The organism is Cupriavidus taiwanensis, from assembly GCF_900249755.1.
Classification (GTDB): Bacteria; Pseudomonadota; Gammaproteobacteria; order Burkholderiales; family Burkholderiaceae; genus Cupriavidus; species Cupriavidus taiwanensis_D.
On record NZ_LT976853.1, the window covers coordinates 2673171 to 2729170 of the forward strand.

Below are 56000 nucleotides of genomic sequence, written 5' to 3' on the forward strand. Positions count from 1 at the left end.
GTCACCGCCAGGATGCCGGCGGGCGAGACATGGCCGTTCTGGATCAGCCAGGCGATGCGCGTGGTCAGCACGCGGGTCTTGCCGCTGCCCGCGCCCGCCAGGATCAGCGCCGGTTCGTCGGGCAGGGTGACGGCGGCTAGTTGTTCGGCGTTCAGGTTGGCGAGCAGGTCGGACATCGGAGGGGCCTAGTGGAGTCGCCGCAATTATACCGGGGGGCCTGCCCCGCGCCGGCCGCCAGCGCGCGCCGCTGGCGGCGAAATAGGCACCGGGCGCCCGCCCCCGTATAATTTGTGGTTTCACTGGCGCCAGGCCGGCCCTGACAGGCCGCCAGCGACCGCCAGGCGCAGGCCACCGCACCTGCCACGCATCCAGACGCCAACCTCGACATCCCAGCATGACCGCCCAAGACCAATCGCTTGCCAAGAGCTTCGAACCCGCCGCCATCGAGGCGAAATGGGGCCCCGAGTGGGAGAAGCGCGGCATTGCCAAGCCGACTTTCGACCCCGCCCGCCCGGACTTCGCGATCCAGCTGCCGCCGCCCAATGTGACCGGCACGCTGCATATGGGCCATGCTTTCAACCAGACCATCATGGATGGCCTGGCACGCCATGCGCGCATGGCCGGCGCCAATACGCTGTGGGTGCCGGGCACCGACCACGCCGGCATCGCCACGCAGATCGTGGTGGAGCGCCAGCTGGAAGGCCAGGGCGTGTCGCGCCATGACCTGGGCCGCGAGAAGTTCACCGAGAAGGTGTGGGCCTGGAAGGAAGAGTCGGGCTCGACCATCACCCGCCAGGTGCGGCGCATGGGCGCGTCGATCGACTGGAGCCGCGAGTACTTCACGATGTCGCCGGAGATGTCGAAGGCGGTCACCGAGGTCTTCGTGCGGCTGTACGAGCAGGGCCTGATCTACCGCGGCAAGCGGCTGGTCAACTGGGATCCGGTGCTGGGCACCGCGGTGTCGGACCTGGAAGTCGACAGCGTCGAGGAAGAAGGCTCGCTGTGGCATATCCGCTATCCGCTGGTCGAGGCTGACGCCAAGGGGGGCCTGACCCACCTGACCGTGGCCACCACGCGCCCGGAAACCATGCTCGGCGACGTCGCCGTGATGGTGCATCCGGAAGACGAGCGCTACGCGCACCTGATCGGCAAGTCGGTGCACCTGCCGCTGACCGGCCGCCAGATCCCGGTGATCGCCGACGAATACGTCGACCGCGAGTTCGGCACCGGCGTGGTCAAGGTGACGCCGGGCCATGACTTCAACGACTATGCGGTGGGCCTGCGCCACAACCTGCCGCAGCTGTCGATCCTGACGCTGGACGCGAAGATCGTCGCCGACGCCCCCGCCGCCTATGCCGGCCTGGACCGCTTCGATGCGCGCAAGGCCATCGTCGACGACCTCGACAAGCGGGGCCTGCTCGAAGACGTCAAGAAGCACAAGCTGATGACGCCGCGCAGCGAGCGCACCGGCAGCGCGATCGAGCCGATGCTGACCGACCAGTGGTTCGTCGCCATGAGCAAGCCCGCGCCGGAAGGCACCTTCTACCCGGGCCGCTCGATCGCCGAGGTGGCGCTCGAGGCCGTGCAGAGCGGCGAGATCAAGCTGGTGCCGGAGAACTGGATCAGCACCTACAACCAGTGGCTGGGCAATATCCAGGACTGGTGCATCTCGCGCCAGCTGTGGTGGGGCCACCAGATCCCGGCGTGGTACGACGACGTCGGCAACTGCTTCGTCGGCCGCACCGAGGAAGAGGCCGCCGCCAAGGCGCGCGCCGCCGGCAGCACCGGCGCGCTGCGCCGCGAGGAAGACGTGCTCGACACCTGGTTCTCGTCGGCGCTGGTGCCGTTCTCCTCGCTGGGCTGGCCCGAGGAAACGCCCGAGCTGAAGCACTTCCTGCCGTCGTCGGTGCTGGTCACCGGCTACGACATCATCTTCTTCTGGGTGGCGCGCATGGTCATGATGACCAAGCACTTCACCGGCAAGGTGCCCTTCCATACCGTTTACGTGCACGGCCTGGTGCGCGACTCGGAAGGCAAGAAGATGAGCAAGTCCGAGGGCAACACGCTCGACCCGGTGGACCTGATCGACGGCATCGACCTCGACACGCTGCTGAAGAAGCGCACCACCGGCCTGCGCCGCCCCAAGGACGCGCCCAAGATCGAGAAGAAGACCAAGAAGGAATTCCCCGAAGGCATTCCGGCCTTCGGCGCCGACGCGCTGCGCTTCACCTTTGCCTCGCTGGCCACGCTCGGGCGCAATATCAACTTCGATACCGGCCGCTGCGAGGGCTACCGCAACTTCTGCAACAAGCTGTGGAACGCGACCCGCTTCGTGCTGATGAACACTGAGGGCCACGACTGCGGCATGGGCCCGTGCAACAACGACTGCGGCCCCGACGGCTACCTCGATTTCTCGCAGGCCGACCGCTGGATCGTGTCGCTGCTGCAGCGCGTTGAGGCCGACGTCGAAAAGGGCTTTGCCGAGTACCGCTTCGACAATATCGCCAACGCGATCTACAAGTTCGTCTGGGACGAGTACTGCGACTGGTACCTGGAACTGGCCAAGGTGCAGATCCAGAACGGCACCGAAGCCCAGCAGCGCGCCACGCGCCGCACCCTGCTGCGCGTGCTCGAAACCGTGCTGCGGCTGGCGCATCCGGTGATCCCGTTCATTACCGAAGAACTGTGGCAGAAGGTGGCCCCGCTGGCCGGCCGCGCCAGCGGCGATGGTGCGGAAACGATCGCTTTGCAGCCGTATCCGCTGCCCGCCGCCGCCAAGATCGACGAGAATGCCGAGCAGTGGGTCGCGCGCCTGAAGGAAGTGATCGACGCCTGCCGCAACCTGCGCGGCGAGATGAATATCTCGCCGGCCCAGCGCATCCCGCTGTACGCGCAGGGCGACAGCACCTTCCTGAAGGCGGCGAGCGCACATATCCAGGCGCTGGCGAAACTTTCCGAGGTGCGCGTCTTCGAAGATGAAGCCACCCTGCAAGCGGAGGGCGCCGGTGCGCCGGTCGCCATTGCCGGGGGCAACCACCTGCTGCTGAAGATCGAGATCGATGTCGCCGCCGAGCGCGCGCGGCTGTCGAAGGAAGTCGAACGCATCGGTGGCGAAATCGGCAAGTGCCGCGCCAAGCTGTCGAACGAGAGCTTTGTCGCCAAGGCACCGCCCGCGGTGGTGGCGCAAGAGACGCAGCGCCTGTCCGATTTCGAGCAGACGCTGGCCAAGCTGCAGGGCCAGCTGCAACGGCTGCCGGCCTGACCCGCAACGGTCGGGCAGCGGCCTGCATCACGCCCCTGCCAGTCGGGGGTTCTGTGCGGCATCGTCGGACAGAACCGGACAGACGGCGCCCGCGCGGGCTGGCAGGGTTATGGACTGGAATCTGAGAGGTACACCTGATATGGAAAATCGCGTCACCAAGGCTGTGTTCCCGGTTGCGGGCCTGGGCACCCGCTTCCTGCCAGCCACCAAGGCCAGCCCCAAGGAAATGCTGCCGGTGGTGGACAAGCCGCTGATCCAGTACGCCGTGGAAGAAGCCATGGCCGCCGGCATTACCGAGATGATCTTCGTCACCGGCCGCTCGAAACGCGCCATCGAGGACCATTTCGACAAGGCCTTCGAACTGGAAGTGGAGCTCGAAGCCAAGAACAAGCAGGCGCTGCTGGACGTGGTGCGCTCGATCAAGCCGGCCAACGTCGAGTGCTACTACGTGCGCCAGCCCGAAGCGCTGGGCCTGGGCCACGCGGTGCTGTGCGCGGCCAAGCTGGTGGGCGATACCCCGTTCGCGGTGATGCTGGCCGACGACCTGATCGACGGCAACCCGCCGGTGATGAAGCAGATGGTCGATGCCTTCAACCACTACAACTGCTCGGTGCTGGGCGTCGAGGAAATCACCCCCGACCAAAGCCGCTCCTACGGCGTGATCGATGGCCGCGAATGGGACGATGACGTGATCAAGGTCTCGGGCATCGTCGAGAAGCCGGCGCCGGAAGACGCGCCGTCCAACCTCGGCGTGGTCGGGCGCTACATCCTGACGCCGCGCATCTTCGACCACCTGCGCGAACTGAAGCCCGGCGCCGGCGGCGAGCTGCAGCTGACCGACGCGATCCAGTCCCTGCTGGGCCAGGAGCAGGTGCTGGCGTACCGCTACCAGGGCCGCCGCTATGACTGCGGCAGCAAGCTGGGCTACCTGAAGGCGACCGTCGAGTTCGCGCTGAAGCACCCCGAAGTGGGCACCGATTTCAGCGCCTACCTGGAATCGCGCGAACACCTGAACGGGCTGGGACGCTGATCGCTGTCCTGCACATCAAGAAAAAAGCCGCTTTCGAGCGGCTTTTTTCTTCTTTACCGTCGTTCCCGCGCAGGCGGGAACCGGGCTCAACGGCGGCGCATGTAGAACACGAACACCTTGTCCACTTCCGAGTGCGACAGCAGCTCGTTGCCGGTCTGCTTGGCAAAGGCCTGGAAATCGCGGGTGGCGCCGGGATCGGTGGCCAGCACCTTGAGCACGTCGCCGCTGGCCATGTCGGCCAGCGCCTTCTTGGTGCGCAGGATCGGCAGCGGGCAGTTCAGGCCGCGCGCGTCCACTTCTTTCTGGAACTCCATTCGTCTCTTCCTTTGATGCTTGGGGGCCGGGAGGCTGGCGGGAACACCAGCCTTACCAGCGGTATTGTAGCGAAGCCCCGGCCTGGCTGAAGTCGTGCGGGCGGCGCGGGTCGTCAATGTCGGCGCCGGTCTGGCGGTCGAAGAATCGCACCGGGTAGCCCCGCGCCGCAAGCCAGTCGGCCACCGCGAAGCCGGTTCCGGCCGACCACACGCGCACTTCCTGGGGCGCCACCAGCTTGTACTCGGCCAGTTCCTCGGACAGCGCGACGGTGCCGGTCGCCTTGACGTGATAGGCGATGATCAGTTCGTTCTTGCGCATGAACTCGTAGACGCCGATCAGCGCGACCGATTCGGTATCGAGGTTGGTCTCTTCCTTCAGCTCGCGCGCCACGCCCAGCTCGGGCGGCTCGTCGCGCTCCAGGAAGCCGGTCACCAGCGCAAACATCTGCTCCGGCCACGCGGCGTTGCGCGCCAGCAGCAGCTTGTCCTGGTACTCCACCACCGCCGCCAGCACCGGCAGCGGATTGTTCCAGTGCACGAAGCCGCATTCCTGCTGCACGCAGGCGTGGCGCTCGCGCCCGGACAGCGGCAGCACCTCGAGCGGCGCGCCGCACTGCGGGCAGAATCGGTATCGCATTTGGGGGCTCCTGAAGATCTCGTCGTTATAGGTATGGAATGCCGGTCAGGCGCCGCAAGCCGTGCGCATGTCGGCGGCGAGCGCCTCGACCGTCTGCGGCTGCAGGTCCCATGCACACATGAAACGGCAGCCGCCGGCGCCGATAAAGGTATAGAAGCGCCAGCCCTTTGCGCGCAGCGCCTCGATCGCCGGCAGCGGCAGCTCGGCGAAGACCGCATTCGACTGCGTCGGAAACATGATGCGCACACCGGGAATATCGCGGATGCGCTGCTGCAGCAGCTGCGCCATCGCATTGGCATGGCGCGCGTTGGCGAGCCACACGTCGTTCTCGAGCAAGCCCAGCCACGGCGCCGAGATAAAGCGCATTTTCGACGCCAGCTGCCCCGCCTGCTTGACGCGGTAGGCAAAGTCCTCGGCCAGGCGGCGGTCGAAGAACACCACCGCCTCGCCCACCGGCAGCCCGTTCTTGGTGCCGCCGAAGCACAGCACGTCGACGCCCGCGCGCCAGGTGATTTCAGATGGATGCACGCCCAGCGACGCCACCGCGTTGGCAAAGCGCGCGCCGTCCATATGCACGCGCAGCTGCCGGCGCTTGGCGATGGCGGCGATCGCGCGCACTTCTTCCACGCTGTAGACGGTGCCGACCTCGGTCGACTGCGTCAGCGACACCACCTTGGGCTTGGGGTAATGGATGTCGGCACGGCGCGTGACCAGCGCCTCGACCGCATCGGGCGTGAGCTTGCCGTGCTCGCCCGGCGCGGTCAGCAGCTTGGAGCCGTTGGAGAAGAACTCCGGCCCGCCGCATTCGTCGGTCTCGATATGCGCCAGTTCATGGCAGATCACCGAGTGGTACGACTGGCACAGCGCCGACAGCGCCAGCGAGTTGGCCGCCGTGCCGTTGAACACGAAGAACACTTCGCAATCGGTCTGGAACAGGTCGCGGATGCGGTCGCAGACCTTCTGCGTCCAGGTATCGTCGCCATAGGCCTGCTCATGGCCGCTGCCGTTGGCTTCCAGGAAGTACTTGAGCGACTCCGGGCAGAAGCCGGCGTAGTTGTCAGAGGCGAAGTGCTGCATGGGGTTCAGTGTGAGACGGCCTGGCGCCTTACTTCTTGTCGGCCCACAGCTCGCCGCCGGTGGCCCAGTTCTCGCGCTTGATGTCGGTGATGATGATGTCGACCGCCGACGGCGAGCAGCCCAGCGTCTCGCAGCTGACGCGGGTCACTGCTTCGACGAACTTGCGCTTTTGCTCGATGGTGCGGCCTTCAAACATTTCGACGTGGAAAGTCGGCATACATTGCTCCTGTGCTTGATTGATTGTTGTCGTCCGGGCGGGGAAAACCTCTCCCCTTCAGTCCCGGTAGGAAGGATCGATTCTATCCAGTTTGCGCAGCAGCGCGGGCCATTCCAGCACGCCTTCGACGGCGCCGTCGTCATGGAGCTGCGCGGAGGTCGTGTCCGCCACGGCGGCGTCGGGCTGCACCAGCGCACCGCCCGCCTGCGCCGCGATCTGGATCTCGCAGGCCTTGATCAGCGTCGCCATCAGCACATAGGCTTCGGCCACGGTGCGGCCTACCGTCAGCGTGCCATGGTTGCGCAACAGCATGGCCGGATGCGTGCTCAGCGATGCCGTCAGCCGCGCGCCCTCGGCCGGGGTAAAGGCCAGCCCTTCATAGTCGTGGTAGGCCATGCGCCCATGGAACCGCATGGCGTGCTGCGACAGCGGCAGCAGCCCCGCCGCCTGCGCCGACACGGCGATGCCGGCGGTGTTATGCAGGTGCATCACGCACATGGCATCGGCGCGCGCGGCATGCACCGCGGCGTGCAGCGCGAAGCCGGTCACGTTGACCGGATGCACGGTGTCGCCGACGACTTCGCCGCGGCCGTTGATCTTGACCAGGTCGCTGGCGCGGATCTCGTCGAAGGCAAAGCCGAACGGGTTGATCAGGAAGTGATCCGGCTCGCCCGGCACCGTGGCCGAGATATGGGTGTAGATCAGGTCATCCCAGCGCTCGACCGCGGCCAGCCGATAGGCGGCGGCCAGGTCGACGCGCACGCGCTGCTCTTCGGCCGAGACGGGATGGGAAGCGCCGGCGGCGCGCGCGGGCTGCAAGGCAAAAGACATGGGGGACTCCTCGCGCCGCCCGGCCCGGCGTGCCGGGTACGGCCCCGGCCTTCTGTGCCGCGCCGCGGGCTGCACGGCAGTCGCGCAACCGCTCGCGTGGCGCCAGGCGGCAAAGGCCATACTTTAGCGCACCCTGGCGCGCGGCCTCTTAGCCGCGCGTAGCGCTCGGGTAGCTGATCAGGCAGACGGCAGCGGCCAGGCGCGGCGCATCCACGCGAACACCAGCGCGCCCAGCGCCAGCGCCGCCGCGGCGCAAGCCAGCGATGCGGCGAAGCCGCCGGTGCGCGCCACCAGCGCGGTCGCCAGCGGCGGCCCGGCGATCTGGCCCAGGCCGTAGGACGCGGTCATCAGGCCCATCAGCCGGGGCGCCTGCGGCCCCCACAGCCGCCGCGCCTCGCGCATCGCAAACGCCACCAGCGCGGTGAACGGCAGGCCCGCCAGCAAGCTGCTCAGGGCAAAGCCGGCCACGCTCGGCAACACCACCGCGATCGCCACGCCCAGCGCCTGCATGCCGTACAGCAGCGCCAGCAGCTTGCGGTTGTCGTGCGCCATGCCGACGCGCGTGGCCAGGAACGCGCCCACCGCCACGCCCGCGCCGAAGATCGGCCAGAACAGGTCGGCCCAAACCGTGCCGGGCAGCGCCTGGCGCGCGATCACGGGCAGGAAGGTCGCGGTGATGATGTAGCCGAAGCCGGCCAGGCCGTAGGCAAAGGTCAGCGCCCAGGTCTGGGCGTCGAGCCGCGCGCCGCCCGGCGGCGATGACGGGGCCGGCGCCGCTGGCGCTGCCGTGGCCGCCACGGCCGGCGGCGCGACGAAGATCCGCCACACCGCAGCAGTCAGCACCACGCCCAGCGCGGTGAAGGCCAGCCAGCCATGCTCCGCTTGCCAGCCCGCGCCGACCATGCCGGAGGCACCCAGCCCGGTGACCACGATGCCCAGCCCCGGGCCGCAGAAGATCAGCCCGGCCAGCGCGGGCTGGCCCAGTTCGGCCAGCCGCTGCAGGCACCAGGCGGCGGTGTAGACCATCACCACGGCGCTGGCCACGCCCGCGGCGGCGCGCCACAGCGACCATGCCGGCATGCCGCCCGGCAAAGCCATGCCGAGCGTCAGCAGCACGGTGGCCACCAAACCCCACCGCACCATGCGCACCGCGTCGGGCCGGATAAACATGCACACCGCGGCGCCGATGAAATAGCCGATGTAGTTGACCGTCGCCAGCCAGCCGCCCTGGTCCAGCGTGACGGTGCCGTCATGCAGCATCATCGGCAGCAGCGGCGTGAAGGCGAAGCGGCCGATTCCCATCACCACCGCCAGCGACACCAGGCCGGCCAGCGCCACCGCGACCGGCCCGGCCGCGCGATGCGGCAATGCGGCGGCGGCGCGCGCGGCGGGGTGTTCGGGCTCAAGGCTTTGGGGCGTCGGCATCATGGATGGCCGTGGGGGCGGCCGTTGCATTGCGATCCCTGTATGCTACGCTGCCAACAGCATCCCAAAAAATGAATTATCAAGATGCCATACATCTTGAAATCAGATGCATAACCCCGGAGCCCAGCCATGGACCTTGCCGCGCTCGAGATTTTCCGCACCGTCGTCGAAACCGGCGGCATCACCCGCGCGGCCGAGCGGCTGCACCGGGTGCAGTCCAACGTCACCACCCGCATCCGCCAGCTGGAGCAGTCGCTGGGCGTCGAGCTGTTCGTGCGCGACGGGCGGCGCATGGTGCTGACGCCGTCGGGGCAGACCTTGTTCGACTACGCCTGCCGCATCCTGACCCTGACCGAAGAGGCGCGCCAGGCGGTGTTGCCGGCGCGCCCGCACGGGCGGCTGCGCATTGCGTCGATGGAAAGCACTGCCGCCAGCCGCCTGCCGCAGGTGCTGGCCGCGTATCACCAGGCCTGGCCCGAGGTGCAGCTGGAACTGGTGACGCTGGCCACGCGCCAGGCCTTCGATGCGCTGGCGCGCTTCGAGGTGGACTGCGCCTTTGTCGCCGAACCGCTGGCCGACCCGGCGCTGCGCGCGGTGCCGGTGTTCGAGGAAGAGCTGGTGGTGATCACGCGCGAGCACCACCGCCCGGTGCGCGGCGCGGCGGACCTGGAAGTGCCGACGCTGCTGGCGTTCGAACCGGGCTGCAACTACCGCGCACGGCTCGAGACCTGGTACGGCACCGGCGCGGCGCCGACGCCGCGCGTGCTGCAGCTCAGCTCCTACCATGCGATCGTCGCCTGCGTCGCGGCGGGCATCGGCGCGGCGATCGTGCCGCGCTCGGTGCTGGGCCTGTACCGCGACCTGCCGGCGATCCGCCAGCACAGCCTGGGCGCGGCGGGCCGGGTGCGCACGCTGCTGGCCTGGCAGCCGTCGATGGCCAGTGCCGCGCTGCATGCACTGGTCGAGGCCCTGCCCGGGCTCTCACCCGGATCTCCGGGCTCTCCCGGCCCCGAGCTGGCCGCGGCCTGAGCGGCCGGCCCCGGCACCGCCGGGCCGCGTGCAAGATGTGCCCGGTGGCCTACACTTGAAGTGGCGCCACCACGGCACCTTGCGTGCCCCTGCCATGAACCCTGCCACCGCGTTGCTGCGGGCCTTCCGGCTGCTGTCCAGCCTGGCGCTGGCGTGCTGCGCGCTTGCCTTCGGCGGCATCGGCACCGCGGCGCCGCCGCCGGCAACGACCACAGCCACAGCCACAGCCACCGCGCCGGTGTACGTGATCCCGCTGAAAGGCGCGGTCAGCCCGGCCAGCGCCAGCTTTGTCCTGCGCGGCATGGCGCGGGCGCGCGAGGCCGGCGCGCAGCTGGTGGTGCTGCAAATGGACACCCCGGGCGGGCTGGATGCGTCGATGCGCGACATCATCCAGGCCATCCTGGCCTCGCCGGTGCCGGTGGCCACTTATGTCTCTCCCGGCGGCGCGCGCGCGGCCAGCGCCGGCACCTACATCCTCTACGCCAGCCATCTCGCGGCGATGGCGCCGGGCACCAACCTGGGCGCGGCCACGCCGGTGCAGGTCGGCATCGGCGGGCCGCAGAAGCCAGACGCACTGCCCGGCGCCAGCCCCGCCAGCGCGCCCGCCAGCGCCCCCGCGAGCGGCGACGCCATGGCGCGCAAGCAGCTGCACGACGCCTCGGCCTATATCCGCGGCCTGGCGCAGCTGCGCGGGCGCAACGCCGAATGGGCCGAGCGCGCGGTGCGCGAATCGGTCAGCCTGTCGGCCGACGAAGCGCTGGCGCAGCGCGTGATCGACGTGGTCGCGGCCGACCTGCCCGCGCTGCTGGCGCAGCTCGACGGGCGCAAGCTCACCACCGCCGGCGGCAAGGCCAGCACGCTGCACACGCGCAACGCCCCTTCGGTGACGCTGGAGCCGGACTGGCGCAACCGCTTCCTGGCCGTCATTACCGAGCCCAGCGTGGCGCTGCTGCTGATGATGATCGGCATCTACGCGCTGATCTTCGAGTTCTCCACGCCGGGCATGGTGGTGCCCGGCATCGTCGGCGCGATCTGCCTGCTGCTGGCGCTGTTCGCGCTGCACATGCTGCCGGTCAACTACGCCGGGCTGGCGCTGGTGGCGCTGGGCATCGGCTGCATGGTGGCGGAGCTGTTCCTGCCCACCTTCGGCGCGCTGGGCGTGGGCGGCATCATCGCCTTTGCCTTCGGCGCGGTGATGCTGATCGACACCGACGTGCCCGGCTTCGGCGTGCCGCTGCCGATGGTGTTGGCGATGTCGGCGCTGTCGGCGGTATTCGTGTTCGGCATGTCGGCGATGCTGATGCGCTCGCGCAAGCGCCCGGTGGTCAGCGGTGCCGACACGCTGGTCGGCAGCCGCGGCGAGCTGATCGACGACCTGCGCGACGAAGGCTGGGCCACCGTGCGCGGCGAGACCTGGCGCGTGCGCAGCACCACCCCGCTGGCTCGCGGCACGCCCGTGCTGGTCACGGCGCGCCATGGCCTGGTGCTGGAAGTGATCGCCGCCGGCAGCGCTGCGCCGGCCCCCCTGCCCTCATCCCAACCGACGCCAGACAAGGGAGCCTGACCATGGCCTACGGATTCAGTTTCGGCGGTGTGATCTTCCTGCTGGCACTGCTGGTGATCACCTCGTTCCGCGTGCTGCGCGAATACGAACGCGGCGTGGTATTCATGCTCGGGCGCTTCTGGAAGGTCAAGGGGCCCGGGCTGGTGCTGCTGATCCCCGCGGTGCAGCAGATGGTCCGCGTCGACCTGCGCACGGTGGTGATGGACGTGCCGCCGCAGGACGTGATCTCGCGTGACAACGTCTCGGTCAAGGTCAATGCGGTGGTGTACTTCCGCGTGGTCGATCCCGAGCGCGCCATCATCCAGGTGGCGAATTTCCTCGAGGCCACCAGCCAGCTGGCGCAGACCACGCTGCGCTCGGTGCTGGGCAAGCACGAGCTGGACGAGATGCTGGCCGAGCGCGAGAAGCTGAACCTGGACATCCAGCAGGCGCTGGATGCGCAGACCGACGGCTGGGGCATCAAGGTCTCCAACGTCGAGATCAAGCACGTCGACCTGAACGAGACCATGATCCGCGCGATTGCGCGGCAGGCCGAGGCCGAACGCGAGCGGCGCGCCAAGGTGATCCATGCCGAGGGCGAACTGCAGGCGTCGGAAAAACTGCTGGAAGCGGCGCAGATGCTGGCGCGGCAACCGCAGGCAATGCAGCTGCGCTATATGCAGACGCTGACGCAGATCGCGGGGGACAAGAGTTCGACCATTGTGTTTCCGCTGCCGATGGAGTTGTTGACGGTGCTGGGCAGCGGCAAAGGCACGCCGGAAAAGTAAAAAAAGCAGGAAACGCGAGCTTCCTGCTTTTGTGACGACGTACATCGACCAGCTGTGTGCTCCCTCTCCCGCAAGCGGGAGAGGGTTGGGGTGAGGGCCGGGCGCATCAACGGAGTCAGCCGTTTGCGGTATGCAAAGGCCTGCCCTCACCCCCTGCCCCTCTCCCGCAAGCGGGAGAGGGGAGCAAACCGTCAGCCGATCAAACCTTGCCCGCCACCCATTCGCTGACGCCCGCCAGCGCCTGCGGCAGCTTGGCCGGCTCGGTGCCGCCAGCCTGCGCCATATCGGGACGGCCGCCGCCCTTGCCCCCCACCTGCTGGGCGACAAAGTTGACCAGCTCGCCGGCCTTGACCTTGCCGGTGGCATCGGCGGTGACACCAGCGATCAGGCTGACCTTGCCGTCGGCGACCGCGCCCAGCACGATGGCGGCGCTCTGCAGCTTGTCCTTGAGCTTGTCCATGGTCTCGCGCAGGGTCTTGACGTCGGCGCCGTCCAGCTGCGCGGCCAGCACCTTCAGGCCCTTGACGTCGACCGCCTGCGCGGCCAGCTCGTCGCCCTGCGAGGCGGCCAGCTTGCTCTTCAGGCGCTCCAGTTCCTTCTCCAGCGCGCGCACCTGCTCCTGCACCTGGCCGATGCGCGGCACCAGTTCAGAAGGCTGCGCCTTCAGCACGGCGGCGGCTTCGTTCAGCTTCGCATCCAGTGCCTGCAGGTAGTGCAGCGCGTTGTCGCCGGTGATGGCTTCGACGCGGCGGATGCCGGCGGCGACGCCGCCTTCCATCACGATCTTGAACAGGCCGATATCGCCGGTGCGGTGCACGTGGGTGCCGCCGCACAGTTCCTTCGAGGTGCCGATCGACAGCACGCGCACGTCGTCGGCGTACTTCTCGCCGAACAGCGCCATCGCGCCGCTCTTGACCGCGTCGTCGAACGGCATGACCTCGGCGTGCGTGTCCTCGTTGCGCAGGATCTCGGCGTTGACGATCTCTTCGACGCGGCGGATCTGCTCGTCGGTCAGCGCGGCGTTGTGCGAGAAGTCGAAGCGGGTCTTGTCGGCATCGACCAGCGAGCCCTTCTGCTGCACGTGGCTGCCCAGCACTTCGCGCAGCGCCTTGTGCATCAGGTGGGTGGCCGAGTGGTTGCGCACGGTGCGCGCACGGCGCAGCGCGTCGACCTGCGCCGAGACGGCGTCGCCCAGCTTCAGCGCGCCGCCCTGCAGCGTGCCCTGGTGGCCGAACACGTCGGCCTGGATCTTGGTGGTGTCGGCGACGGCGAAGCTGGCGTTGCCAGCCGTCAGCACGCCCTGGTCGCCGGCCTGGCCGCCGGACTCGGCGTAGAACGGGGTGTGGTCGAGCACCACCACGCCGGTCTGGCCGGGCTGCATGGTGTCGACGGCGGCGCCATCGACGTACAGCGCGGTGACCTTCGCCTGCGGCAGTTCCAGCTTCTCGTAGCCGTGGAACACGGTCTTGTCGCCGGTGTACTCGAGGCCGGCGGCCATCTTGAACTTGCCGGCGGCGCGGGCCTGCTCGCGCTGGCGGTTCATGGCGGCGTCGAACGCGGCTTCATCGACGCCGATTTCCTGCTCGCGGCACACGTCCTGGGTCAGGTCCAGCGGGAAGCCGAAGGTGTCGTGCAGCTTGAACGCGAGTTCACCGTCGAGCGTCTTGCCGCCCTTGAGCTTCAGGTCGGCCAGCGCGGCGTCCAGGATCGACATGCCGTTCTCGATGGTCTCGAAGAAGCGCTCTTCCTCGGCCTTCAGCACTTCGGTCACGCGCGACTGGGCTTCAGCCAGTTCGGGATAGGCCTGGCCCATCTGCCCGACCAGATCGGCCACCATCTTGTGGAAGAACGGGGTCTTCTGGCCCAGCTTGTAGCCATGGCGGATGGCGCGGCGGATGATCCGGCGCAGCACGTAGCCGCGTCCTTCGTTGCCGGGGATCACGCCATCGACGATCAGGAACGCGCACGCGCGGATATGGTCGGCGATGACCTTCAGCGAGTTCTGGTTCAGGTTGTCGGTATGCGTTTCACGCGCGGCGGCCTGGATCAGTGCCTGGAACAGGTCGATCTCATAATTGCTGTGCACGTGCTGCAGCACCGCGGCAATGCGCTCCAGGCCCATGCCGGTATCGACGCACGGCTTGGGCAGCGGCGTCATGTTGCCCTGCTCGTCGCGGTTGAACTGCATGAACACCAGGTTCCACACCTCGATGTAGCGGTCGCCGTCTTCCTCGGGCGATCCCGGCGGGCCGCCCCACACGTCCGGGCCGTGGTCGTAGAAGATTTCCGAGCACGGGCCGCACGGGCCGGTGTCGGCCATCTGCCAGAAATTGTCCGACGCATAGCGCGCGCCCTTGTTGTCGCCGATGCGCACGATGCGCTCGGCCGGCACGCCCACTTCCTTCGCCCAGATGTCGTAGGCCTCGTCGTCCTCGGCGTAGACCGTGACCCACAGCTTCTCGGCCGGCAGCTGGTAGGTCTTGGTCAGCAGTTCCCATGCGTACTGGATGGCTTCGCGCTTGAAGTAGTCGCCAAACGAGAAGTTGCCCAGCATCTCGAAGAAGGTATGGTGGCGCGCGGTGTAGCCGACGTTCTCGAGGTCATTGTGCTTGCCGCCGGCGCGCACCGAGCGCTGCGACGAGGTCGCGCGGGTGTACGGGCGCTTGTCGGTGCCCAGGAACACGTCCTTGAACTGCACCATGCCGGAGTTGGTGAACAGCAGCGTCGGGTCGTTCGCCGGCACCAGGCTGGACGAGCGGACCACGGTATGGCCCTTCGATTCGAAGAACTGCAGGAACTTGCTGCGAATGTCTGAGACTTTCATGGGATGGCGGACGCTTGCCCTGGCGTGGCCGGGCGCGACGAATCAGTATGGGATTTGCAAACCGTTGATTATACGGGCAAGGCAGGCCGTCGGGCAGGTCAGGCACGGTGCCCGGGAAGCGGCCGGCTATCGCCCCAAATCCCATTACGACGAGATACTCATAAGTCACTTATAACGGCGCCGGCGGTTTGCCGGTGGTACAGTGCAGCCAACCCGCGCCGCCCCGTTTCCGGGGCGCGCCGACCGCCCGCATTCCGGATCCAAGTCCCCGCCTTACCTCTGCCTCGAATACCGCCATGGGAGCCTTAAGCCATCTCCGCGTCCTCGACCTGACCCGCGTCCTCGCCGGGCCGTGGTGCGCCCAGAACCTTGCCGATTTCGGCGCCGACGTGATCAAGATCGAACGCCCCGGCGCCGGCGACGACACCCGCACCTGGGGCCCGCCCTGGCTCAAGGACGAAGACGGCCGCGACACCGCCGAGGCCGCCTACTACCTGGCCGCCAACCGCAACAAGCGCTCGGTGACCTGCGACATCAGCACGCCGGAAGGCCAGCAGATCGTGCGCGACCTGGCCGCGCAGAGCGACGTGGTGCTGGAGAACTACAAGGTCGGCCAGCTGAAAAAATATGGCCTCGACTACGACTCGCTGAAGCAGGTCAAGCCCGACCTGGTCTACTGCTCGGTCACCGGCTTTGGCCAGACCGGCCCCTACGCGGCGCGCCCCGGCTACGACTTCATCATCCAGGGCATGGGCGGCTTCATGAGCCTGACCGGCGAGCGCGACGACCTGCCCGGCGGCGGCCCGCAAAAGGCTGGCGTGGCGATCTCCGACCTGATGACCGGCCAGTACGCCACCATCGCCGTGCTGGCGGCACTCGCCCACCGCGACCGCACCGGCGAGGGCCAGTACATCGACATGGCGCTGCTTGACGTGCAGGTGGCGATGCTGGCCAACATGAACACCAACTACCTGGCCAGCGGCGAGGCGCCGCGCCGCTGGGGCAACGCGCACCCCAACATCGTGCCCTACCAGACCTTCCAGGCCGCCGATGGCTGGATCATCGTCGCGGTGGGCAACGACGGGCAGTTCCGCAAGTTCGTCACCGACGGCGGCAAGCCCGAGCTGGCCGACGACCCGCGCTTTGCGAAGAACCCGCAGCGCGTGGCCAACCGCGACGTGCTGGTGCCGATCCTGGCCGAGATGGTGCGCCCGCGCACCCGCGCGCAATGGATCCGCGACCTCGAAGCCGCGGGCGTGCCATGCGGCCCGATCAACACGCTCGACGACGTGTTCGACGACGACCAGGTCAAGGCGCGCGGCCTGCGCGTGGACCTGCCGCACCCGAGCGCGGGCGAGGTCAGGCTGGTCGGCAGCCCGATCAAGATGAGCGCGACGCCGCCGCAGGCGCTGCGCCACCCGCCGCTGCTGGGCGAGCACACCGACGCGGTGCTGGCCGAGACCCTCGGCTACAACGCCGCGCAGATCGCCGCACTTCGTGCAAAAGGGGTGCTGTAAGATTCTCCTCCTGCCTGCGGCCGGCCAGCCCTGCCGCAGGCGCTTTCCGGAAGTTTCAGTTCCCGCTGAAGTACTTTCCCCGGGCCCGCGCCTGCCGCGAGCCCGCGCAAAGCAAAGGAGAACCCATGCTGACCGACGCCATCCTGGCCTTCCTGCATTTCCTTGCGATCTTCGTGCTGATCACGCTGATGGCCGCCGAGGCCGTGGCGCTGCGCCCGGACCTGACCCCGGCCACCGTGCGGCGCCTGTCGCTGTACGACCTGTTCTATTTCCTGTCGGCGATGCTGGCGCTGGCCACCGGCCTGCTGCGCCTGTTCTACGGCGCCAAGGGCGCGGATTTCTACCTGCACAACCCGTGGTTCCACGCCAAGATGGGCGTGTTCGTGCTGATCGCGCTGTGCTCGCTGCCGCCGACCTTCGCCATATCGCGCTGGCGCAAGCAGGCGCGCAGGCTGCCCGATTACGTGCCGCCGCCGTCCGAGATCAAAGCGGCGCGGCGCTGGGTCATGATCGAATCGCACCTGGTGATCCTGCTGCCGCTGTGCGCCGTGATGATGGCGCGCGGCATCGGGGCCCGCTGAGAACCGCGCCAACCATCCCCAATCCCCTGCCATCCTCAACATGCTGAAGAAACTGCTTGCCGCCGCGCTGACCGCGGCGCTGATGCCCGCCGCCGCGGTCGCGGCGACCAATGCCTACCCGACCAAGCCGGTGCGCTTCGTGGTGCCCTACCCGGCCGGCGGCCCGCTCGACACCGTGGCGCGTGCCATCGGCGACAAGCTGCGCGACAGCCTGGGCCAGCCGGTGGTGGTGGAAAACAAGCCCGGCGCCGGCGGCAACCTGGGCGCGGACTACGTCGCCAAGCAGCCCGCCGACGGCTACACCATCGTCATGGGCGCGGTGGCCACGCACGCGATCAACCCGACGCTGTTCAGCAAGATGCCGTACGACCCGGTGAAAGACTTCGCGCCGATCACGCTGGTGGCCGACGTGCCCAACGTGCTGGTGATGCACCCGGGCAAGGCCGCCGAGCTGCATATCAACAGCGTGCGCGACCTGGTCGCCTACGCGCGCAAGAACCCCGGCAAGCTGGACTACGCCTCGGGCGGCAACGGCAGCGCCGGCCACCTGTCGGGCGAGCTGTTCAAGAGCATGGCGAAGATCAGCATGGTCCATATCCCGTACAACGGCGCGTCGCCGGCGCAGCTGTCGGTGCTGTCGGGCCAGACCGACCTGATCTTCGACAACCTGGCCTCGGCGTCGGCCAATATCAAGGCCGGCAAGCTCAAGGCCTTCGCCGTGACCACCGCCGGCCGCGCCGCGTCGTTCCCGGACCTGCCGACCATTGCCGAGGCCGGCAAGGGGCAGGGGCTGGAAGGCTTCGACATCTCGACCTGGTTCGGCGTGTTCGCGCCGGCCAACACGCCGCGCGAGATCGTCGACAAGCTGAACCACGAGATCGTGGCGATCCTGAAGACCGACGACATGAAGGCCCGCCTGGCCCGCATCGGCGCACAGCCGGCGCCGACCACGCCGGAGCAGTTCGCGGCGCTGGTGCAGAAGGAGCTGAAGAAGTATGCGCAGATCGTGAAGGTGTCGGGGGCGAAGGTCGACTGACGAAAACACTCGCAGGGCCGACGGTTTTGGGTGCTCCCAAGCCGCGCGAGCTAGCCTTAGCAAGGTGTTCTCCCTCTCCCCTCATGGGGAGAGGGTCGGGGTGAGGGGTGGGCTAGCACCAAACCACATCAAGCGGAGCCACCGGTTTAAACCCACAGGCCTCAGCCTTTGACACGCCTGCCCTCACCCCCGGCCCCTCTCCCGCAAGCGGGAGAGGGGAGCAAACCAGCGTAAATCAAGCGCGCTCGCCGCTCGCCTCGCTCTTGCGCCTTCGCACCCACAGCTTCCCTCCCGAATCCCCCTCCAGCCGCGGCAGCAGCAGCCCCACCTGCACGATCTGCGCGCCTTCCATGCGCGTCACGGTCAGCGGCAGTCCCGCGATCTCGACGCTGTCGCCCTCCACCGGCGGCGAGGTAAACGCGCGCTGCATGGCCGCTTCCAGCGTCAGCGGCGCTTCGTCCGGTGTCAGCGCGCGCGTGCCGTACAGCGCGGCCACGTCGCGCAGCGGCGCGTCGCCCGACAGCAGGAAATCGTGCGACGCCTCTTCCCAGGTGGGCGCGCGGCCGGGCGCCTGGAACAGCGCCGACAGCATCGGCAGGCTGGTCACGGGCGCCAGCACCGAGACGCTGTCGCCCGCGCGCAGCACGGTCTGGTCCAGCGCCGCCAGCGCGTCGTCGCGCGCCACCGTCAGCAGCCGGCAGCGCGGCGGCAGTTCCAGCTGGTCGGCGCGCACGTTCTCGACCGGCGCGTTGGGGCCGACCTCGAACTGCATCACCTCAAGAATCGGCGCACGCGTGCCGCGCAGGCGCGAGCGCGCCACCGGCTCGGGGTAGCCGGGGCGCAGCACGCGCGCCAGCCGCGCCGCCACGGCCACCGTGGTCCCCTGGAACAGCAGGCTGGCCAGCACCACCGCAAAGGCAATGCGGAACAGCAGCCCGGACTGCGGCACCTCGCGCAGCAGCGGGAACAGCGCCAGCACGATCGGCACCGCGCCGCGCAGGCCCATCCACGCGATAAAGGCGGTCTCGCGCGCATTGAAGCGGAACGGCAGCAGCGCCAGCCATACCGCCACCGGCCGCGCCACCAGCATCAGGAACGCGGCCACCGCCACCGCGGGGCCGGCGACTTCCCAGATCCGGTGCGGCGTCACCAGCAGCCCCAGCAGCAGGAACATGGCCGACTGCGCCAGCCATGCCATGCCGTCCATGGCGCGCATGGTGTCGGCGGTGACGGCGCGCTCGCGGTTGCCGATCAGCATGCCGGTCAGGTACACCGCCAGGAAGCCGCTGCCGCCGGCGGTCTGCACGATGGCAAAGACCATGGCGCCGCCCGAGCACAGCAGGATCGACTGCAGCCCTTCGGCCACGCGCGTGCGCTCCAGCACATTGGCCAGGCAATAGCCAAGCCCAAGCCCCAGCACGCCGCCGACGCCGAACTGCACCAGCAGCCGCAGCACCAGCCCCAGCGGCGTCAGGCCGTCGGGCGCGGTCAGCCACTCGATCAGCGTCAGCGTCAGGAAGATGGCCATCGGGTCATTGATGCCGGATTCGATTTCCAGCACGCTCGCGACCCGGTCCTTGAGCCGGATGCCGCTGCTGTTGAGCGTCGAGAACACCGCGGCGGCATCGGTCGAGCCGACGATGGCCCCCAGCAGCAGCCCCAGCCGCCAGTCGATGCCGAGCAGCCAGGCGGCGAAGATCCCGACCAGCGCGGCGGTCACCAGCACCCCGACCGTGGCCAGCGACAGCGAAGGCTTGAGCGCCACGCGGAAGGTGGTCAGGCGGGTGCGCAACCCGCCGTCGAGCAGGATGATGGCCAGCGCCAGGTTGCCGACCAGGAAGCTGAGCCAGGTATCGGAGAAACGGATGCCGCCGGGGCCGTCGACGCCGGCCAGCATGCCCACCGCCAGGAACACCAGCAGGAACGGCACGCCGAAGCGTGCCGAGAACGCGCCCAGCACGATGCCCAGCGACATCACGACGGCGCCGAGCAGGATGACATGGTCGATGCTTTCCAAAACGCTCCTTGTGTTGCCTGGGGGATTGGCCTGCGCAAGCTTTCAGGACCTTTCGGAACCTTTCGGAACCTTTCAGAAGCTTTCGGAACCCTTGCGCCGCGACGGCCGCCGCGGCGCGCAAGACCGTTCCCGATGATAGCGCAGCGACCCTGGCCTCGACCCGCGAAGCCGCCTGCAGCCTGGCGCAGCGGCACTTTTAAGCGCGCTCTCACTAGGGGATACCCGAACCATGACCCCATTTGCAGACATCTGAAAGGTAGCTGAAAGGTCGCCCCCTTACCTTCCACCCTGCCCGTCGGAAGGCCTCCGCAATTCGCCGTATTGATGCAACGCAACAACGGCAGAAAAGAGTGCCCGCCGCAGATTTCAAGCAGTCATATCGAGGAGATTCACTTTGCGCATACGTAGCCAAAAGGACTTTGCCTCCGGCCTGATGTTCATCCTGGTCGGATTCGGCTTTTCCTGGGTCGCGCGCGGTTATTCCATGGGAACCGCCGCAAAAATGGGACCGGGATATTTCCCGTTCTGGCTCGGCATCGTGCTCGCCCTGCTGGGCGTGCTGGTGCTGTTCGGCTCGCTGTCGTCCAAGACGGAAGAAGACAGCCTGGCCCGCTGGGACATCAAGACGCTGTTGTGGATTCTCGGTTCGGTGGTGCTGTTCGGCCTGCTGCTCAAGCCGCTGGGCATGGTGCTGTCGGTGCTGGTGCTGGTGCTGGTGTCGTCGATGGCCAGCCACGAGTTCAGCTGGAAGGGTGCCATCCTGAACGCGGTCATCCTGGTGCTGATCAGCCTGGGCGCGTTCGTGTACGGCATCAACCTGCAGATGCCGGTGTGGCCGGCTTTCCTGGCAAGCTAAGGAGCCCGCCAACATGGAACTACTCGCCAACCTGAGTCTGGGCTTCTCCACCGCCCTGACCTTCCAGAACCTTGCGTACGCCTTCCTCGGCTGCGTGCTGGGCACGCTGATCGGCGTGCTGCCGGGCCTGGGGCCGCTGGCCACCATCGCCATGCTGCTGCCGGTGACCTACACGCTGCCGCCGGTGGCCGCGCTGATCATGCTGGCCGGCATCTACTACGGCGCCCAGTACGGCGGTTCGACCACCGCCATCCTGGTGAACCTGCCTGGTGAATCGTCGTCGGTGGTGACAACCATCGATGGCTACCAGATGGCCAGGCGAGGACGAGCGGGGGTGGCGCTGGCGACAGCCGGCCTGGGCTCGTTCTTCGCCGGCTGCGTCGCCACCATGATCCTGGCCGCCTTTGCCGCGCCGCTGTCGGAACTGGCGTTCAAGTTCGGCCCCGCCGAGTACTTCTCGCTGATGGTGCTGGGCCTGATCGGCGCGGTGGTGCTGGCGTCGGGTTCGCTGGTCAAGGCCATCGCCATGATCGTGCTGGGCCTGCTGCTGGGCCTGGTCGGTACCGACGTGAACTCGGGCGCCGCGCGCTTCTCGTTCGACGTGCCGGAACTGACCGACGGCCTGAACTTCGTCTCGGTGGCAATGGGTATCTTCGGCTTTGCTGAAATCATCGCCAACCTGGAGCAGAAGGAACACCGCGAGACCTTCACCGACCACATCACCAACCTGTTCCCGACCAAGGAAGACTTCAAGCGCATGATCCCGGCGGTGCTGCGCGGCACCGCGCTGGGCTCGGCACTGGGCATCCTGCCGGGCGGCGGCGCCTCGCTGGCCTCGTTCGCGGCGTACTCGCTGGAGAAGAAGACCTCCAAGTACCCGCAGGAATTCGGCAAGGGCGCGATCGAAGGCGTGGCGGGTCCGGAATCGGCCAACAACGCGGCTTCGCAGACCTCGTTCATCCCGCTGCTGACGCTGGGCATTCCGCCCAACGCGGTGATGGCGCTGATGGTCGGTGCCATGACCATCCACAACATCCAGCCCGGCCCGCAGGTGATGACCAGCAACCCGGCGCTGTTCTGGGGCCTGATCGCCTCGATGTGGATCGGCAACCTGATGCTGATCGTGCTGAACCTTCCGCTGATCGGCATCTGGGTGAAGCTGCTGAAGGTGCCCTACCGCTACCTGTACCCGGCCATCCTGACGTTCTGCTGCATCGGCGTGTACTCGGTCCAGAACACCACCTTCGACGTGTTCCAGACCGCCGCCTTCGGCGTGGTGGGCTACCTGTTCATCAAGCTGCGCTGCGAACCCGCACCGCTGCTGCTCGGCTTCGTGCTGGGGCCGATGATGGAAGAGAACTTCCGCCGCTCGCTGCTGCTGTCGCGTGGTGACTTCAGCGTGTTCGTGACGCGCCCGCTGTCGCTGGGCCTGCTGATCGCCGCCGCGGTGCTGGTGGTGGTGGTGGCGCTGCCGTCGATCAAGGCCAAGCGCGAAGAAGCGTTCCAGGAAGAATAAGCAGGGAACATCGCCGGCCCGCGCCGGCGGCAACAAACCTGAAGGGCACCGCGAGGTGCCCTTTTTTTCGTCCGGCGTTCTTTTGTCCGGCGCTTTTTTCGTCCGATACAGGGGCCGCTAGGCGCCGAACAATTCGCTGCAGGCCGCCCGCACCGCCGCCGTCACCTGCCCGCGCCCATGATCGCGCCGCTCCAGCATGCCGATCTGGCGCATCACCGGCTCGCCGTTGACCAGCAGCGGCAGCACGCGCAGCGCGTCGTCGTCGCGCCAGCGCGCGCGCCGCAGCAGCGGCACCACCGTCACCCCGACTTCCTGCCGCACCAGTTCGACCAGCGCCTCGATCGCGTTCAGCTCCAGGAATTCATTGACCTTCAGGTGGGCGCGGCGCAGCGCGCGCTCGACCAGCACGCCGGTGCGCTGGCTGCGGTCGAAGCGCAGGTAGGGGTTGGCCGCCAGCGCCTCGCGCGCGTCGCGGCCCGGGCTGCCGCGCGCGGCGATGGCCACCAGCGGCTCCTGGTACAGCGGCGTCCAGCGCAGCGTGCCAGGCACGCGCGACGCGCCTTCCACCAGGATGGCGGCGTCGAGCTCGCCGGCCTCGACCTGCGCCGCCAGTTCGATCGACTTGGCGCCGACCAGCCGCACATCCAGCGCCGGATAGGTGCGCTTCATGCGCGCCACCGCATGCGACAGGCCGCCCATCACCGACACCACCGCGCCCACGGCGACCGCGCCCGCCATGGCTTCGGCCGAAGCCAGCGGCAGCCGCATCTCCTCATACAGCGCCAGCAGCTTGCGCGCCTGCGGCAGCAGCGCGCGGCCGTCCGCATTGAGCACCGCGACGCGGCCGTTGCGGTCGAACAGCTCGCGGCGCAGCTCGGTCTCGAGCGCGCGCATCTGCAGGCTGACCGCGGCCTGCGTCAGCGCCACCTGGGCCGCGGCGGCGGCGAACGAGCCGTGCTCGGCCACCGCGACAAAGGTACGAAGGAAGCGGACAGTGCTCATCGATACAGGACAGGAAGCAGGAAACGCCGCACGCGCGGCGCGATCGATTCTTAATATTTTCTTGTGACATCAGCAAGAAATATTAGCTTTCTTTGTGACCGGCGGCACGGAATAATGAAGCCCGATCATCAATCGGCCCTGCGCCTGATCTCGGAGACACCTATGACATCCTGGCTGCGCCGCGTCGGCACCGGCCTCGGTATCGGCATCGGCATGGGCCTGTGCCTGGCCGCCACCCCTGCACTGGCCGACACCTACCCGAGCAAGCCGATCCGCCTGCTCGTGCCCTTCCCTGCCAGCGGCGCGACCGACCTGCTGGCGCGCGCGATCGCGCAGAAGGTGGGCAGCAACATGGGCCAGCAGATCGTGGTCGACAACCGCCCCGGCGCGGGCGGCGCGATCGGCTCCGACATGGCTGCCAAGGCCGCGCCCGACGGCTACACGCTGCTGATCGCCACCACCAGCACGCACTCGATCGGACCGCACATCAACCCCCGGCTGCCGTACCACACCGAGACCGATTTCACGCCGGTGGGCCAGGTGGCGATCGCGACCAACGTACTGGTCGTGCCCAACAGCCTGCCGGTGAAGAACGTGCGCGAACTGGTCGACTACGCCAAGAAGCATCCCGGCGAACTGAACTACGCCTCGAGCGGCAACGGCACCGTGGTGCACCTGACCTCCGAGGCGTTCAAGGCGCAGGCGGGCGTGTTCATCACCCACATCCCTTATCGCGGCACCGCGCTGGCCGTGCCTGACCTGATCTCGGGCAAGGTGCAGGTGCTGTTCGACAGCATCGTGTCGGGCCTGCCGCATGTGAAGGACGGCAAGCTGAAGGCGCTGGCCGTGACCAGCGCCAAGCGCTCGCCGCTGGCACCGGAAATCCCCACCGCCAGCGAGTCGGGCCTGCCGGGCTTCGTCTCCGATACCTGGTTCGGCATCTATGGCCCGAAGGGCATGCCGGCCGATATCGTCAACCGCCTCAATGCCGAGTTCAACAAGGCCATCCAGTCGCCCGAGGTCAGGGAACGGCTGGGCAAGCTGGGCGCCGAGCCGGTTGGCGGCACGCCCGCCCAGTTCGCCGCGATGGTGAAGCAGGACAGCGCGCGCTGGGGCAAGCTGATCAAGGACCGCAAGATCACGGCAGAATAAGGACGCAACCGCGAGGACGCCACCGGGCGCCACCGAGCACAAAGGACCCACCCATGCAGAACTTCAACTGGACCAACCCCTACCCGTCCGTGCGCATTCCGCTGTTTGCGCGCAACGTGGTCTCGACCTCGCACCCGCTGGCCGCGCAGGCCGGGTTGCGCATGCTGCTCAAGGGCGGCAATGCCGTCGATGCCGCCATCGCCGCGGCCGCCGCAATCACCATCGTCGAGCCGGTGTCGTGCGGCCTGGGCAGCGACGCCTTCGCCATCCTGTGGGACGGCAAGGCACTGCACGGCCTGAACTCGTCGGGCGTGGCCCCGGCGGCGTGGAGCCCCGAATACTTCAAGGCCAAGTACGGCACCGATGCCAACGGCCTCGCCAACCGGCCGGTGCGCGGCTGGGATTCGGTCACCGTGCCCGGCGTGGTCGCCGGCTGGGCCGCGCTGCACGAGCGCTTCGGCAAGCTGCCGTTCGCCGACCTGATGGAGCCGGCGATCGAGATCGCCGAGCGCGGCTATGCCGTGCCGCCGGTGGTGGCGCACAAGTGGGCCGCCGCGGTGCCGGAACTGAAGGACCAGCCCGGCTACGCCGACACCTTCATGCCCAACGGCCGCGCCCCGGCGGTGGGCGAGAAGTTCACCATGAAGGCCGCCGCCGAGACCCTGCGCCAGATCGGCGCCACCCGCGGCCGCGCCTACTACGAAGGCGAGATCGCCGAGAAGATCGCCGCCTTCAGCCAGCAGTGCGGCGGCGCGATGACGCTCGACGACCTGCGCAACTACCGCCCCGACTGGGTCAAGCCGATCAGCAAGTCCTACCGCGGCTACGAACTGCACGAGATCCCGCCCAACGGCCAGGGCATCGCCGCGCTGATCGCGCTGGGCATCCTCGACCAGTTCGACATGGCTTCGATCCCGGTGGATTCGGTCGATTCGCAGCACCTGCAGATCGAGGCGATGAAGCTGGCCTTCGCCGACCTGTACCAGTACGTGGCCGATCCGCGCAGCATGGAAGTCACGCCCGAGCAGATGCTGGACGACGCCTACCTGAAGTCGCGCGCCAGACTGATCGACATGCAGCGCGCCACGCATTTCAACTTCGGCATGCCCAAGGTCGGCGGCACCATCTACCTGACCGCGGCGGACGAGAACGGCATGATGATCTCGTTCATCCAGTCGAACTACATGGGCTTCGGCTCGGGCGTAGTGGTGCCGGGCACCGGCATCAGCCTGCAGAACCGCGGCGTGGGCTTCTCGATGGACCCCAAGTCCGCCAACGTGGTCGCCGGCGGCAAGCGGCCGTTCCACACCATCATCCCGGCGTTCCTGACCAGGAACGGCCAGCCGGTGATGAGCTTCGGCGTGATGGGCGGCGACATGCAGCCGCAGGGCCATGTACAGACCGTGGTGCGCATGCTCGACTACAACCAGCAGCCACAGGCCGCCTGCTGCGCGCCGCGCTGGAAGGTCAACCGCGACTTCACGCTGGATGTGGAAAGCACCATGGACCCGGCCACGGTCGAGGGCCTGAAGGCGCGCGGCCACCAGCTCAAGTCGGTCGACGATCCGTACATGGACTTCGGCTCGGGGCAGTTTATCTGGCGCCTGTCGGATGATGCCGAGCACGGCTACGTCGCAGCCAGCGACAGCCGGCGCGACGGGCAGGCAGTCGGCTTCTAAAGCAAAAAAAGGAGCGCGGTGTTGGGTGCGCCCAAGCCGCCCGAACTGGCCCAAGCAAGGTGTTCTCCCTCTCCCCTCATGGGGAGAGGGCCGGGGTGAGGGGTGGGCTAGCTAGGTGCCACATCAAGCAAGGCCAACGGTTTTAACCCACAGGCCTCAGCCTTTGACGCTCCTGCCCTCACCCCCCAGCCCCTCTTCCGCAAGCGGGCGAGGGGAGCTTGCTGCGAGCGGCGTGGTGCAGCGGAGCGCCAATCCAACTGGCCCGCCCGCAATCCCGCCAATTGTCCATGGCCCATCGCCCCGCTCTCCGTACACTGTGACGGCAGCAAACCCGGAGCCCTACGCCATGACTACCTACGCCTTCCGCCTGCTCAACGTCTTCGCCGAATCCACCTTCGGCGGCAATCCGCTGTGCGTGTTCGAGGATGCGCGCGGCATGGACGATGCCACCATGCAGGCGCTGGCGCTGCAGTTCAACCTGTCGGAAACCACCTTTATCCTGCCGTCCGGACAGGCCAGCGCGCGCGTGCGCATCTTCACCACCGGCTATGAGATGCGCTTCGCCGGGCATCCGACGCTGGGCACCGCGCACGTGGTGCGCGAACTGGCCGGCACCGGCGACGCGCTGACGCTGGAGTTCGCGGCCGGCGTGGTGCCCGTGACCGCGCAGGGCGATGTCTGGACCTTCACCGCGCCCCACCGCGGCAAGCCGAAGACCGCGCCGGCCGGCCTGCCCGACGCCGGCATGGCCAGCCTGCTCGGCCTGCGCGAACAAGACCTGCTGATGCCGCCGATGTGGGTCGATACCGGCGCCGACCAGTTGCTGGTGCCGGTGCACAGCGTCGATGCGGTGCGCCGCGCCAGCCCGGACAGCGCGCGGCTGGACCAGTGGCCGCAAAGCAGCCTGGGCCGCAAGACCGCCTACGTCTTTGCCTTCGACCCCGAACAGCCCGGGCGCGTGCTGTCGCGCTACTTCTTCACCAAGCAGGGCGGCGGCGTGGCCGAGGATCCGGGCACGGGCTCGGCCTGCGCCAACCTGGGCGGCTGGCTGCTGGCCACCGGCCACGCGCTGCCGGCGGACTATGCGATCGACCAGGGCGACGCCGTCGGCCGCCCCTGCCGGCTGCGCCTGGGCGTCGACGCCGAGGGCGCGATCCAGGTGGGCGGGCGCGTGCTGGAGATCGGCCGGGGCACCGTGACCGTGTAAGGCCACGCGCCGCGCTTGTGCGTCATTGTGCGTTACATTGACGCTTTCGCCCCCAACGCCCAGCCTGCCATGCCCCCGCACGCCATCACCACGCTGGCCGAACTGGAAGCGCTCTACGCGCAACCGGCGGCGCCCTCGCTCGCCAAGGAAGTCGATTACCTGCACCCGCACTACCGGGCCTTTATCGAGGCGGCGCCGTTCTGCCTGCTGTCGACGGTGGGCCAGGACTGGGCCGAATGCTCGCCGCGCGGCGACGCTCCCGGCTTCGTGCAGGTGCTGGACGAGCGCACGCTGCTGCTGCCGGACCGGCGCGGCAACAACCGCATCGACAGCCTGCGCAATATCGTTGCCGATCCGCGCGTGGGCCTGCTGTTCGTGATTCCCGGCATCAACGAGACCATCCGCGTCAACGGCACCGCGCAGATCAGCGTCGACCCCGCGCTGATCGCGCGCTGCGTAATGGAGGGCAAGGCCCCGACCACGGTGCTGGTGATCAAGGTGCAGGCGGTGTTCGTCCAGTGCGCCCGCGCGCTGATCCGCTCGCGCCTGTGGGCCGCGCAGGCGCAGGTCGCGCGCCAGTCGCTGCCCAGCAACGGCGAGATCCTGGCCACGCTGAGCGGCAACGCCATCGACGGCGCCGCCTATGACCGCGACCTGCCCGAGCGTCAGCGCTCCACGCTCTACTGAGTTGGCCGCCTAGGCTCGCGGCAGCCACTGCGGCGCATGCGTGCCGAGCGGCTCGGACGGCAGCGTCCAGCGCGCCGGCGTTTCCGACAACTGCGCGGCATGGCGCACCACGGTCAGCATGCCGAAGCCGGACGGCACCGCTTCCAGCAAGTCCGCGACGTCGTCGATCTTCTGCTCGGGCGCCTTGAGCCCGTCGGGCACGCGCCCCAGCCCGCGCAGCCACTGCCCCACCTGCGCCAGCGACACGCGCACATGCCAGCTGCCGCCTTCCACCGCGCGCCGGTGCAGCGCGGCCATCGCGCCGAAGGCCAGCAGGTAGCCCGCGGCATGGTCCAGCACCTGGGCGGGCAACGGGCGCGGCGTGTCGCTGCCGGCCGCCTGCGCCTCGGCGGCGTTGAAGCCGGTGGCGGTCTGCACCAGCGAATCGAAGCCGCGCTTGCCCGACCACGGGCCCACATGGCCATACGCGCTCAGCGACACGTACACGATGCCCGGACGGGCCCGCGCCGCTGCCTCCGGACCCGCGCCCAGCTCGGCCAGGCCGCCGGGGCGGTAGCCCTGCACCAGCACGTCGGCGCCATGCAGCAGCTTGTGCAGCGTGCGCTTGTCGTCCGCATCGCGCAGGTCCAGCTGGCAGCTGCGCTTGCCGCGGCCGGTGTCGATCACCAGCGGCGCGATCGACGGCAGGTGCGGCGCGGTGACCAGCAGCACGTCGGCGCCATGCGCGGCCAGCGTGCGGCCCGCCACCGGGCCGGCGATGATGCGGGTGAAATCCAGCACGCGCACGCCCGACAGCGGCTGCGCGTCCGCGGAGGCCGGCGCCGGCAGCGGCTGCGGCGGGGCATCGCCGATCCGCTCCAGCGTCACCGGCGGCAGGCCGTGCAGCGCCGCCGCTTGCGGATGGCGGTCCCATTCGTCGAAGCTGCGCAGCGCGGCCACCACCAGGCCGGCGTCGGACGCGGCGGTTTCGAAGGCCTCCGCTTCCCATTTTTCCAGCGCCGCCTGCACCGCGTCCTTGTCGTAGGCGCATCCCAGCAGCCGCAGCACGCCATCGCGGTGATGCGGGAAATTGGTGTGCAGGCGGACCCAGCGGCCGTCGCCGCAACGATAGATGCCGGCGATCTTGTCCCACAGCTCGGGCGCCGGGCCGCCGTCAACGCGCAGGTAGCGCTCGCTGCGGAACTCGGTGATGGCGTGGCGCATGTCGACGCTGACTTCCTGCCAGCGGCCGGCGCGCGCGTGCCACAGCGTGGCGGCCGCCAGCGCCGACGCGGCCAGGCTGGCCTGCGCCGCGGTGCCCACGGCAAAGCTCGAAGGCAGCACCGGCTCGGCGCCGTCCAGGCGCAGGTGGGCCAGCGCCTCGGCGGGCAGGCCGGCATCGCGCCACAGCGCGGCTACGGCATCGAGGGGCATGGGCGGCACTTGTGCCGCATCGGTGGGGGCATTCATGGGCGTTCCTGCTGCGATGGGTAACGCTCCATGCTACTCCGACACATCACTTTGCGGTGCGGCCAGCAGGCGCCGGCAACGGACAAGACCACAAATGAGCCGATGCTCACGGCGTGCGGCGCCGCCGGCACGGTAAAATCCCGCTATTGGCATTCCGCCACGCAATCTGACGACCCGGCCCCACGCCCTTGCAGGCGCTCGCGGCCGGCCAACCGGCGCCATCATGAGCCACGACAACAAGCCTACCGACAGCACCCCCGCCGCCTCAAACTTCCTGCGCAGCATCATCGACCAGGACCTCGCCGCCGGCACCTACGCCGGCCGCCAGGACAAGCAAGGCGAGCCGCTGCCGGCCGTCATCACCCGCTTCCCGCCGGAGCCCAACGGCTACCTGCATATCGGCCATGCCAAGAGCATCTGCCTGAACTTCGGGCTGGCGCGCGACTACGGCGGCCGCTGCCACCTGCGCTTCGACGACACCAACCCGGTCAAGGAAGACACCGAATACGTCGACTCCATCATCGACGCCGTGCACTGGCTCGGCTTCTCCTGGGACAGCGAAGGCAAGGACGGCCAGAACCAGCCGCACCTGTACTACGCCAGCGACTACTTCGACCAGCTCTACGCCTTCGCCGAAACCCTGATCGAGCGCGGCGCCGCCTATGTCGACAGCCAGTCGGCCGAGCAGATCGCCGCCAGCCGCGGCAATTTCTCCGAGCCGGGCAAGCCCTCACCCTACCGCGAGCGCAGCGTCGAGGAAAACCTGCAGCTGTTCCGCGACATGCGCGCCGGCAAGTACGCCGACGGCCAGCACGTGCTGCGCGCGAAGATCGACATGGCCGCGCCCAACATCGTCATGCGCGACCCGGTGCTGTACCGCATCCGACATGCCCACCACCACCGCACCGGCGACAAGTGGTGCATCTACCCGATGTACGACTTCACGCACTGCATCTCGGACGCGCTGGAGAACATCACGCACTCGCTGTGCACGCTGGAGTTCGAGAACAACCGCCCGCTGTACGACTGGGTGCTGGAGCACCTGCGCGACAGCGGCGTGTTCCGCAACCCGCTGCCGCACCAGTATGAGTTCGCGCGGCTGAACCTGACCTACGCCATCACCAGCAAGCGCAAGCTCAAGCAGCTGGTCGACGAACAGCGCGTCGACGGCTGGGACGATCCGCGCATGCCGACGCTGGTGGGCGTGCGCCGCCGCGGCTATACGCCCGAATCGATCCAGCTGTTCTGCGACCGCGTCGGCGTGGCCAAGGCCGACAGCTGGATCGACATGAGCACGCTCGAAGGCTCGGTGCGCGACGACCTCGACGGCCGCGCCGCGCGCGGCGTGGCCGTGCTGGACCCGCTGCGCCTGGTGATCGACAACTACCCCGAAGGCCAGAGCGAGGAATGCTCGGCGCCGGTGCACCCGAAGAAGCCGGAACTCGGCAAGCGTGTATTCCCGCTGTCGCGCGAGCTGTGGATCGAGCGCGAGGACTTCAACGAGACCCCGCCCAAGGGCTACTTCCGCCTGTTCCCCGGCAACAAGGTGCGTCTGAAGTACGGCTACGTGATCGAGTGCACCGGTGTGGACAAGGACGCCGACGGCAACGTGACCGCGGTGCACGCCAGCTACCTGCCCGACACCAAGAGCGGCACGCCGGGCGCCGACAGCGTCAAGGTCAAGGGCGTGATCCACTGGGTCAGCGCCGCGCATGCCTATGAAGCCGAGGTGCGCCTGTACGACCGCCTGTTCAGCGACCCCAACCCGGACGCCGGCGGCAAGAACTTCCTCGATGCGCTCAACCCGGACTCCAAGCAGGTGATCACCGCCTACCTGGAGCCGGGCCTGCGCGAAGCGCAGCCGGAAGACCGCTTCCAGTTCGAGCGCCATGGCTACTTCGTCGCCGACCGCAGCGATTCGACCCCGGGCAAGCCGGTGTTCAACCGCATCGTCGGCCTCAAAGACAGCTGGGGCAAGTGATGGCCAAACCTGGCAAGGCAGCGGTGCAGACCATCACCTTCCCGCTCGAGGGCGAGTTCATCGCCCTCAATGACCTGCTCAAGCTGGCGGGCGTATGCGACAGCGGCGGCGCCGGCAAGGCGCTGGTCGCGACCGGCGAAGTCTCGGTGGACGGCGCGCCCGAATCGCGCAAGACTGCGAAGATCCGCGCCGGGCAGGTGGTGGGCCTGGCCGGCATCGAGATCCGCGTGGTCGCCGCCTGAGCGTAAGCGGACCGGCCGGCGCACCGCCTCCGGGCCAGCGCCGGCACTGCAACCGAAAGGATGACTATGCCGATCGCTTTCTGGTGCGTGCTGCTGGCCGGGGTCCTGCCGCTGGCGACGGTGGCCATCGCCAAGGCCAGCGCGCCGGGCTATGACAACCATGACCCGCGCGGCTGGCTGGAACGTCAATCGGGCCGCGCCCGCCGCGCCGACCTGGCGCACCGCAACCACTTCGAGGCCTTCCCCTTCTTTGCCGCCGCGGTGCTGAGCGCCAGCTTGCTGCAGGCGCCGCAGGCGCGCGTCGACGAACTGGCGATGGCCTTTATCGCGGTGCGCGTGCTCTACACCCTGTGCTACATCACCGACCGCGCCACGCTGCGCACGCTGTGCTGGACCATCGGCTACCTGACCGTGGTGGGGATCTTCCTGCTGCCGGTGTTCGTCCACTGAAGCCATGGCCCTGCGCGCGCTGGTGCTCCAGGCCGCCACCGGCATCGCCGGCGCCCACGCGGCGCCGGTCGAGTACACGCTGGATCCGGCGCATACCACCGTCTATTTCTCGGCCAGCCATTTCGAGCGCAGCTCGGTACGCGGGCGCTTCGGCAAGATCGACGGGCGCCTGCTCTATGACGCCGACAACGGCGCCGGCGCGCTCGACGTGACCGTGGACCTAAACTCCGTCGACACCGGCAACCGCACGCTGGACGGCGTGCTGCGCTCGGCGCAGTTCTTCGATATTGCCGAGCACCCGGTGGCGCGGCTGCGCGCCGACCGGTTCCTGACGGAAGCCGGCCGCCTCACCGCCGTCGAAGGCGAACTGACACTGCATGGCGTGACCCGGCCCGTGCGGCTGCTGGCCGAGCGCTTCCGCTGCGGCGAGGTCACGCTGTTCGGCGTGACCCGACAGGTCTGCGGCGGCGACTTCCGCGCCGAAGTGCCGCGCAGTGCCTTTGGCATGACGCGCTTCCTGCCCGAGGTCGGCGACACCGTGACGCTGCAAGTGGCGGTCGAGGCATCGCCCGCGGCAAGCGCCCCGCGCTGATCCCGGAACTCCCCCGCGCTTACCCTACTCGCCACCTGCGGCACCAATTTCTCTTGTAGAATCAGCGCTTTGCAAAATTCCTGCCACGCCCGTCCGCGTGTGCGGCGACGCGAGACAGAGACCATGTTCGAGATTCATTCCGGCGACATCGTGGCCGCCGCGCTGGCGGCTGCCGGGGCCTGCCTGGCCTGCAGCATTCCGGGCGACTTCCTGCGCCGCTTCCCGCTGTGGGCCGTGCGCACCTACGGGCGCGGCGCGCTGCTGATGCCGTTCGTGGCGATGATGGTCGGCACGTGGCTGTTCCGCCTCGGCCTGGCCGGCCAGATCGACACCCCGCCCGGACAGGCGCTGCTGGTCGCGGCGGCCTTCCTCGGCACCCTGCTGGTCTCGGCGCTGCTGCGCTTCTACCTGAAGGAATACCGCAAGCGCTGAGCCGCCGGCTTTATGGGCCTGCTTTGAATCGCCTGCATTGAATCGCGTATGATGCGGCCTTTTGCGTCGTACGCACCCCAGCCCGGGGCGCCGGTCGCTTACTTCATCCCATGGCGCTCAAATCCACCATCTTCAAGGCCGACCTGTCCGTATCGGACATGGACCGGCCCTACTACGGCAGCCACAGCCTGACCATCGCCCAGCATCCGTCCGAGAACGATGCGCGCATGATGGTGCGCCTGCTGGCCTTTGCCTGCGAAGCCAGCGAAACCCTGGCCTTCACCCGCGGCCTGGACGAACCCGACGAGCCCGACCTGTGGGACAAGCGCCTGACCGGCGACATCGCCCATTGGGTGGAACTGGGCCAGCCCGACGAAGCCCGCCTGAAACGCGCCGCGGCGCGCGCCGAGCGCGTCACCGTCTACACCTACAACGCCGCGAGCGCGCGCGAATGGTGGAAGGGCATGGCCGGCAAGGCCGGCAAGCTGCGCAACGTCACCGTCTACAATGTCCCGGCAGAGGCCGTCGACGCGCTGGCCGCGCTGGCGCAGCGCGCCATGCGCCTGTCGGTGACGATCCAGGACGGCGATATCTGGGTCGCCGACGACGACCACAACGTACAACTGACGCTGGATGTGCTCCAGCGCGCCCAAGCCTGAGCGCAGCGGCGCTGCGCTCATCCCTGTCCACGTCTGTTCCCATCGGAAGGAAATAACGCCATGCAAACCACGCCCTCTGGCCTGCAATACGAAGACACCACCGTCGGCGCCGGCGCCGAAGCCACCGCCGGCAAGCACGTCACCGTGCACTACACCGGCTGGCTGTACGAGAACGGCCAGGCCGGCCGCAAGTTCGATTCGAGCAAGGACCGCAACGACCCGTTCGTGTTCCCGCTGGGTGCCGGCCATGTGATCCGCGGCTGGGACGAAGGCGTGCAGGGCATGAAGGTCGGCGGCGTGCGCCGCCTGGTGATCCCGGCCGACCTGGGCTACGGCGCGCGCGGCGCCGGCGGCGTGATCCCGCCGAACGCGACGCTGCTGTTTGAAGTGGAACTGCTGGCGGTTTAAGCGCCTGCCCGTCGCTCCCGCGCAAGCGGGAGCCCGGCGTCTTCAAGTCGTGCCGGCAAGAGTCGCTGGATCCCCGCCTGCGCGGGGACGACGAAACCCTGATGGCTAGAACCCGATGGCGGCGTTGCCGACATCGACGCGGACCTTGTCCCGGTCCAGCAGCCGCGCCGCATGGCGCGCGTAGTCCTGCGCCCAGGCAGCATCGCCGGAGAAGCGCGCTTCTCCCGAGAACTTGGCGACATTCAGGATCTTGTCGATCACCAGCACCTTGCCCACCGGGCTCGATGCCTGGCAGTCCAGCTCGGTGTATTCCCGGTCGAACCAGCGCCAGGCAGCATCCTCGGTGACCGCGGCCAGCTCGTCCGTGCCGATCGTGAAATCAAATTCCTTGCCGCTGCCGAACACCACCGTAAGCGTACGTGCCATCGCAGGTTCCCCCTGGGTTGGATTGAGGCCCCATTGTAAGGACTCGGCGGCGCCAGCGGCGCGCAATTCGCGCCGGCCTGACGCTCGACAAGGCGCGGCAGCGCACGGCCATGGCGAGTGGCAGCGGCGCCACGCGGCCCAGACCGTTGTCAGGCCCCCACACCCCGGCCGCTGACTCAGACATTTCCGAATAAAAGTGCCACTTGTGGCATTTCCCCTGCCCGCCCGGGACGCGGCTTTGATTTATGCTTGCACCATGGGCATCACGCGACAGGACCTCGAATCCGACCGGCTGCGCACCTCGCTGTGCAGCACCCCGGTTGCGTCCTCGCTGCTGCCCGAGGCGGCGCTGGAGCAATCGCTGGCCGATACATTGGCGCGCCGCCCCGACGATCCCGCGCTGGGCGGCGATGTCTGGGTATTCGGCTACGGCTCGCTGATCTGGAACCCGATGGTGGTGCACACCGAGCGCCAGCGCGCCACGGTGCACGGCTACCACCGCGGCTTCTATCTCTATTCCCGCATCAACCGCGGCACCTGGGACAATCCCGGCCTGGTGCTGGGGCTGGACCGCGGCGGCTGCTGCCATGGCATGGCGTTCCGCGTGCCCAGCCATGTGGTCGAGCAGGAGTTCCGCGTGCTGTGGCGCCGCGAGATGCTGACCGGCGCCTACCATCCGCGCTGGCTGCGCATCCGCGTCGGCGCCGCCGGCGCGCCCGAGCAGCGCGCGCTGGCCTTCGTCATGAACCGTTCCCACGAGGCCTACGCCGGCCGCCTGCCGGACGCCAGCGTGGTGGAACGGCTGCGCCACGCCACCGGGCTCTACGGCCCGGCGCGCGAATACCTGCAGCAAACCCTGCTGGGACTGGCCACCAACGGTGTCGACGACCCCTACCTCGGGCGGCTCTGGCGCCAGCTGCAGGCGGGCGATGCCGCCGAGCCCGCCGCCGGCCCCGCAGGCCAGGCGCCGGACGACTGCCAGCTGCCGGCCAGGTCTCGCGAAACCGTCTGAACCCAGGAGCTGCCGCCATGACGCGCCCCGCCGCCCGCACCCGCAGACAGGCACTCAATGAGCTGCTGGGGCTGGCGGGCTTGCTGATGGGCGGCGGCCTGCTGGCGGCGCAGGGCGGCCAGACCCTGGCGGCACGTCCCGCGGGCGGCGCGGCCAACCCGCCGGCGGCGCGCCCGCCGCGCGGCCCCGCCACGCAGGCGCCGACGCGCCGCGACGCCATCGGCACGCTCGACCGCAACCTGATTACCGCCGCCAGCACCGGCGACCAGGAGCTGGTGGCGCGCCTGCTGGCCGCCGGCGCCTCGGCCCGCGCGGCCGACGAGCGTGGCCGCAGCGCGCTGCTGGCGGCGGTGCAGAACCGCCACACCGAGGTCGCGCGCGCACTGCTGCTGGCCGGCGCCGACGTCAACCTGAAGGATGCCGACGCCAACAGCCCGTTCCTGCTGGCCGCCGCCACCGGCCAGGCCGACATGGTGCGGCTGGCGCTGGCGCACGGCGCCGACCTCGCCAGCACCGACCGCTACCATGGCACCGCGCTGATCGTGGCGAGCCAGCAGGGCCATGTGGAAGTGGTGAAGCTGCTGCTCAAGGCCGGCATCGCCGTCGACCACGTCAACGACCTGGGCTGGACCGCGCTGCTCGAGGCGGTGATCCTGGGCGACGGCAGCGCGCGCTACGAGGATACGGTGCAGCTGCTGCTGGATGCGGGCGCGGACGCCAACCTGGCCGACCGCGAAGGCGTGACGCCCACGCGCCATGCGCGCGAGCGCGGCTACAAGACCATGGTAAAGATGCTGATGCGCGTGCGCGGGCATTGATCCCGGGCGCGCCGCAAAGAAAAAGGCTGGTCGCGCGACCAGCCTTTTTTCATGCTCCTGCCAAGCGGCCTGCTCAGGCTGCCGGCGCGGCGCCCGCGGCAGGATTGCGCGCGTTCTCGCTTTCCTGCAGATGGCGCCACATCACCTTGCCCGTGCCGGACTTGGGCAGCGCGTCGACGAACTCGACCACGCGCGGGTACTTGTACGCGGCCATGTTGTCCTTGGCCCAGTCGATGATCTGCTCCGGCGTGGTCTTGCCGCGGGCATGCGCGCGCAGCACCACCACCGCCTTGACGGTTTCGCCGCGGTAGGGGTCGCGCGTGCCGATGATGCAGGCCTCCTGCACGTCCGGGTGCTTGTACAGCAGGTTCTCCACCTCGGCCGGCCATACCTTGAAGCCCGACGCGTTGATCATGCGCTTGAGCCGGTCGGTGATGAAGTAATAGCCCTCTTCGTCCATGCGGCCCAGGTCGCCGGTGCGGAAGAAGGTCTTGCCCTCGAATTCGATGAAGGCCTCGCGGGTGGCGTCTTCCTTGCCCCAGTAGCCCTTGAACACCTGCGGGCCGCTGACGATGATCTCGCCGATCTCGTTGGGCGGCAGCTCCTTCAGCGTGACCGGGTCGACCACGCGCGCGTCGGTGTTGAAGGTCGGCACGCCCAGGCACTGCAGCTTGGGCCGGTCCGACGGGTTGCTGTGGGTCGGCGCCATGGTCTCGGACAGGCCGTAGCCTTCCAGGTAGTTCAGCCCGAACTGCTCGCGCAGGCGCTCGGCCACCGCCTGCGGCATGGCCGCGCCGCCGCCGCCGATATAGCGCAGGCTGGACAGGTCGAACTGGTCCAGGTTGGGGCTGGCCAGGAAGTCGATCACCATGGTCGGGATATTGGTCCAGTGCGTGACCTGGTAGCGCGAGATCAGCCGCCCCGCCACTTCGCGGTCCCAGCGCGGCAGCATCACCACGGTGGCGCCGCTGTAGATCGGGCCGTTCATGCCGTACTGCATGCCGGTGACATGGAACAGCGGCAGCACCGACAGCACCACCGATTCCGCGCCCGAACCCGACCAGGTCGCGCCGCCGACGATGTTGTGCATCACCGAGCGGTGGGTGTGGATGCAGCCCTTGGGGAAGCCGGTGGTGCCCGAGGTGTACGGCATCACCGCCATGTCGTCCGGGCCGGCGGTGTGCGGGCCGGGCTGCAGGCCCGCGCCGAGCGCGTCCGCCCAGGCGGTGGCGCCGGCGGGCAACGGATGCGGCGTGGTCAGCCAGGCCGGCGGCGCGTCTTCCGGGTGTTCGTGGGCCGGCGGCAGCGCGTCGGCGTATTGCGTCACCAGCAGGTGCTGCAGGCGCTGCGCCGGTTCCAGTTCGGCCTGCGCCTGCTCGACGCCGGCGGCGAGGTCGGCGGTGAAGATCGCCACGCGTGCCTGGGCGTCGGTGACGTAGTGCTTGAATTCCTCGGCGCGGTTCATCGGGTTGACCGGCACCACCACCGCGTCGGCGCGCAGGATGGCGTAGTAGCTGACGATGAACTGCGGGCAGTTCTGCATGTACAGCAGCACCCGGTCGCCCTTCTTCACGCCCGCCTTCTGCTGCAGCCAGCCGGCCAGCGCGGTGGCCTGGTCCTGCAGTTCACGGAAGCTGATGGCGTTGCCGAAATAGCGGATCGCGGCCTTGTCGGCATAGCGCAGCGCCGAGACCTCCAGGTTGGCCCACAGCGAGGTTTCCGGCAGCACGATGGCGGCCGGCAGGCGCTTGGGCCAGAACTGGAAATGCGGGCGGGCGGGGGTCGGCATGAAAGGTCTCCTGTGCGGTCTCGCGGACCGGGTCTGTCGTATGGTCAAGGACTATAACCGAACGATCGTTCTATTTTCAACCAGTGACTTCCCGGACCGCGCCGTTGGGGTGGCGGCATTGGGGTGGCGGCATTGGGGTTGCGGCAACGGGCGTTGCATTCGGCGCCTTCGCCCTCACAATAGGGGAACCGATTTCCCCTTTTCTCCCGACCAGGATTCCCCATGAGCGACGTCACCCTGCAGAATTTCGAAACCGAAGTGATCGACGCCTCGCACCAGATGCCCGTGCTGGTCGATTTCTGGGCCCCGTGGTGCGGCCCCTGCCGTACGCTCGGGCCGATGCTCGAACGCCTGGAGGCCGAGTCCAACGGCCAGTGGAAGCTGGCCAAGGTCAATGTCGACGAGAACCAGGAGCTGGCCGCGCACTTCGGCGTACGCAGCATTCCGCATGTGGTGGCGATTGCCGACGGCCAGGCGGTGGACCAGTTCACCGGCGTGCTGCCGGAATCGGGCCTGCGCGAGTTCCTGGCCCGGCTGGCGCCGGGACAGGCGCGCTCGCCGCTGGCCGCGGCGCTGGAACTGGCCGCCGCCGGCAACCGCGACGGCGCCGAGACCCTGTTCGCCGATGCCATCGCCGCGGATCCGGAGTCCGATGCCCCGCGCCTCGCCTATATCGGCTTCCTGCTGGACGGCAATGCCATCGACCGCGCCCGGGCCGAATTCGCGGCGCTGTCGCCGCGCGCCGAGCAGGAAGATGGCTACGGCGCGCTGCGCACGCGCATCGAAGCGATGGAGAACGCCGCCGGCCTGCCCGACGCAGCCACGCTGGCCGCCCGCATCGACGCCGATCCGCGCGACCTGGCCGCGCGCATGGACCTGGCGCGGCTGATGATCGCGCACCAGCAATACGAGCCGGCACTGGAACAACTGCTGGCGATCGTGCGCACCGACCGCGGCTTCGAGGACGATATCGGCCGCCGCACCATGCTGTCGGTGTTCGAGATGCTGGCCGACCGGCCCGAGGTGGTGTCGCGCTGGCGCCGCCAGCTGAGCACGGCGCTGAACTGACGGTGGCGCGGGTCCGGCGCGGTAAACTGGCGGACTCCCTGCTCCGCCGCCTCAGCCATTCGCCCTCTGCCATGACCGCGCCCCGCCTGATCGACTTCAAGACCGAACCCGCCCCCAGCCACGACCGCCCGCGCCCCGACCGGCTGGTGTCGGGCAATCCGGATCGCACCACCTGGACGCACTACAGCGCGCAGCACGGCGATTTCGATTGCGGGATCTGGGCGTGCGAGCCGGGCGCCTGGCGCATCGCGTTCCCGGCGGGCAAGGAAGAGTTCTTCCACGTGATCAGCGGCCGCATCCGCATCCTTGACGACAGCGGCCAGGCCAGCGACTTCGGCCCCGGCGATGCCTGCGTGATCCCGGGCGGCTTTACCGGCGTGTTCCAGGTGCTGGACCCGGTGCGCAAGTACTTCGTGGTGATCGACCGCGACGCGGCGCGCCAGGCCTGAGCGCCGGCCGTCCCCGCGCGATCAGGCCGCCGTGGCCGGGCCTTCGACCAGCGTGAAGCCGTTCTCGCGCATATGTTCGACCATCATCGCGTCCATCGACTTGACGTGATGGTCGAACCAGCCTGACAGCTCGGCCACCAGCCGGCGCCCGAGCTGGAACTCGGCATCGCTGTGCACCTTGTCGCGCACCGCGACGGCCACCGCCAGCACCTGCTGGTGCTCGCCCGCATGGCAATGGCGCGGGCCGAAGCCCATCGCCTCCATCCACTGCTCTTCCTGCGCGAAATGATGGCGCGTGTGGTCGATCCATTCGTCCATCGCCGCCAGGAAGGCGGCGTCGTCGGCGCTGGCTACCGCGGCCAGCAGCTGCACGAACTCGGCGTGGGTGGCGTCGGTGACCGGTTCGCCCAGATGCAGGTGGTCCGGCAGGCCGGCGGAGGAAAGCTGGTCTTTGGCGTCCATGGAAAGCGGCGGCTAGCGTGGAGAAAAACGGCAAGGATACCGAATCAGCGCGGCTTGGGCCTGATCTGGCGCAAGCGGGCGGGTATGCTGTGGCGGTGCGCCCCGTCCATCACCCAACGCTTTCGCTCATGCCACGACTGATTTTCTTCTGCGGCCACGCCGGCACCGGCAAGACCAGCCTCGCCCACCGCCTGATCGGCCCGCTGATGCAGGCCACCGGCGAGCCGTTCTGCCTGCTCGACAAGGACACGCTGTACGGCCGCTACAGCGCCGCGGCCATGGCCGCCATCACCGGCGACCCCAACGACCGCGACAGCCCGGCCTACCTGGACCACCTGCGCGATCCCGAATACCAGGGCCTGCTCGACACCGCGCGCGAGAACCTGGCGCTGGGCATCAGCGTGATCGTGATCGGACCGCTGTCGCGCGAGGTCCGGGCCCACCTGCTGAACGACCCCGGCTGGCTGCAAGTGCCCGCCGGCACCACGGTGCGCACGGTCTGGGTCCACCTGCCCGAGGACGAGGCCCATGCGCGCATCATCCGGCGCGGCAACCCCAACGACGCCTACAAGCTGGCCCACTGGGACGCATACCGGACCCGGCGCTTCCTGCCCGCGCCCGAGGACTATCCGGAACTGATCTTTTTCGACAACCAGGCCCCGGGGGAAGCCGAGACCGACGCGCTGCTGCGCGCCCTGAGCGCCTGAGCGCCTGAACAGCGCGGTGGCGCCAGCCCTCAGCCGCGCGCGATCGCGCCGATCACCGCCGACGCCGCGACGAAGCCGAACACCGCCGTCACCGCCACCGAGGAGCCGAAGCCGGCGCAGGCCAGCCCTTGCGGCCCGCGCACGGCAGGCTGGCCGGACGGCGCCCCCGGCGGCGGCGCCTCGTCGATCTCGCAGGCCTGCTGCTCGGGCTCCGGGTATTGCAGCGGCTCGTCCGAATAGACCGCGGCGATGCCAAACTTCTTCTTCGGGTCGCGGGTAAAGCCCCACTGCTTGCGCAGGCCGGCGCGCACCTTGGACAGCAGCGGGTCCTGGATCGTGCGCGCGAGGTCGTCGATGCGCACGCGCGTGGGGTCGAGCTGTCCGCCGGCGCCGCCGCAGGTGATCACCGGCACGCCCTGGCGCCTGGCCCAGCCCAGCATGGCGATCTTGACCCGGACCGCGTCGATGGCGTCGATTACATAGTCATAGCCGGCGCCGAGCAGGTCCGGCACGTTGTCGGCGGTGACGAAATCGTCCACCTGGCTCACTCGGCAACGCGGATTGATGGCGACGATGCGCTCGGCCATGGCCTCGACCTTGGCGCGCCCGTAGGCGTCGCCCAGCGCATGGATCTGGCGGTTGGTGTTGGACAGCGCGATATGGTCCAGGTCGATCAGCGTGATGCGGCCGACCGCGTTGCGCGCCAGCGCCTCGGCGGCCCAGCTGCCGACCCCGCCGATGCCGACCACGCACACGTTCGCCGCCTCCAGCCGGGCCAGCCCGGCGGCGCCGTACAGCCGCGCCACGCCGCCGAAGCGGCGATGGTAGTCGTCGTCGGCCGGGCTTTCGTGGGTCAGCGGCTCGGGCAGGCCAGCCAGCTCGTGTGCGGCATCGTTCATACAGGAAAAGGCGGATCGCGGGATGCCGGCCGCGCCGGGCACGGCAACGCCAGGGCAAAAAACCGGCGTTTTCCGGCGGCGATGTCAGCCAGTCCCCGACAAGGACGGGAAGCGCGCAACTATACAATAGACCTGCAGTGGTCCGTTCGCCGCGCCGCGCGGGATCGACCGGCCCGCCCCCGCCAGCCAGGAGAACCCACCTCATGCCCGTGCGCCGCAAGGTCGTTCTGTGGAGTGTCCTGACACCGGTCGCGCTGATCGCGCTGCTGGTGATCGTGATCCTGACCTTCGACTGGAACCGGATCAAGCCCTGGCTCAACGACCGCGTTTCCGAAGCCATCGGCCGCCCCTTCGCCATCAATGGCGACCTGACCGTGACCTGGCGCCGCGGCGAAGGCGAGACCGGCTGGCGCACGCTGGTGCCGTGGCCGCGGCTGTCGGCGCGCGACATCACCGTCGGCAACCCGGACTGGGCCGCGCAACCCAATATGGCGACCGTGCGCGAACTGATCTTCGTGCTGCGTCCGCTGCCGCTGCTGGCCAACGAGATCGCGGTGCCGACCATCGTCATCGACAGCCCGGCGGTATGGCTGGAACGCCTGGCCGACAGCCGCAACAACTGGACCTTCGACACCGGCCCCAGGGAGGGCACCTCCAAGTGGCGCCTGGATGTCGGCGAGGTGGTGCTGGCGCGCGGCAACCTGGCGCTGGCCGACCAGCTCAAGAAGATCTCGCTGCAGGCGGAACTCGACACCATCGGCAACGCGCCGCTGTATGACAAGGCGCGCGACGGCGCGCTGATCGAGCCGCAGGCCTCGGCGGTGCCGCCCGGTCCGCCGGGCAGCGCGGCGCAGGCAGCCTCGGCGCCGCGTGCGGGCGGCCCGGCCTCCGCGGCGCCCGCCAACGGCACCGACGGCCGCTATGGCGTGCGCTGGAAAGCGACCGGCCGCTACAACGAGGCCACCATCAACGCCAGCGGCAAGGCCGGCACGGTGCTGAGCCTGCGCAATACCGACGTGCCCTTCCCGATCCAGGCCGACGTGCGCGTGGGCACGACGCGCGCGCAGATCGAGGGCACGGTCACCAACCCCGCACACCTGGCCGCGGTGGACGTGCACCTGACCCTGGCCGGCGAAAGCATGGCCAGGCTCTACGCGCTGACCGGCGTGGTGCTGCCGTCGACGCCGCCTTATCAAACGCGCGGCCGGCTGATGGCGACGCTGCGCAAGGAAGGCTCGATCTACGAGTACCAGAAGTTCACCGGCCGCGTCGGCGGCAGCGACCTGTCCGGCACGCTCACCTTCACCAAGCGCGACCCGCGCCCGCTGCTGGCCGGCAACCTGGTGTCGAACCAGCTGCGCTTTGCCGACCTGGCCCCGCTGATCGGCGCCGACGCCAAGCCCGGCCGCCCGGCCAAGGACAGCCCGGTGGCCCAGCCGGCGGACAAGGCGCTGCCGGTGGCGCCGTTCCGCACCGAGCGCTGGGACGAGATCGACGCCGACGTGCACTTCACCGGCAAGCGCATCATCCGCGATGCCGACCTGCCGATCACCGACCTGGTCACGCACCTGAAGCTGCAGGACGGCGTGCTGCTGCTCGACCCGCTCAACTTCGGCGTCGCGGGCGGCAACCTGGTGTCGACCGTGCGCCTCGACGGCAAGCGCGAGCCGATGGGCGCGATGGTCGACCTGAAGGCGCGGCGCATGAAGCTCAAGCAGCTATTCCCCACTTTCGACCTGATGCGCGCCAGCATCGGCGAGCTCAACGGCAGCGCCAAGCTGTCGGCCACCGGCAATTCGGTGGCGGCGCTGCTGGGCTCGTCCAACGGCGAGGCGCGGCTGCTGGTCGAGAACGGCACGGTCAGCAAGTTCCTGCTCGAGGCCATCGGCCTGAATGTCGGCAGCCTGGTGGTGTCGAAGCTGTTCGGCGACAAGCCGGTCCAGATCAACTGCGGCGTCAGCGACTTCGCCCTGACCGACGGCGTGGCGCGCGCGCGCACCTTCGTGCTCGACACCCAGGACGCGGTGATCGAGACCACCGGCGGCATCGACCTGCGCAGCGAGCGGCTGGCGCTGACCATCCACCCGGACTCCAAGGGCCTGCGCATCTTCTCGCTGCGCTCGCCGCTGTATGTGGGCGGCACCATGAAAGACCCGCGGGTCAGCCCCGATATCGGCGTGCTGGCGCTGCGCGCCGGCGGCGCGCTGTCGCTGGCGCTGCTGGCGCCGGTGGCGACTGCCGTGCTGCCGCTGCTCGACCTGTCCCCGGGGGGCGACGACACCCAGTGCGCCAGGCTGCTGGCCGAACTGCGCAAGCGCCCCACCGCGCCGCCGCCCGGCAAGACCTACAAGGACCCGAAGGCAGCGGCGGCGCCCGCCGGCGCCAACGGCACGACCGCCACCGGCCGGCCCGCCCAGCCGGCGGCCTCGGCCCGCCCCGGCGCGCCCGCCGCCGGCAGCCGGAACGAGCCGTCGCGGCCCGCCGCGCAGCGCCCGCCGCCGCGCCAGAACAACGAGCGCGCGCCGCAGCGCCCGAGCAACGACCGGTCGTTCTACCAGGGCGGATGAATTCCCCGCCAATCCGGCGTAGCGCGAAGGCGCCGTGCTCCCTCGCGGATTAAACAAAATCGCAACACTTCGCGCCGCTGCGGCAAGTTGACGCACGTTGGCGTTGTGCCGCGCCGCGCTCAGGCGCATAATTAAACGGCCATTTACAAGAAGCTTAAGCATGGCAAGCATTGGCTGCGACGCGGGCTCGCCCGTGTGGCATCCTTGGAAGGCGCGGCTGCGGCCGCCCTTTGTTTTGCTGCCTGTTTTCGGCCCCTTTTCCTGATTCACCGTTCCGGTACGGCTCCCCGCCGGCACCGGTCGCGGTCCACAACGCTCCGCCCCGCCCCATGACGCTGACGCATGCCGCCGTCCCGCCGATCACCTGGCTGATCGCACTGACGGTGTGCAACCACGTGGCCTTCAATGCCAGCCGCGTGGTGGTGTCGCTATTCGCGATTTCCCTCAAGGCCTCCACCGTCACGCTGGGCGTGCTGATGTCGCTGTACGCGGTGCTGCCGATGCTGCTGGCGATCCGCGCCGGCAAGCGCATCGACCAGATCGGCCCGCGCAAGCCGATGATGGCGGGCTCGCTGATGGTGGTGGCGGGCACGCTGCTGCCGGCGCTGTGGCATGAACTGGGCGCGCTGTACCTGTCGTGCGCGCTGATCGGGGTCGGCTTCATGCTGGTCCAGGTGGCGATGCAGCTGCTGATCGGTCAGGTCTCGACCGATGCCACCCGGCTGCGCAATTACACCTGGCATGCGCTGGGGCTGTCGGTATCCGGCACGCTCGGGCCGGTGGCAATGGGCTACGTGATCGAGCACGCGGGCTTCCGCCCCGCCTTCGCGGTACTGGTGGCGGTGGCGCTTGCCGGCCAGGCCGGCCTGCAATGGGTGCGCCCGCGGCTGCCGGCGCAAGGCGGCAACGCCGGGCGCATCGCCATCGAGGACGGCACCCGCCGCTCCACGCTGGACCTGCTGCAGCATCCCGAACTGCGCGCGGTCTTTATCGCCAGCGCGGTGCTGTCGGCGGCGTGGGACCTGCACGCCTTCCTGATCCCGATCCAGGGCTCGCGCATCGGGCTGTCGCCGTCGTCGATCGGCTGGGTGCTGGGGGCTTTCGCCATCGCCACCTTTGCCATCCGCGTGGCGATGCCGGCGGTGTCGCGCCGGCTCTCGGAATGGAAGATCATCCGCGCCGCGCTGCTGGTCGGGGCGCTGGCCTACCTGGCCTATCCCTTCGTCGCGCAGTTCTGGCTGATGTGCGCACTGGCCTTCGTGCTGGGCCTGGCGCTGGGCAGCGCGCAGCCCAATGTCATGAACATCCTGCACACCGCGTCGCCGCACGGCCGCGCGGGCGAGGCGCTGGGCCTGCGCTCGGCGGTGCTGAACACCAGCCAGGTGGTCTGGCCGCTCACCTTCGGCGTGGTCGGCACGGCGCTGGGGATGCTGCCGATCTTCCTGTCGATGGCGGGCGCGATGGGCGCGGCCGGCTACTATTCGCGGCGCCAGGGACGCAAGGCGCTGGCGCCGCCGGTAACGCCGCCGGCGTAACCGGGCGCGGGCGAGTGACGCCCCCGGTACCGCTTGTCGCCGCGCAAATGCGGCCCGCGACGCATTCGCTATACTCGAATCAGCCGGACCCGCGGCCCCCTCACCGCGCTTCCGGACCGATTCCCTGATGATTGCGACATGACCCAACTTGCCGACCTGCGCCGCACCTACGTGCTGGGCGCGCTGTCCGAATCCGACGTGGCCCCCGACCCGATGCACCAGTTCAAGCGCTGGTTCGACGAAGCGGTCACGGCCAAGCTGCCCGAACCCAATGCCATGACCCTGGCCACGGTCGACGCCGACGGCCAGCCCTCGGCGCGCATCGTGCTGCTCAAGGGCATCGACGACCGCGGCTTCACCTTCTTCACCAACTACGAAAGCCGCAAGGGCCTGGACCTGGCGGCCAACCCGCGCGCCGCGCTGCTGTTCCACTGGGTCCAGCTGGAACGCCAGGTGCGCGTCGAAGGGCGCGTCGAGAAAGTCTCCGACGACGAAAGCGACGCCTATTTCGCCACGCGTCCGCTGGGCTCGCGGGTGGGCGCCTGGGCTTCGGCGCAAAGCCGGGAGGTCCCCGGTCGCGACGTGCTGGAGCAGCGCGAGCAGGAATACCGCAGCAAGTTCGGCGAAAACCCGCCGCGCCCACCGTACTGGGGCGGCTACCGCCTGGTGCCGACCGCACTGGAATTCTGGCAGGGCCGGCCGTCGCGGCTGCACGACCGCATCGCCTACCGGGTCCAGCCGGGCACGGGCTGGCAGATCGTGCGGCTGTCGCCCTGAGCCGGCCGGCGGACGCCGCGCGCGTCCGCGCCGAGACCTCGGCACCGCTACCGGGACGGCGTCAGGGTCTTCCGGCGGTGCGCTGCACGCGCTGCGGAATTGGATTAAAGTGAGACAGGCGTCGCTTGGCTACTCTTTTCTTGCAGCGCTCGCGACGGATCGGACAAGGTTTGCGCGCAGTTCCCACCTTGCCTGATGCGTCGGCCGAAGCGTGTGCCGCAACCATCGGGAGGTAAAGCGCATGTTTTTCAAGCAAACCCTGGAAAAGCAACTCGACAACTGGATCGCCGACCTGCGAGAGAACGCCAATCTCCCGGTCAGCCTGCGGCTGTGGAATGGCGCCGAATACCCGCTAGGGCAATTCGACAAGCCAGCGGTGACGCTGACCGTGCGCGAGGCCGCGGCGCTGCCGCTGCTGCTGACCCCCAGCCTGGACAACCTGGGCGAGGCCTACGTCCAGGGCAAGATCGATTTCGAGGGCCGGCTGGCGGACATCATCAAGGTCGGCTACGGCTTCTCGGCCGCGGCCACGCGCCGCGCCGGCGGCGCGCTGTACAAGGTGGCGCAGCATTTCTCGCATACCAAGCAGGAAGACAAGGAGTCGATCCAGTACCACTACGACGTCTCCAACGACTTCTACCAGCTCTGGCTCGACCCCAACATGGTCTATTCCTGTGCCTACTTCGAGCACGGCGACGAAGACCTGGCCACCGCGCAGATCAAGAAGATCGACCACATCCTGACCAAGATCCGGCTGCAGCCGGGCCAGACCCTGCTCGACATCGGCTGCGGCTGGGGCGCGCTGGTGCTGCGCGCGGCGCAGAAGTTCGGCGCGCGCTGCGTGGGCATCACGCTGTCGCAGAACCAGTTCGACCTGGCCACCGAGCGCGTGCGGGCCGCGGGCCTGTCCGACCGCATCGAGATCCGGCTGCAGGACTACCGCGACACCGCCGGCACCTTCGACCGCATCACCAGCGTCGGCATGTTCGAGCACGTGGGCAAGGACAACCTGCCCGGCTACTTCGGCCGCATCCGCGAGCTGCTCGCCGACGACGGCTTTGCCATGAACCACGGCATCACCTCGCCCGACCCCGACAACGGCGCGACGCCGATGGACGGCGCCGAGTTCATGGACCGCTACGTGTTCCCGCAGGGCGAACTGCCGCATATCGGGCTGGTGCTGCGCACGCTGCAGCAGGGCGGGCTGGAAGCCTTCGACGTGGAGCTGCTGCGCCGCCACTACGCGCGCACGCTGCACCACTGGGCCGACAACTTCGAGGCGCGCGGCGATACCATCCGCAGCATGGTGGGCGAGAAGAAATACCGCATCTGGCGCGTGTACCTGGCCGGCTGCGCGCACGCCTTCGAGACCGAGAAGATGTCGATCTACCAGGTGGTGTGCCACAAGTCCGGGCTGCAGGCCGACTCGCTGCCGTGGTCGCGCCGCTATATCTATGACCGGCCCATTGGCGGCAACGACTGAAGGCAACCCCGGCGCTTGACTGAAGACCTCTTTGGCGGGCTGCCCCTGCCCGCTCCAGCAGCCCCTCCCGGGCGGTCCGCGGCTCCTGCCGCCGTGGCCGCCCAACCCGATTCCCCTGCCAGACCGGCACGCGGCAAGAGCGTGCAGCCGTTCCCGGCTGCGCCGGCGCTGCAGGCGCTGGCCGCGCGGCTGCCGCCGCAGCTGTATTTCGGCACCTCGTCATGGGCGTATCCCGGCTGGAACGGGCTGGTCTATGACGGCGAGTACGGCGACAGCCTGCTCTCGCGCAAGGGCCTGGCCGCCTATTCGCGCCACCCGCTGCTGCGCGCCGCCGGCATCGACCGCGGCTTCTACGGCCCGATCCCGCTCGCCGACTACCTGTCCTACGCGGCGCAGGTGCCGGAGGGCTTCCGCTTCCTGGTCAAGGCGCCGGCCAGCGTCTGCGACGCCTGGCTGCGCGGCCCGGACGGCGCCGGCCGGCTCGCCAACGCCGCCTTCCTGGATGCGGAGATCGCGGCGCGCGACTTCATCGTGCCTGCCACCAGCGGGCTGGGACACAAGTGCGGGCCGTTGCTGTTCCAGCTGTCGCCGATGGGTGCGCTGGCCGACAGCGCGGTTTTCCTGGAGCGGCTCGACGCCTTCCTGGGCGCGCTGCCGGCGCTGGATCCGGCGCTCACGCCGCACGCCGCCTATGCGGTCGAACTGCGCGACCCGGCCCTGCTGACGCCGCGCTACATCCGGCTGCTGCGCCGCCACGGCGTGCGCTTCTGCCTGTCCGCGCGCGACCGCCTGCCGCCGGTGCCGCGCCAGGCGGCGGCGCAGGCGCTGATGGATGAAGCCGGCGCAGGCCCGCTGGTGCTGCGCTGGATGCTGCATGCGGGCCGCCCCTACGCCTACGCGGAGAAGCGCTATGCGCCGTTCGACCGCATCGTCGACGACGATCCCGATACCCGCCATGCGATTGCCGACGTGGTCGCGCGCACGCTGCGCGCGGGGCAGCCCGCCATCGTCATCGTCAGCAACAACGCCGAAGGCTGCGCCCCGCTGAGCTGCGTGCGGCTGGCCGAAGCCATCATTGCGAAGCTGGCGCGGTGAATGGCTGGCGACCGGTCCACAGTGGCCGATAGGAAACTCCCGCCGGCAACGGCCATCACTGCCTGAACACTTGTGCATAATGTGCACAGCCGGCGGCCATGTGCTTGTCGCCACCCACGCGATCGGATTGAATCGGGGCACCTTCCGACCAAGGAAGGATGGAGACGACGATGCCCCTTTCCACTATGGCGCGCACACCGGGCCGCGCCGCCCTGCCGCAGCTGCTTGATCCTGCCTCGATAGCCGTGATCGGCGCCTCGCGCGATACCAGCCGCATCGGCGGCGTGGCGTTGGACCACCTGCAGCGCCTTGGATACCAGGGCCAGGTGTATCCGGTCAATCCGCGCTATGGCGAGATCGCCGGCCTGGCGTGCTATCCCGATATCGAATCCGTGCCGCAGGTGCCTGACGTGGCGGTGCTGGCGCTTGGCGCGGACGAGGTGCTGCCGCAGTTGCAGCGCTGCCATGCCCGCGGCATCCGTGCCGCCATCGTCTACGCCTCAGGCTTTGCCGAGGTCGGCGCAGCGGGTGCCGGGCGCCAGGCCGCACTTGCGGGCTTCGCCCGCGAGAGCGGCATGGCGATCGCCGGACCCAACTGCATGGGGCTGGCCAACCTGACCACGCGCGCCATCACCGCATTTGCCACTACCTTCCGCGCGTTCCCGCCGCAGGACGGCCCGGGTGCCGTGAGCCTGCTGACCCAGAGCGGCAACGTCTGCGCCATCGTCTACGCCACCGGAAGGCAGATGGACGTGGGCTTCCACCAGTTCATCAATACCGGCAACGAAGCCTGCCTGGACTATGCGGATTACCTCGACTACCTCGCGGACGATGCGCAAACCGCGGCCGTGGTCGGTTACGTGGAGGGCCTGCGCAACGGCAGTGGCTTCATCGAAGCCGCGGCGCGCCTGCGCGCGGCAGACAAGCCGCTGATCCTGCTGAAGGCCGGCGAGAGCGAGGCCGGTTCGGCGGCTACGCAATCCCATACCGCCGTGCTGGCCGGCAACCAGGCCATCTACCGCGCCGCCTTCGCCCAGGTCGGCGCGATGCAGGCGAGTGATCCGACCCACCTGACCGACCTGGCATACCTGGCCGGCTTCCGCCAGCGCAGCGCGGGGCGCCGGGTCGTGGTGGCTTCCGTGTCGGGCGCGATGGGTGCGCTGTCGGCTGACCTGCTCAGCGCGGCCGGACTCGACGTGCCGCGCCTGCCCGAGGCGGTCCAGCAGCGCTTGCTGGCGGGCGTGCCGGAGCTCGGCGCGGTGGCGAATCCCGTCGACCTGACCGGCCAGCTGTTCAACCGCAGCGGCCTGGCCCACGCCGCGCTCGACAACCTTGCCGCCACCGACGGCATCGACGTCATCTTCCTCTACGCCACCGCCTACCTGCTCGATCGCGTGGCCGACGAGCTGATCGAGGTGGCGGGCAAGACCGACCGCCTGATCGTGGTCGCCACCACGGGCGAGCCGGCCAGCCGCGCACGGCTGGCCGAAGCCGGTGTGGCGCTGTTCCCGGATTGCGCACGCGCAGCCCGGGCCCTGGGCACGTACGTGGGCTGGCTCGGCACGGCGGCGCCGACCGCGCACTGGATGGCGCTGCGCGCGCGGGCCGGCGGCGACGCGGCCGCCAGCGCGCCTTCCGCCGCCATGGACGAGCACCAGGCCAAGCAGTGGCTGGCGGGCTTCGGCGTGCCGGTCGGCGCGGAGGCGGCCGCGGCCACGCCCGACGACGCCGCACGCGCCGCCGAAGCCATCGGCTTCCCGGTCGCAGTGAAAGTGCTGAGCCCAGACATCGTGCACAAGACCGAGGTCGGCGGCGTCCGGCTGGGACTGGCCAACGCGCAGCAGGTGCGCGAGGCGGCGGCCGAGGTTGCTGCCGCCGCCGCGCAAGCCCTGCCGCAGGCACGACAGCGCGGCGTGCTGGTGCAGCAAATGGCGAGCGGCGTGTGCGAGCTGATCGTCGGCGTGACGCGCGATCCGGTCTTCGGCCCTACCATGACGGTAGGCATGGGTGGGATCTTCACCGAGATCTTCCATGACGTCACGCACCGGCTGCTGCCGGTGGACCGCGCCATGGCGCGCGACATGCTGGCCAGCCTGCGCGGCTACCGGCTGATGACCGGCTTCCGCGGCAAGCCCGCCGCCGACATCGATGCGGCGGCCGACGCGATCGCCGCTCTCTCCGACGCCGCCATGTCGCTGGGCGACAGCCTCGCCGAAATGGAAGTGAATCCCCTGCTGGTGCGCGCAGCCGGACGCGGCGCCGTCGCCCTCGATGCGCTGGTCCTGATGCAGCCTCCGAACCCCGAGGGAGGTGCGAAATGACGCGGGATATCACCAAACCCGATACCGTGGACGGCCGGCGCCGCGACACGCTCACGCTGCTGGCAATCGGCGCCGCGGCCGCCTGCGGCTATGCGCAGGTCTGCTTCAATGACGCGCTGGCGTGGGCGCGCGAACGGCGCACCTTCGGCAAGCGGCAGGCGGACCACCAGGTGGTCCGCCACCAGCTGGTGGACATGGCCGCGCGCATCGAATCCACGCGCGCCCTGCTGGACGACCTGGCCGCGCGCCTGGACGACGGCGCCGCGCCGGTGGCGCAGATCGCGATGGCCAAGAACATGGCCACGCGCACCTTCCAGTTCTGCGCGGACCGCGCGGTGCAGTTGCTGGGCGGGATGGGCTATATGCGCGGCAGCCGGGTGGAGCGCCTGTATCGCGAGGTCAAGGTGATGATGATAGGCGGCGGCGCCGAGGAGATCATGAAGAACCTGGCGGCGAAGCAACTGAGCCTGTAGCAGGGCGCGGACAGTGTCACAAGGCGCCGTCCGCAGCCGCCTTCCCCTTACTCCAGCCGCACTCCGCTCTTCTTCACCACTTCACCCCATCGCACCGCTTCGGCCTTGATGAAAGCCTGGAACTGCTCCGGCTTGCCGCCGACCGGATCAATCCCATAGTCGATCAGCCTTGACCGTACGTCAGGCTGCTGCAGGACCGCTTCCATTTCCCGGGCCAGCCTTGCCTGCACCGCCGGCGGCGTCATCGCCGGTGCGATCAGGCCGATCCAGCTGCCTGCCGTGACGCCCGGATAACCGGCTTCGGCCATGGTCGGCACCTCCGGCGCGGCCGGCCAGCGCGTCGGGCTGGATATCGCCAGCGCGCGCACCTTGCCCGCCTTCACCTGGGGCATCATGGTCTGCACCGAATCGAAGATGATGGCGACCTGCCCCGAAAACAAATCAGGCAGCGCCGGCGAAATGCCCTTGTAAGGCACGTGCGTCATCTTCATGCCGACCGACTGCGCGAACAGCTCGCCCGCCAGGTGCGCGCCGGAACCGTTGCCGCTGGAGGCAAAGGTCATCTTCGCGGGATTGGCCTTGCCCCAGCCTACCAGCTCTTTCACCGTGGTCGGCGGTAGCTGCGCGCTGGAGACCAGCAGCAGCGGAATCCGCCCGATCATGCTGATGCCGGTGAGGTCCTTGAGCGGGTCATAGCTCATCTTCGGATACAGGCTGGGATTGATGGCGTGCCCGGCTACCACCACCAGCAGCGAATAGCCGTCCGGCGCGGACCTGGCGACGTTCTCCGAGCCGATCATGCCGTTGGCGCCGGGGCGGTTCTCCACCACCACCGGCTGGCCGATTCGTTCCGCCAGTTTCTGCATCACCAGCCGCGTCACGGCATCCGACACACCGCCGGGCGTGTACGGCACGACCACGCGGATCGGGCGGCTGGGGTAGGCGTCGCCCTGCGCCATGGCGGGCAACGGGCCTGCAAGGCTGCCTGCGGCCAGTCCTGCGAACAGGCCCAGGCATAGCTGGCGCCGGATGCGCTTGTCGGGTTTGGGTCGGGTCATGTCTCCTCCTGGTTGCGCGCGCCAGTGCCGGCGCGCAAGTTCTCTGGCCGGGTCTATGCCCAGCTGCGGGGTACGGAAAGCGGAAAGTCCAGTAGCATCTGCGCGTAGCTCTTGCCCAGCGGATCCGAGCGCAGGCTCGCCACGCCGCCACCGCCCAACGCGCCGTGCATCAGGAAGTTCAGCGCGTGCAGGCCAGGCACGTCGAAGCGCTCGACCTCGCCCTGTACCAGGTGGGCAAAGTACGCGCCCACGGCTTGCGGGGTGAGCTGCTCGCGCAGCAGTGCCAGGTACTCAGGCTTGCGGGCGATCACGCCGATGTTCTCGTCATCGCCCTTGTCGCCGCTGCGCGCATAGGCAAGCGTGACCAGCGGCCGCTCGACGCGCGGCTCGCGGGGAAGCGCGGGCGATGCCGGCGCCTGGATCGCGACCGGCGGCTCCTGCGCCGCGCTCACTGCGGCGTCGGGCAGCAGGATCTCGCCAGCCTCGAACTCCACGCGCATCGGAACCTCCGACTTGGGCACCAGGAACGAGAACACCTTCACCACGGGCTGGATGTCGACCCGACCCGCGAAGGAAGAGCGCGTGCCCGCCGCCATGGACGTCCCCGCGGAAGAGCATTCGCGCTGAAGGAAGCTCAGCCCCCTGGCGAGCGGATGGCGCGCGCCGATGCGCAGCACCACTTCCCGCGTCGGCAACGCGCGCGCATGCGGTCCATACTGCGATTCGCAGCCGAGCAGCTCGACCACGGTCTCGGTGTAGTCCGGCATCTGGCGTTCGGCCAGCATGGCACGGGTGCGCGCCAGCAGCGCCTCGGCGGTGCGGCGCGCCTTGGCGGGGGCATCGATGCCGCGGATCGCCATCATCAGGCTGATCTGGTAGCCGTCCTGCCAGGTGGCATTGCCCTTGTAGTGCGTGCCGGGTGCCCGGCCACGCGCGCCATGCACGCGTACGCGCCCGGCCTCGACCAATTCGGTGCGCACCATGCGGAAGTCGCAGGTCACGTCCGGCATCAGGTAGTTGGCGGGATCGCCGACCTCGTACAGCACCTGTTCCGCGACCGCGGCCGGGTCGATCAGTCCCCCAGTCCCCTCTGGCTTGCTCAGCACGAAGCTGCCGTCGTGCGCGCAGTCGATCACGGGATAGCCCATGCGCTCCCAGCCAGGCACGCGCTGCCAGTCGGTAAACAGCCCCCCCGTGGCCTGGGCACCGCACTCGATCACGTGGCCGGCCAGCGTGCCGGCGGCCAGGCGATCCCAGTCGGTCCAGCTCCAGCCGAACTCGTGGGCCAGCGCGCCCACCACGACGGCGCTGTCGACGCAGCGCCCGGCGATGACGATGTCCGCGCCCAGCGCCAGCGCGCGGGCAATGCCTTGCGCGCCGGTGTAGGCGTTGGCCGACCAGGGCTCGGTGGTTGGCACCGGATTGCCGGCGAGGTCAGTCAGCCCCCCGGCGCACCACTGCGCGAAGCGCGGCTGCACGTCGTCGCCGCTGACCACGGCGATGCGCGGCGACAGACCCTGCTTCTGCGCCACCTTGAGCAGTGCGTCGCGGCAGGCGTGCGGATTGAGGCCGCCGGCATTGGCAACGACACGGATGCCCCGCCGCAGGATTTCACTGAGGTTCGGCCCCATCGCCGCGTGCACGAAGTCGGTGGCGTAGCCCTGCGCTGGATCCCTGGCGCGGGCGCGTGCCAGGATCGACATGGTGGTCTCAGCCAGGTAGTCATAGACCAGGTATTGCAGGCCGGGCACTGCCAGCAGTTGCGGCGTGGCGATGGCGGAATCGCCCCAGAAGCCGGAAGCGCCACCGATGCGCACAGTCTTGCCGGCGCGCGCTTCTTCTTGCACGGATTCGCTCATGCTTCCTCCTTTGCGGCCACATCGGCCTCCACCCTCGCCAGCAACGACCCGGCACTGGCCTGCCCGCCGGCGCGCGCCGGCAGTTCCGCCACCACGCCGGCGAACGGCGCCACGATGGCGTGCTCCATCTTCATGGCTTCCAGCACCACCAGCGCCTGGCCCGCTTGCACGTGGTCGCCCTCGGCCACATTGACCGCGACGATGCGGGCCGTCAGCGGCGCCTGCAGCATGCCGTCGGCGTCGCCCGCATCGCGGCGGCGGCGCGGATCGTGTAGCGGGAAGTGCCAAGCGCGGCCGGACTGGAACAGGTGCAGGGCGTGCTTTTCGGCGGCGAACACCAGCGGATAGGCCACGCCGTCGCATTCGACCAGGGCGGTGCCGCTGGCGGCATCGGCGCGCAGCACGCGCAGCCTGCATTCCACCGGCGGGTGGTCTTCACCGCGCTGGCTCAGGCTGACGCGCCAGCCGTCGGCGCACACGCGCAGGAACGCTTCCCAGTCCTTGCCGGCCGCATTCAGCACCACGCTGGAGGCCGCACGCGCAAGCGTGGCCGGCTTGCCGTTGCCGCCCAGCAGCCCCGACGCGGCCAGCGCGGCGCTTGCCGTCACATGCACCGGAGGCACCGGGGCCTGCAGCGCCGCCTGCATATGGGTGTCGACAAAGCCCGTATGCACGTCATTGCCGGCAAACGCCGGGTGCGCCAGGCACGCGGCCAGGAACCCCTGGTTGGTCGGCACGCCCAGCAGCGTGCAGTCCTGCACC

50 protein-coding genes and 1 pseudogene (2 of these 51 cut by a window edge) are annotated in these 56000 nt (G+C 69.0%); 33 read left to right on the plus strand and 18 right to left on the minus strand.

Annotation, left to right across the window (positions count from 1 at the left end):
- A protein-coding gene (locus CBM2594_RS12200) for a UvrD-helicase domain-containing protein (protein ID WP_116357044.1) crosses the window boundary here: on the minus strand, nt 1-176 show its beginning. 2173 nt of this gene lie to the left of the window's left edge; the window shows 176 of its 2349 coding nt (coding positions 1-176); its start codon is at nt 174-176; its stop codon lies beyond the left edge, outside the window.
- Between the two features lie 218 nt (nt 177-394).
- Here CBM2594_RS12200 and CBM2594_RS12205 point away from each other — a divergent pair, with 218 nt between their 5' ends.
- Entirely contained in the window at nt 395-3262 is a 2868-nt protein-coding gene (locus CBM2594_RS12205; protein ID WP_116357045.1) for a valine--tRNA ligase, read from the plus strand.
- A 139-nt stretch (nt 3263-3401) separates the two neighbouring features.
- Nucleotides 3402-4292 (plus strand): UTP--glucose-1-phosphate uridylyltransferase GalU, encoded by an 891-nt coding sequence (gene galU, locus CBM2594_RS12210; protein ID WP_116357046.1) that lies wholly within the window; start codon nt 3402-3404, stop codon nt 4290-4292.
- Between the two features lie 86 nt (nt 4293-4378).
- On the opposite strand, the gene CBM2594_RS12215 is transcribed toward galU, so the two are convergent.
- The 6 genes from CBM2594_RS12215 to CBM2594_RS12240 all read right to left on the minus strand — a co-directional run bounded on the left by CBM2594_RS12215 (nt 4379) and on the right by CBM2594_RS12240 (nt 8793).
- Entirely contained in the window at nt 4379-4606 is a 228-nt protein-coding gene (locus CBM2594_RS12215) for a sulfurtransferase TusA family protein (protein WP_010813669.1), read from the minus strand.
- Between the two features lie 52 nt (nt 4607-4658).
- Complete coding sequence (locus CBM2594_RS12220; RefSeq protein WP_116357047.1) at nt 4659-5243, minus strand: NUDIX domain-containing protein; 585 nt, start codon at nt 5241-5243, stop codon at nt 4659-4661.
- A 45-nt stretch (nt 5244-5288) separates the two neighbouring features.
- Nucleotides 5289-6320, minus strand: a complete 1032-nt coding sequence (locus CBM2594_RS12225) for a threonine aldolase family protein (protein WP_116357048.1) — start codon at nt 6318-6320, stop codon at nt 5289-5291.
- Nucleotides 6321-6348: 28 nt separating this feature from the next.
- A complete protein-coding gene (locus CBM2594_RS12230) occupies nt 6349-6537 on the minus strand; it encodes a 4-oxalocrotonate tautomerase (protein WP_111521985.1) in 189 nt (62 codons plus the stop codon).
- A gap of 57 nt (nt 6538-6594) precedes the next feature.
- Complete coding sequence (locus CBM2594_RS12235) at nt 6595-7368, minus strand: class II aldolase/adducin family protein (protein ID WP_116357049.1); 774 nt, start codon at nt 7366-7368, stop codon at nt 6595-6597.
- A 177-nt stretch (nt 7369-7545) separates the two neighbouring features.
- The gene (locus CBM2594_RS12240) at nt 7546-8793 is read right to left on the minus strand and encodes a YbfB/YjiJ family MFS transporter (protein ID WP_116357776.1); all 1248 of its coding nucleotides are present in this window, start codon (nt 8791-8793) and stop codon (nt 7546-7548) included.
- A 129-nt stretch (nt 8794-8922) separates the two neighbouring features.
- Here CBM2594_RS12240 and CBM2594_RS12245 point away from each other — a divergent pair, with 129 nt between their 5' ends.
- The 3 genes from CBM2594_RS12245 (at nt 8923) to CBM2594_RS12255 (ending at nt 12153) form a co-directional block, all read left to right on the plus strand.
- Nucleotides 8923-9822 carry a LysR family transcriptional regulator gene (locus CBM2594_RS12245; RefSeq protein ID WP_116357050.1) on the plus strand — a complete coding sequence of 300 codons (900 nt, stop codon included), beginning with the start codon at nt 8923-8925 and terminating at the stop codon, nt 9820-9822.
- A gap of 94 nt (nt 9823-9916) precedes the next feature.
- The gene (locus CBM2594_RS12250) at nt 9917-11386 is read left to right on the plus strand and encodes an NfeD family protein (RefSeq protein WP_116357051.1); all 1470 of its coding nucleotides are present in this window, start codon (nt 9917-9919) and stop codon (nt 11384-11386) included.
- 2 nt (nt 11387-11388) lie between these two features.
- A complete protein-coding gene (locus tag CBM2594_RS12255) occupies nt 11389-12153 on the plus strand; it encodes a slipin family protein (protein ID WP_116357052.1) in 765 nt (254 codons plus the stop codon).
- 199 nt (nt 12154-12352) lie between these two features.
- Here CBM2594_RS12255 and alaS read toward each other — a convergent pair whose 3' ends face one another.
- The gene (gene alaS, locus CBM2594_RS12260) at nt 12353-14977 is read right to left on the minus strand and encodes an alanine--tRNA ligase (RefSeq protein WP_116357053.1); all 2625 of its coding nucleotides are present in this window, start codon (nt 14975-14977) and stop codon (nt 12353-12355) included.
- A 296-nt stretch (nt 14978-15273) separates the two neighbouring features.
- Between alaS and CBM2594_RS12265 the strand changes: the two genes are divergently transcribed.
- From CBM2594_RS12265 to CBM2594_RS12275, 3 genes are all read left to right on the plus strand, one after another.
- Nucleotides 15274-16494, plus strand: a complete 1221-nt coding sequence (locus tag CBM2594_RS12265) for a CaiB/BaiF CoA transferase family protein (protein ID WP_116357054.1) — start codon at nt 15274-15276, stop codon at nt 16492-16494.
- Nucleotides 16495-16619: 125 nt separating this feature from the next.
- On the plus strand, nt 16620-17075 hold the full coding sequence (locus CBM2594_RS12270; RefSeq protein WP_116357055.1) for a DUF2214 family protein: 456 nt from the start codon (nt 16620-16622) through the stop codon (nt 17073-17075).
- Between the two features lie 40 nt (nt 17076-17115).
- Entirely contained in the window at nt 17116-18111 is a 996-nt protein-coding gene (locus CBM2594_RS12275) for a tripartite tricarboxylate transporter substrate binding protein (protein WP_116357056.1), read from the plus strand.
- Between the two features lie 235 nt (nt 18112-18346).
- Here the strand turns inward: CBM2594_RS12275 and CBM2594_RS12280 are convergent, their stop codons facing one another.
- Nucleotides 18347-20128 (minus strand): potassium/proton antiporter, encoded by a 1782-nt coding sequence (locus tag CBM2594_RS12280; protein WP_116357057.1) that lies wholly within the window; start codon nt 20126-20128, stop codon nt 18347-18349.
- A 394-nt stretch (nt 20129-20522) separates the two neighbouring features.
- Here CBM2594_RS12280 and CBM2594_RS12285 point away from each other — a divergent pair, with 394 nt between their 5' ends.
- Nucleotides 20523-20984 (plus strand): tripartite tricarboxylate transporter TctB family protein, encoded by a 462-nt coding sequence (locus CBM2594_RS12285; protein ID WP_116357058.1) that lies wholly within the window; start codon nt 20523-20525, stop codon nt 20982-20984.
- Between the two features lie 13 nt (nt 20985-20997).
- Nucleotides 20998-22500, plus strand: coding sequence for a tripartite tricarboxylate transporter permease (locus CBM2594_RS12290; protein WP_116357059.1), 1503 nt, complete (start codon nt 20998-21000; stop codon nt 22498-22500).
- Between the two features lie 117 nt (nt 22501-22617).
- Here CBM2594_RS12290 and CBM2594_RS12295 read toward each other — a convergent pair whose 3' ends face one another.
- Entirely contained in the window at nt 22618-23502 is an 885-nt protein-coding gene (locus CBM2594_RS12295; protein WP_116357060.1) for a LysR substrate-binding domain-containing protein, read from the minus strand.
- Between the two features lie 162 nt (nt 23503-23664).
- Here CBM2594_RS12295 and CBM2594_RS12300 point away from each other — a divergent pair, with 162 nt between their 5' ends.
- The 4 genes from CBM2594_RS12300 to CBM2594_RS12315 all read left to right on the plus strand — a co-directional run bounded on the left by CBM2594_RS12300 (nt 23665) and on the right by CBM2594_RS12315 (nt 28227).
- Entirely contained in the window at nt 23665-24654 is a 990-nt protein-coding gene (locus tag CBM2594_RS12300) for a Bug family tripartite tricarboxylate transporter substrate binding protein (protein ID WP_116357061.1), read from the plus strand.
- 53 nt (nt 24655-24707) lie between these two features.
- A complete protein-coding gene (ggt, locus tag CBM2594_RS12305; protein ID WP_116357062.1) occupies nt 24708-26333 on the plus strand; it encodes a gamma-glutamyltransferase in 1626 nt (541 codons plus the stop codon).
- Nucleotides 26334-26679: 346 nt separating this feature from the next.
- Nucleotides 26680-27540, plus strand: coding sequence for a PhzF family phenazine biosynthesis protein (locus tag CBM2594_RS12310; protein WP_116357063.1), 861 nt, complete (start codon nt 26680-26682; stop codon nt 27538-27540).
- A gap of 69 nt (nt 27541-27609) precedes the next feature.
- Entirely contained in the window at nt 27610-28227 is a 618-nt protein-coding gene (locus CBM2594_RS12315; protein ID WP_116357064.1) for a pyridoxamine 5'-phosphate oxidase family protein, read from the plus strand.
- Between the two features lie 9 nt (nt 28228-28236).
- Here CBM2594_RS12315 and CBM2594_RS12320 read toward each other — a convergent pair whose 3' ends face one another.
- On the minus strand, nt 28237-29676 hold the full coding sequence (locus CBM2594_RS12320) for a CoA transferase (RefSeq protein WP_116357065.1): 1440 nt from the start codon (nt 29674-29676) through the stop codon (nt 28237-28239).
- Nucleotides 29677-29899: 223 nt separating this feature from the next.
- Between CBM2594_RS12320 and CBM2594_RS12325 the strand changes: the two genes are divergently transcribed.
- From CBM2594_RS12325 to CBM2594_RS12355, 7 genes are all read left to right on the plus strand, one after another.
- Complete coding sequence (locus CBM2594_RS12325) at nt 29900-31657, plus strand: glutamine--tRNA ligase/YqeY domain fusion protein (RefSeq protein WP_116357066.1); 1758 nt, start codon at nt 29900-29902, stop codon at nt 31655-31657.
- Complete coding sequence (locus CBM2594_RS12330; RefSeq protein WP_011615832.1) at nt 31657-31899, plus strand: RNA-binding S4 domain-containing protein; 243 nt, start codon at nt 31657-31659, stop codon at nt 31897-31899. The genes CBM2594_RS12325 and CBM2594_RS12330 overlap by 1 nt, the downstream gene beginning before the upstream one ends.
- 66 nt (nt 31900-31965) lie before the next feature.
- The gene (locus CBM2594_RS12335; RefSeq protein WP_116357067.1) at nt 31966-32349 is read left to right on the plus strand and encodes an MAPEG family protein; all 384 of its coding nucleotides are present in this window, start codon (nt 31966-31968) and stop codon (nt 32347-32349) included.
- Between the two features lie 4 nt (nt 32350-32353).
- Nucleotides 32354-32941, plus strand: a complete 588-nt coding sequence (locus tag CBM2594_RS12340) for a YceI family protein (RefSeq protein WP_116357068.1) — start codon at nt 32354-32356, stop codon at nt 32939-32941.
- Between the two features lie 123 nt (nt 32942-33064).
- The gene (locus CBM2594_RS12345) at nt 33065-33373 is read left to right on the plus strand and encodes a hypothetical protein (protein ID WP_116357069.1); all 309 of its coding nucleotides are present in this window, start codon (nt 33065-33067) and stop codon (nt 33371-33373) included.
- Between the two features lie 110 nt (nt 33374-33483).
- On the plus strand, nt 33484-34032 hold the full coding sequence (locus CBM2594_RS12350) for a YaeQ family protein (RefSeq protein WP_116357070.1): 549 nt from the start codon (nt 33484-33486) through the stop codon (nt 34030-34032).
- 60 nt (nt 34033-34092) lie between these two features.
- Nucleotides 34093-34440: an FKBP-type peptidyl-prolyl cis-trans isomerase gene (locus CBM2594_RS12355; RefSeq protein WP_010813699.1), complete on the plus strand. Its 348-nt coding sequence runs from the start codon at nt 34093-34095 to the stop codon at nt 34438-34440.
- Between the two features lie 105 nt (nt 34441-34545).
- On the opposite strand, the gene CBM2594_RS12360 is transcribed toward CBM2594_RS12355, so the two are convergent.
- Entirely contained in the window at nt 34546-34866 is a 321-nt protein-coding gene (locus CBM2594_RS12360; RefSeq protein WP_116357071.1) for a hypothetical protein, read from the minus strand.
- 256 nt (nt 34867-35122) lie between these two features.
- Here CBM2594_RS12360 and CBM2594_RS12365 point away from each other — a divergent pair, with 256 nt between their 5' ends.
- Together CBM2594_RS12365 and CBM2594_RS12370 are read left to right on the plus strand one after the other, a co-directional pair.
- Nucleotides 35123-35878 (plus strand): gamma-glutamylcyclotransferase, encoded by a 756-nt coding sequence (locus CBM2594_RS12365; RefSeq protein WP_232346606.1) that lies wholly within the window; start codon nt 35123-35125, stop codon nt 35876-35878.
- A 17-nt stretch (nt 35879-35895) separates the two neighbouring features.
- Nucleotides 35896-36696, plus strand: a complete 801-nt coding sequence (locus CBM2594_RS12370) for an ankyrin repeat domain-containing protein (protein WP_116357073.1) — start codon at nt 35896-35898, stop codon at nt 36694-36696.
- A gap of 73 nt (nt 36697-36769) precedes the next feature.
- Here CBM2594_RS12370 and CBM2594_RS12375 read toward each other — a convergent pair whose 3' ends face one another.
- Entirely contained in the window at nt 36770-38485 is a 1716-nt protein-coding gene (locus tag CBM2594_RS12375) for a long-chain fatty acid--CoA ligase (RefSeq protein ID WP_116357074.1), read from the minus strand.
- Between the two features lie 222 nt (nt 38486-38707).
- On the opposite strand from CBM2594_RS12375, the gene trxA reads away from it, so the two are divergent.
- Both trxA and CBM2594_RS12385 read left to right on the plus strand, forming a co-directional pair.
- On the plus strand, nt 38708-39553 hold the full coding sequence (trxA, locus tag CBM2594_RS12380; RefSeq protein WP_116357075.1) for a thioredoxin: 846 nt from the start codon (nt 38708-38710) through the stop codon (nt 39551-39553).
- A 71-nt stretch (nt 39554-39624) separates the two neighbouring features.
- Nucleotides 39625-40002 carry a cupin domain-containing protein gene (locus tag CBM2594_RS12385; RefSeq protein WP_116357076.1) on the plus strand — a complete coding sequence of 126 codons (378 nt, stop codon included), beginning with the start codon at nt 39625-39627 and terminating at the stop codon, nt 40000-40002.
- 21 nt (nt 40003-40023) lie between these two features.
- On the opposite strand, the gene CBM2594_RS12390 is transcribed toward CBM2594_RS12385, so the two are convergent.
- A complete protein-coding gene (locus CBM2594_RS12390) occupies nt 40024-40464 on the minus strand; it encodes a bacteriohemerythrin (RefSeq protein ID WP_116357077.1) in 441 nt (146 codons plus the stop codon).
- Between the two features lie 128 nt (nt 40465-40592).
- Here CBM2594_RS12390 and CBM2594_RS12395 point away from each other — a divergent pair, with 128 nt between their 5' ends.
- Nucleotides 40593-41171 carry an AAA family ATPase gene (locus CBM2594_RS12395; RefSeq protein WP_116357078.1) on the plus strand — a complete coding sequence of 193 codons (579 nt, stop codon included), beginning with the start codon at nt 40593-40595 and terminating at the stop codon, nt 41169-41171.
- Nucleotides 41172-41200: 29 nt separating this feature from the next.
- On the opposite strand, the gene tcdA is transcribed toward CBM2594_RS12395, so the two are convergent.
- Nucleotides 41201-42070: a tRNA cyclic N6-threonylcarbamoyladenosine(37) synthase TcdA gene (gene tcdA, locus CBM2594_RS12400; RefSeq protein WP_116357079.1), complete on the minus strand. Its 870-nt coding sequence runs from the start codon at nt 42068-42070 to the stop codon at nt 41201-41203.
- Nucleotides 42071-42273: 203 nt separating this feature from the next.
- Between tcdA and CBM2594_RS12405 the strand changes: the two genes are divergently transcribed.
- The 7 genes and pseudogenes from CBM2594_RS12405 to CBM2594_RS12435 all read left to right on the plus strand — a co-directional run.
- The gene (locus tag CBM2594_RS12405; protein ID WP_116357080.1) at nt 42274-44637 is read left to right on the plus strand and encodes an AsmA family protein; all 2364 of its coding nucleotides are present in this window, start codon (nt 42274-42276) and stop codon (nt 44635-44637) included.
- A gap of 329 nt (nt 44638-44966) precedes the next feature.
- Nucleotides 44967-46172 (plus strand): MFS transporter, encoded by a 1206-nt coding sequence (locus CBM2594_RS12410; RefSeq protein ID WP_116357081.1) that lies wholly within the window; start codon nt 44967-44969, stop codon nt 46170-46172.
- Between the two features lie 138 nt (nt 46173-46310).
- Nucleotides 46311-46949 (plus strand): pyridoxamine 5'-phosphate oxidase, encoded by a 639-nt coding sequence (pdxH, locus tag CBM2594_RS12415; RefSeq protein ID WP_116357082.1) that lies wholly within the window; start codon nt 46311-46313, stop codon nt 46947-46949.
- A gap of 241 nt (nt 46950-47190) precedes the next feature.
- Complete coding sequence (locus CBM2594_RS12420) at nt 47191-48432, plus strand: SAM-dependent methyltransferase (RefSeq protein WP_116357083.1); 1242 nt, start codon at nt 47191-47193, stop codon at nt 48430-48432.
- A gap of 15 nt (nt 48433-48447) precedes the next feature.
- Entirely contained in the window at nt 48448-49527 is a 1080-nt protein-coding gene (locus CBM2594_RS12425) for a DUF72 domain-containing protein (protein WP_116357084.1), read from the plus strand.
- A gap of 170 nt (nt 49528-49697) precedes the next feature.
- Complete coding sequence (locus CBM2594_RS12430) at nt 49698-51848, plus strand: acetate--CoA ligase family protein (protein WP_116357085.1); 2151 nt, start codon at nt 49698-49700, stop codon at nt 51846-51848.
- A 71-nt stretch (nt 51849-51919) separates the two neighbouring features.
- A pseudogene (locus CBM2594_RS12435) lies at nt 51920-52321 on the plus strand (acyl-CoA dehydrogenase family protein); the annotation flags it as partial.
- Between the two features lie 47 nt (nt 52322-52368).
- Here the strand turns inward: CBM2594_RS12435 and CBM2594_RS12440 are convergent.
- The 3 genes in view from CBM2594_RS12440 to CBM2594_RS12450 are tightly spaced (at most 53 nt apart) and all read right to left on the minus strand, a layout consistent with a single transcriptional unit that may run on beyond the window.
- The gene (locus CBM2594_RS12440) at nt 52369-53379 is read right to left on the minus strand and encodes a tripartite tricarboxylate transporter substrate binding protein (protein WP_116357086.1); all 1011 of its coding nucleotides are present in this window, start codon (nt 53377-53379) and stop codon (nt 52369-52371) included.
- Between the two features lie 53 nt (nt 53380-53432).
- On the minus strand, nt 53433-55238 hold the full coding sequence (locus CBM2594_RS12445) for an acyclic terpene utilization AtuA family protein (RefSeq protein ID WP_116357087.1): 1806 nt from the start codon (nt 55236-55238) through the stop codon (nt 53433-53435).
- Nucleotides 55235-56000 carry the final stretch of an acetyl/propionyl/methylcrotonyl-CoA carboxylase subunit alpha gene (locus tag CBM2594_RS12450; RefSeq protein ID WP_116357088.1) on the minus strand. It continues 1238 nt past the right edge of the window, so the window shows 766 of its 2004 coding nt (coding positions 1239-2004); its start codon lies beyond the right edge, outside the window — the gene reads right to left on this strand; its stop codon occupies nt 55235-55237. The genes CBM2594_RS12445 and CBM2594_RS12450 overlap by 4 nt, the downstream gene beginning before the upstream one ends.

What these genes read in the sequence shown, in the direction of transcription:
- CBM2594_RS12395 (WP_116357078.1), top strand. Translation starts at nt 40,593, where the DNA reads ATGCCACGACTGATTTTCTTCTGCGGCCACGCCGGCACCGGCAAGACC.
- tcdA (WP_116357079.1), bottom strand. Translation starts at nt 42,070, where the DNA reads ATGAACGATGCCGCACACGAGCTGGCTGGCCTGCCCGAGCCGCTGACC.
- CBM2594_RS12215 (WP_010813669.1), bottom strand. Translation starts at nt 4,606, where the DNA reads ATGGAGTTCCAGAAAGAAGTGGACGCGCGCGGCCTGAACTGCCCGCTG.
- galU (WP_116357046.1), top strand. Translation starts at nt 3,402, where the DNA reads ATGGAAAATCGCGTCACCAAGGCTGTGTTCCCGGTTGCGGGCCTGGGC.
- CBM2594_RS12320 (WP_116357065.1), bottom strand. Translation starts at nt 29,676, where the DNA reads ATGAATGCCCCCACCGATGCGGCACAAGTGCCGCCCATGCCCCTCGAT.
- CBM2594_RS12420 (WP_116357083.1), top strand. Translation starts at nt 47,191, where the DNA reads ATGTTTTTCAAGCAAACCCTGGAAAAGCAACTCGACAACTGGATCGCC.
- CBM2594_RS12430 (WP_116357085.1), top strand. Translation starts at nt 49,698, where the DNA reads ATGCCCCTTTCCACTATGGCGCGCACACCGGGCCGCGCCGCCCTGCCG.
- pdxH (WP_116357082.1), top strand. Translation starts at nt 46,311, where the DNA reads ATGACCCAACTTGCCGACCTGCGCCGCACCTACGTGCTGGGCGCGCTG.
- CBM2594_RS12265 (WP_116357054.1), top strand. Translation starts at nt 15,274, where the DNA reads ATGGGAGCCTTAAGCCATCTCCGCGTCCTCGACCTGACCCGCGTCCTC.
- CBM2594_RS12300 (WP_116357061.1), top strand. Translation starts at nt 23,665, where the DNA reads ATGACATCCTGGCTGCGCCGCGTCGGCACCGGCCTCGGTATCGGCATC.
- CBM2594_RS12390 (WP_116357077.1), bottom strand. Translation starts at nt 40,464, where the DNA reads ATGGACGCCAAAGACCAGCTTTCCTCCGCCGGCCTGCCGGACCACCTG.
- CBM2594_RS12245 (WP_116357050.1), top strand. Translation starts at nt 8,923, where the DNA reads ATGGACCTTGCCGCGCTCGAGATTTTCCGCACCGTCGTCGAAACCGGC.
- ggt (WP_116357062.1), top strand. Translation starts at nt 24,708, where the DNA reads ATGCAGAACTTCAACTGGACCAACCCCTACCCGTCCGTGCGCATTCCG.
- CBM2594_RS12275 (WP_116357056.1), top strand. Translation starts at nt 17,116, where the DNA reads ATGCTGAAGAAACTGCTTGCCGCCGCGCTGACCGCGGCGCTGATGCCC.
- alaS (WP_116357053.1), bottom strand. Translation starts at nt 14,977, where the DNA reads ATGAAAGTCTCAGACATTCGCAGCAAGTTCCTGCAGTTCTTCGAATCG.
- CBM2594_RS12405 (WP_116357080.1), top strand. Translation starts at nt 42,274, where the DNA reads ATGCCCGTGCGCCGCAAGGTCGTTCTGTGGAGTGTCCTGACACCGGTC.
- CBM2594_RS12325 (WP_116357066.1), top strand. Translation starts at nt 29,900, where the DNA reads ATGAGCCACGACAACAAGCCTACCGACAGCACCCCCGCCGCCTCAAAC.
- CBM2594_RS12385 (WP_116357076.1), top strand. Translation starts at nt 39,625, where the DNA reads ATGACCGCGCCCCGCCTGATCGACTTCAAGACCGAACCCGCCCCCAGC.
- CBM2594_RS12315 (WP_116357064.1), top strand. Translation starts at nt 27,610, where the DNA reads ATGCCCCCGCACGCCATCACCACGCTGGCCGAACTGGAAGCGCTCTAC.
- CBM2594_RS12340 (WP_116357068.1), top strand. Translation starts at nt 32,354, where the DNA reads ATGGCCCTGCGCGCGCTGGTGCTCCAGGCCGCCACCGGCATCGCCGGC.
- CBM2594_RS12255 (WP_116357052.1), top strand. Translation starts at nt 11,389, where the DNA reads ATGGCCTACGGATTCAGTTTCGGCGGTGTGATCTTCCTGCTGGCACTG.
- CBM2594_RS12225 (WP_116357048.1), bottom strand. Translation starts at nt 6,320, where the DNA reads ATGCAGCACTTCGCCTCTGACAACTACGCCGGCTTCTGCCCGGAGTCG.
- CBM2594_RS12355 (WP_010813699.1), top strand. Translation starts at nt 34,093, where the DNA reads ATGCAAACCACGCCCTCTGGCCTGCAATACGAAGACACCACCGTCGGC.
- CBM2594_RS12410 (WP_116357081.1), top strand. Translation starts at nt 44,967, where the DNA reads ATGACGCTGACGCATGCCGCCGTCCCGCCGATCACCTGGCTGATCGCA.
- CBM2594_RS12350 (WP_116357070.1), top strand. Translation starts at nt 33,484, where the DNA reads ATGGCGCTCAAATCCACCATCTTCAAGGCCGACCTGTCCGTATCGGAC.
- CBM2594_RS12365 (WP_232346606.1), top strand. Translation starts at nt 35,123, where the DNA reads ATGGGCATCACGCGACAGGACCTCGAATCCGACCGGCTGCGCACCTCG.
- CBM2594_RS12440 (WP_116357086.1), bottom strand. Translation starts at nt 53,379, where the DNA reads ATGACCCGACCCAAACCCGACAAGCGCATCCGGCGCCAGCTATGCCTG.
- trxA (WP_116357075.1), top strand. Translation starts at nt 38,708, where the DNA reads ATGAGCGACGTCACCCTGCAGAATTTCGAAACCGAAGTGATCGACGCC.
- CBM2594_RS12240 (WP_116357776.1), bottom strand. Translation starts at nt 8,793, where the DNA reads ATGCCGACGCCCCAAAGCCTTGAGCCCGAACACCCCGCCGCGCGCGCC.
- CBM2594_RS12345 (WP_116357069.1), top strand. Translation starts at nt 33,065, where the DNA reads ATGTTCGAGATTCATTCCGGCGACATCGTGGCCGCCGCGCTGGCGGCT.
- CBM2594_RS12235 (WP_116357049.1), bottom strand. Translation starts at nt 7,368, where the DNA reads ATGTCTTTTGCCTTGCAGCCCGCGCGCGCCGCCGGCGCTTCCCATCCC.
- CBM2594_RS12295 (WP_116357060.1), bottom strand. Translation starts at nt 23,502, where the DNA reads ATGAGCACTGTCCGCTTCCTTCGTACCTTTGTCGCGGTGGCCGAGCAC.
- CBM2594_RS12370 (WP_116357073.1), top strand. Translation starts at nt 35,896, where the DNA reads ATGACGCGCCCCGCCGCCCGCACCCGCAGACAGGCACTCAATGAGCTG.
- CBM2594_RS12220 (WP_116357047.1), bottom strand. Translation starts at nt 5,243, where the DNA reads ATGCGATACCGATTCTGCCCGCAGTGCGGCGCGCCGCTCGAGGTGCTG.
- CBM2594_RS12445 (WP_116357087.1), bottom strand. Translation starts at nt 55,238, where the DNA reads ATGAGCGAATCCGTGCAAGAAGAAGCGCGCGCCGGCAAGACTGTGCGC.
- CBM2594_RS12205 (WP_116357045.1), top strand. Translation starts at nt 395, where the DNA reads ATGACCGCCCAAGACCAATCGCTTGCCAAGAGCTTCGAACCCGCCGCC.
- CBM2594_RS12290 (WP_116357059.1), top strand. Translation starts at nt 20,998, where the DNA reads ATGGAACTACTCGCCAACCTGAGTCTGGGCTTCTCCACCGCCCTGACC.
- CBM2594_RS12360 (WP_116357071.1), bottom strand. Translation starts at nt 34,866, where the DNA reads ATGGCACGTACGCTTACGGTGGTGTTCGGCAGCGGCAAGGAATTTGAT.
- CBM2594_RS12310 (WP_116357063.1), top strand. Translation starts at nt 26,680, where the DNA reads ATGACTACCTACGCCTTCCGCCTGCTCAACGTCTTCGCCGAATCCACC.
- CBM2594_RS12375 (WP_116357074.1), bottom strand. Translation starts at nt 38,485, where the DNA reads ATGCCGACCCCCGCCCGCCCGCATTTCCAGTTCTGGCCCAAGCGCCTG.
- CBM2594_RS12250 (WP_116357051.1), top strand. Translation starts at nt 9,917, where the DNA reads ATGAACCCTGCCACCGCGTTGCTGCGGGCCTTCCGGCTGCTGTCCAGC.
- CBM2594_RS12330 (WP_011615832.1), top strand. Translation starts at nt 31,657, where the DNA reads ATGGCCAAACCTGGCAAGGCAGCGGTGCAGACCATCACCTTCCCGCTC.
- CBM2594_RS12230 (WP_111521985.1), bottom strand. Translation starts at nt 6,537, where the DNA reads ATGCCGACTTTCCACGTCGAAATGTTTGAAGGCCGCACCATCGAGCAA.
- CBM2594_RS12335 (WP_116357067.1), top strand. Translation starts at nt 31,966, where the DNA reads ATGCCGATCGCTTTCTGGTGCGTGCTGCTGGCCGGGGTCCTGCCGCTG.
- CBM2594_RS12270 (WP_116357055.1), top strand. Translation starts at nt 16,620, where the DNA reads ATGCTGACCGACGCCATCCTGGCCTTCCTGCATTTCCTTGCGATCTTC.